The following is a 40,939-nucleotide window of genomic DNA, read 5'->3' on the forward strand; positions in this document are numbered from 1 at the left end:
CCGCGCCGCCGGGGGGCCGCGCGCCCCCCCCCCCCCGCTGCCGCGGTGAGCCGGGAGCAGCCGGTCGCCGCCGCGGTCCTGCGCCGGCGGACCGCCCGGGCAGGGGGTCAGCCGCCCGGGGAGACCCGGGAGGGGCGCGGGCGCAGGTCCCGCACGAGCCGGGCCATCTGCTCGCTGGGCTGGACGCCGAGCTCCTCGGCGAGGAGCACCCGGAACCGGTCGGCGGCCCGCAGGGCCTCGGCGAGGTTGCCCTCCCGCAGGTGCACGCGCACCACCGCACGGTGCGCGCTCTCCCGCAGCGGCTCGGCGCGGACCGCGGCGTGGGCCGCCTCGAGGGCGTCGCCGTAGCGGCCGGCCACCGCGAGCCGGGCGGCGGCCTGCTCGAGGGCGTGCATCCGCACCTGCCGCAGCCGCTCCCGCTCGAGCAGGACCCAGTCGTCGTACCAGCCGGGTAGCAGGTCCCCGAGGAGCCCGCCGGGCACCTCGACGTCGTCCGGGCCCGCGTCCGGGTGCCGGACCCGGCGGGCCCAGTCCTGCAGCTCCCGCACGTCGACCCGGACGCCGTCGGCGAGCGCGAGGGTGCAGGCCGACGCCTGCACGAGCCCGGGCGCGACCTTGTGCAGCCGCCACAGGGCCGACCGCAGGCTGCCGTGGGCGTGGTCCTCCGGGACGTCCGGCCACAGCTGCCCGGCGACGGCGGCGCGCGGCGGTCGCCCGGACAGGCACAGGTGCGCCACCAGCCGCTGCACCCCGTGCGGCAGCTCCCCGTCGCCGGCCGGTGCACCCGGGGAGCCGAGGTGCAGCCCGAAGCCGTCCAGGAGCGTCACGCGGACCGGTGTCGCGACCCCCACCCCGACCACCCCCTGTCGAGCCGACGGTGCGGACGACCCGGACGACGACGACCGGACGCGCACCCGGACGATGCCGGTTCGGAAGATAGGACCGCCCGGTGGCGCACCGTCAGGGTCTAACTACCCGGTGATCCCCCGTCGGGGCGGACGAGGCCCGCGAGCCACTCCTCCACGGCGGTCACCACCGCCGCGGGGGAGGCGACGACCGCCACCGTCGCCTGCCTCCCGGCACCGTCGGGGGCGCCGGAGGAGGTGTCCTCCAGCGCCGTCAGGCGCGCGCGGAAGGCGCCCTCCCCCTCGAACCACACCCGGATGAGGAGTGCGCTGCTCCGGTCGTCGGTCACGGCCGCCTCTCGGGGTCGACGACGCCGCCGCGGAGCCGGTGCGGCGGTCGACCGCCGCGCCGCCGCGGCGGCTGGGCTCCCCACGGTGCCCCCGACGCCCCGCGGGTGCACTCCCCCGTCCGGATGACGCCCGCGCCGCGCGCTCCGGTCAGGCGTGACCGGCGGCCCGCAGCTCCCGCACGCACGCCCGTTCGAGGGACCACTGCCGGCGCACGCGGGCCAGCAGGCCCGGGACGGGCTCGAGCTCCCGGGGCCCGGACCGGCGCGCGTCGGCGAGCACGCCGTCGGCGTAGCGCCCGGTGGTGGTGTGGACGGTCCAGCGCTCCAGGTCGGGGACCGACACCTCCTGCCCGACCAGGACCGCCGGGCCCCGGACACCGGGCGGGGCGTCGCGCAGGGGCACCGGCTCGGCGTCCCAGCCGGTCACCCGGACGGTGCCGACGTGCAGGCCGTCGTCGTCGACGGCGAGGACGGCGTCGGCCGGCCCCTCCCGGCGCCGCGTCGCGCCCACCCGCACCGGGTCCAGCACGAGGACCAGCCGCGGCAGGTACCACCAGTGCTCCCGGCGCAGCATGGGCGAGTCGGCCAGCGCGCGCGACGGCGGGTGCTTGCGCAGCTCCTGGTCGAGCAGCCGCTCGGTGAACAGCGACCCGTCGCCGTCCTCGACCAGCGCGGGGCGCCCGGTCAGCACCAGCGGCCGCCACGCCGACCCGGTGAGCCGCGGGTCGGACAGGACCAGCGCGACCTCCCCCGCCGATGCGGCCGCCCGTGCCGTCCCCGCGTGCGCCCAGGGCAGCGCCACCGCCGGCCGGTCGTCGAGGAGGAGGGGGACGACGCCCGTCGCGCCGGGGGGCCCACCGGGCGTCCGCCACAACAGTTCGGCCACACCGGCCGCGTGCACCGCCCGCGCGGTTGTGGGGTCCATCGGGGAGTTGTCTACTCCCCTGCAGCGGCGGCATCGGGGCCGCCCCGTGCGAGGAGGTGCCGATGCCGGCATTCGTCGTGGGCGCGGTGGTCGGGATCCTGTTCTTCCTCGGGTACCGCTACTACTCGTCCTACCTGGCCCGGCGGGTCTACGCCCTGGACCCGGCCTTCGTCACGCCGGCGCACCGGTTCAACGACGGCGTGGACTTCGTGCCGACCAACAAGCACGTGCTGTTCGGCCACCACTTCACCTCCGTCGCCGGCGCCGCGCCCATCGTCGGGCCGGCGATCGCGGTGTTCTGGGGCTGGGGGCCGGCGCTGGCCTGGATCGTGATCGGCACGATCTTCGCCGCCGGCGTGCACGACTTCGGCTCCCTGGCCGTCTCGGTCCGGCACAAGGCCAGGAGCATCGGGACGCTCGCGGGCGAGGTGATCAACGGCCGCGCCCGGATGCTGTTCCTCGCGATCATCTTCTTCCTGCTGACCCTGGTGAACGCGGTGTTCGCCGTCGTCATCGGCAACCTGTTCGTCGCCAACCCGGGCGCGGTCATCCCGATCGTCCTGGAGATCCCGCTGGCGATCTTCATCGGCATGTACATCTACCGGACCCGGTCGTCGGCGCTGCTGCCCTCGATCGTCGGGGTGCTCGTCCTGTACGCGCTGATCCTGGTCGGCAACGCGTTCCCGATCTCCCTGGACGGGTGGGCCGAGGCGCTGGGCTTCGAGCAGACCCGCAACCTGTGGGTGGTCCTGCTCTTCGCCTACACCTGGGTCGCCTCCCGCATCCCGGTGTGGGTGCTGCTGCAGCCGCGCGACTACATCAACAGCCACCAGCTGTTCATCGCCCTCGGCGTCATCGCCCTGGGCGTGATCGTCGGGATGAACACCCTCCAGGCGCCGGTGGTCAACGACGTCCCCGAGGGGGCACCGAGCTTCTTCCCGTTCCTGTTCATCACCATCGCGTGCGGCGCCATCTCCGGGTTCCACTCGCTGGTCTCGTCGGGGACGTCGTCGAAGCAGCTCGACAAGGAGACCGACGCCCGCTACGTCGGCTACATGGGTGCCGTCGGCGAGGGGTCGCTGGCCACCGGGTCGGTGCTGGCCACGACGGCCGGCGTGGCCGCCACGCAGGCCGACTGGGAGGCCCTGTACCCCGACTTCGCCACCGCGTCGGGCGGGGCGACCGGCAACTTCGTCAACGGCGTCGCCGAGTTCGCCAACAACCTGGCCATCCCGCTCGACCTCGCGACGATCTTCGCCGCCGTCGTCGTCATCAGCTTCGCCGCGACCACGATGGACACCGGCGTGCGGCTGCAGCGCTACGTGGTGCAGGAGATCGGCGAGCTGACCGGCCTCCGGGTCCTGGCGCGCAACCTCACCCTCGCCACGACGGTGGCCGTGGTCATCCCGCTGGCCATGGCCCTGCTGCCCGGCGGCGGGGAGGCCGGGTACACCTTCGGGGTCCTGTGGCAGCTGTTCGGGACGACGAACCAGCTGACCGCCGGCCTGGCGCTCTCGGTCGTCGCGGTGTGGGTGACCCGCCGCGGGCGCAACCCGGTCGCGGTGCTCGTCCCGCTGGTGTTCCTGCTCGTCATGACGTCGTGGGCGCTGATCATCAACCTGCGCAACTTCGTCGAGGCCGGCCAGTGGGTCCTGGCGCCCCTGGACGCGGTGATCTTCGTCCTGGCCATCTGGCTGATGGTCGAGGCCGCGCTCTCGCTGCGGTCGGCGTTCCGGGACCGCGGGCGGGCGGTCCCCGCCGAGGCCCCGACCGGGGACGGGGAGGAGTCGGCCGTGGCCCGCGCCAACCCCGAGCACGGGGACTCCACCGCCGGACCCACCGAGGGCCCGGGCGGGCGAGCCGGGCGGTGACCTCCCGCGTCGTCCTCGTCCGCAGCACCCGCTCGGCGGCACCGGCCGCCGGCGGGTGCTGCGGCGGGGACGTCCGCCTCTTCGACGAGGGCGGCGGCACCCACCGCCACCCGCCCCCCGCGGACGACGTCGGCGCGGTCTACCGGGCCCTGCGGTCGGCACTGCCCGCCGACGTGGACGTCCAGGTGGTGTCGCCGTCCAACTGGCTGTGGCTGCTGCCCGAGCTGGTACGGGGTGGACGCCGGCGCGGCCTGCGTGGCGCCGAGCTGCGCCGGTCGGTCCGGGCGGGCATGGCGGTGTCCTCCGTGCTCGTCGACGGCGTCCCGGTGGCCTCCGGTGGCCTGCCGGCGCCGGCCGAGGCGGTGGCGCTGGTCGGGCGGCGGCTCGCGCCGCGCTGACCCCCGGCGGCCCGGGCGGCCCGCTCAGCCCCCCGTGGACCGGTCGACCAGGCGGAGGACGGCCTCGGCCACCACGTCCGGGCGGTCCGCCGGGACGAAGTGGCTCGCGTCCTCGACCCAGGTCAGCCGGGCGTCCGGGAGGTCGTCGGCCAGCCGCTGCCCGTAGCGCGGCTTCATCTGGTGGTCCCGGCGCCCCCAGACCACCTCGGCCGGCACCGCCAGCCGGGGCAGGAACGGGGCCACCGTCTGGGTGTACACGGAGTCCAGGGACCGCAGGTGCCGGGCCAGCAGCCGCGGCCCCTCCGGCCGCGTCCAGGGCTCGAGGAAGCGGTCCAGGTACGGCGCCGCCCGGTCCTGGTGCGCGAACAGCGTCCGCAGCCCGGGGCGGAGCGCGGTGGCCAGCACCCCGCCCGGGAGGCTCGCCAGCACCGGCCACCCGGCCTTGAGCGCGCGGACCAGCGGGACCGGCCAGCCGTCGTAGCAGACGCCGTCGACCACGCCCAGCCCGGCGACCCGCTCGGTGCCGGTGACCGCGAGGATCTGCGCGACACCCCCGCCGAGGTCGTGGCCCACCACCACGACCCGGTCGAGACCCAACCGGTCGAGCAGCCCCAGGACCATCGCGGCCTGGGCGGCGAGGTCGACCCGCTGCCCCGGCGGCGCCTCGGACGACCCGTACCCGAGCATGTCGACCGCCAGGACCCGGGCCCGGTCGCACACCGCCGGGACGACGTCGTGCCAGAGGCGGTGGTTGGTCGGGATGCCGTGCAGGAGGACGACGGTGGTCGGCCCCTCCCCCGCCGACCACACGTGCACCCGCCGCCCGTCGACGTCGACCAGGTCCGTCGTCCCGATGGGCACGTCCATGCACCGGGGACTGCCCCGGCCGGTGGGCCACCATGCGCCCGCCGGGTCGGCTCCGCGGGCGGGGGCCGGGCGGCCGCCCGGACCACTCAGGTCCAGCCCAGCCAGTCGACCGCCTCCCGCGCCACCTCCGGGGGCACCGCGTGCGGCCCCGGGAACTCCCGGTAGGTCACGTCGTAGCCGTCCGCGCGCAGGTCGGGGACGATCTCCCTGCTGGTCCGGTCCACCGGCAGGACCTCGTCGGCGGTGCCGTGCGAGACGAACACGCGGGGGGTGCCCCGGGTCGGACCGGGCGGCACGAAGCCCGGCGAGAAGGCGACGACCCGCCGGAACAGCCCGCCGTTGGCCAGCCCGAGGCCGAGTGCGTACGACGCGCCGTCGGAGAAGCCGGCGAGGGCCACCCGTCGGGGGTCCACGGGGACGGAGGCGGAGACGGCCGCCAGGGCGTGGTCGACCGTCGCGACGTCCGGTCCGTAGCCGTCCCGGACCGCGTCCCACGTCGCCCCCCGGGACGCCGGCGCCAGGAGCAGCAGACCCCGCTCGTCGGCCGGGCCGCGCAGCAGCCCCAGGCCCGACTCGGCGTCCCCTCCCGCGCCGTGCAGGACGACGACCACGGGCAGCGCCCGCCCCGGGGGGGTGCCCGGGGGCACCCGCACCAGGGCGTCGCGGGTCCCCGTCAGCCCGAGCGGCCGGGTGCCCGGGGCGACCGGCTCCCGGCCGGCGGTCTCCGGCGGCCCGCCGGGGCTCGCGGTGAGCAGCGCCGCGGGGTCCCGCCCACCCGTCTCGCGGGCGGCCGACCCGCAGCCGGCCAGCAGGCCGAGGACGACCGTCCGGCCCGCCACCTGGAGGAGTCGACGACGGGTCAGCACGGTCGCGTGTCCTACCCCGCCGGACCCGGACCCCCGCACGGCCGGGGGAAGCCGACCCGAGGGAGGCGCGCCGCGGGACGGTCCGCGACCGCGCCGTGGTCGGTAGCCTCCTGCTCCCACACCCGACGGGCCGTGAGCCCGGTCCTGCCGGCCGGCCCACCGCCACGGTGGAGGAGGTCCGGTGACCGGTGCCGACACCACGGGGCCGGCGGCGCTCGCCGCGTCCGGCCCGCCGGCGGAGAACGGCGTCCTCGAGGTCGTCGCGCTGGCGGTGCTGCTCGTCCTGGCCGGTTACGCGTTCTGGCGGCGGCGGGTGCTGCGCCGCCGCTACCACCTGGACAAGCGGGAGCGCGCAGTCCGGCTCGGCCAGCAGTGGCTCGAACCCCTGCTCGCGGTGGTGGTCGTCGGCGGTGTGCTGGCGAAGGACGTCGCGGCCGGACCGGCGCACCTGGTCGCCCTGGCCGTCGGCGGGACGGCGGGTGCGGTCCTCGGGGTGCTCCGCGCGCGCTACCTCCTCGGCCGCGTACGCCGGGTGGGCAACCGGCTGGTCCTGGAGCGCACCTGGCAGGAGGTGCTCCTCCTGGTGCTCCTCCTGGTCCTGCAGATGGTGCAGCGCGAGGTGAGCACCGAGTCCACCAGCCCGCTGGCGCTGGTCAGCACCGCCCTCCTCAGCGCCGGGGTGCTCGAGTCGGTGGCGCGGGTGGCCTACCTGACCCTCCGGGCGCGGTCGGCGACCACCGAGGACCCCGGCGCCACCACCGGCGCGCGGGCGGACGGGAGAACCCCGGCGGGCCCGCACGGCCCGCGAGGAGAGGGAGGTCCGGGTGGACGAGCAGAAGCTGCTGGCGGCGGCGCAGTCGATCGTCGGTGAGGAGGACACCCTGCTGGCGGCGGGGGTCTTCCAGCCACGGGGGACGCAGGGCGGGATGGCCGCGGGAGCCGCCGTGGGCGGCGGCCTGGCCGGCGGCGTGGCCGCACTGGCCACCACGGCCACCGGCCTGGCGCTCGGGGAGCGGGCCGGCGCCGCGGCCGGCCACGGCCTCGCGGTGCCGCGGTGGACGGTGCTGGCGGTCTCCGCGACCCGCATCTACGCGTTCGTCGGCGAGGGGCACGGCCTGGCCGTCCGGCCGGTGGAGCTGTTCTCGGTGCTGGACCGCGGGGTCGTCCGGACCCGGGTGCACCAGCGGGTCGGCGTCCGCGTCCTGGAGCTCGTGGACGCGCGGACCGACGACACCCTGGAACTGGAGTCGGCACGGCTGGGCGGCTGGCACGGCAGCGACGTGCTGGCGCGGCTGGCCTGAACCCGCCGTACCGGACCGGGGAGGCCGACCGCGTGGGCGAGACAGGGACCACCGGGGCCGGGACCACCGACCCCGTGCAGCTCCGGGCCGCTCCGGTGCCGGAACCCCGCACGGGCGAGCCGGCCGCCGCGCCGGCCTCGTCCCGCGCCGGGGCGGCGGAGCACACGCAGGAGGAGGTCACCGGCTACGAGCGGTCCCCGAGCGACGTCCTGCGCACCGTCGTCCTGGCCGTCGTCGCCCTCCTCCTGCTCCCCCTCGCGTACTGGACCCGGGAGCAGGTCCGGGCCCTCGACGAGGACCTGGTGCAGCGGCTGTCCGGTGCGGCGCCGGCCCTCGACCGGCTGCTCACCGGCGCATCGGTGGTCCTGGTGCTCCTGGCGCTCGCCGCCGCCTGGCTGGTGCCCCTGGTCACGCGGCGACCCCGGGTGGCCGGGTACCTGCTGGTGGCCGGGGCCGCGGCTGCAGCGCTGGCGTGGGCGGCCGGGGAGCTGCTCGGGGTGGACGCCGCGGCGCGGGCCGGCCTCGACCCCGTGCTCCGGCTGGCCGGTCCCGCCGTCGCCGCGGCCTCGTCCGTGGTCCTCGGTCCGTTCGTGTCCGCCCGGTGGCGGCGCGCCGGAGCCGTGGTCCTGGCGCTGGTCGTGCTGCTCGAGCTGCTGACGCCCCTGCCCTCCCCGGCGGGCCTGGCCGCGGCGCTCGTCCTCGGCGCCGTGGCCGGCTCCGGGACCCTGCTCGCCCTGGGCCGGCCGGTCGCCCGGCCGACGCGCACGGCCGTGGCCGCGGCCCTGGCTGGCAGCGGGCTGGCGCCGGTCGACGTGGCCCCGGCCGCGGTCGACGCCCGGGGGTCGGTCCCCTGGTTCGCCACCCTGCGCGACGGCGACCGGGTGTTCGCCAAGGTGATGGGCGCCGAGAACCGGGCGGCGGACCTGCTGTTCCGGGCCTACCGGTTCCTGCGGCTCAAGGACGTCGGCGACGAGCGCCCGTTCTCCTCGCTGCGCCGCACGGTGGAGCACGAGGCGTTCGTCTCGCTCCTGGTCCGGGACGCCGGCGCGCGGACGCCCCGCCTCCGGGCCGTGTCGCCGGTGGGTCGCGACTCCTTCCTCCTGGCCCACGACCTGGTGGAGGGCACCACGCTGGACCGGCTGCCGGACGCCGCCCTGACCGAGCCGGTGCTGCTGGGGATCTGGGAGCAGGTCGCGGTCCTGCGCCGGCACCGGGTCGCCCACCGCGACCTGCGCCGGGCCAACATCCTGCTCGACCCCTCCGGGCAGCCGTGGCTCATCGACTGGGGCTTCAGCGAGGTCGCCGCCGCGCCGGTGCTCCTCGATGCGGACGTGGCCCAGCTGCTGGTCGCCCTGGCGCTGCAGGCCGGTGTCGACCCCGTCGTCGAGTCCGCCGTCGCCCGGCTGGGGCCGGAGGCGGTCGCCGCCGCGCTGCCCCGGCTGCAGCCGGACGCGCTCAGCGGGGCGACGCGCGAGGCGCTGCGGCACCGCCGGGACCTGGCCGGCCGGCTGCGCGCCGCCGTGGCCGCGCGGTGCGGGGTCCCGGAGCCGCCGCTGGCGGCCCTCGAGCGCCTCCGGCCCCGCACGGTGCTCACCGTCGCCGTGCTCGTGCTCGTGACCTACGTCCTGGTCCCCCAGCTCGGCGACGTGGCGGGGATGGCCGCGCGGGTCCGCACCGCCGACTGGGCGTGGGCGCCGCTGGTCCTGGCGACGTCCGCGCTGACCTACGTGGGTGCCACGCTCAGCATCACCGGGGCCGTCGCCGCGCGGCTGCGCGCGGTGCCCACGTTCCTCGCCCAGCTCGCCTCCTCCTTCGCCGGCAAGCTGGCCCCCGCCGGCCTCGGGGGGATGGCCCTCAACGTGCGCTTCCTGCAGCGCAGCGGCGTGGACCTCGCGGTGGCCACCTCGGGCGTCGGCCTGAGCTACGCCGCCGGGTCGGTCGTGCACGTCGTCCTGCTGCTGGTGTTCGGGATCTGGGCCGGCGGGTCCCTCCTGGGCGACCTGCCGCTGCCCGACGCGCACCTCCTCGTGTGGTGCGCCCTGGGGGTCCTCGCGGCCACGGTCGCCCTGACCGGGGTCCCCGCCGTCCGCCGGGTCCTCGCCGCGCGGGCGGTCCCGCTGCTGCGCCGGTCGGCCCACGGGGTCGGCTCCGCGCTGCGCAGCCCCGGGCGGCTCGTCCTGCTGCTGGGCGGCGCGGCGGCGGTCACGCTCGGCTACCTGCTCTGCCTCTACCTCTCCACGCTCGCGTTCGGCGGCGGCCTGGGCCTGGTCACGGTCGGGGCCGTCTACCTCGCCGGGGCGGCCGTCGCCGCGGCGGCGCCGACGCCGGGCGGCCTGGGCGCGCTCGAGGCGGCGCTCATCGCGGGGCTCGTGGGTGCCGGGATGGACCACACGGTCGCCGTCCCCGCCGTCTTCCTGTACCGCATCGCCACCTTCTGGCTCCCGGTGCTGCCGGGGTGGGCGGCCTTCGCGTGGCTGCGGCGCGAGCGGTACGTGTAGGCCTCAGCCCGGGGAACCGGTCCGGGGTCGCCGCCGCAGGCGCAGCGCCATCACGTGCCACCGGCAGGTCGCCGAGGGCGGGTCGGCGGCCAGCCGGTCCCGCAGGCCCGCGTAGAAGGTCTCGACCACCTGCGCCCGCTCCTCCGGCGGACGGGCCGGGTCCAGCCAGCGGAACAGCGGTCGCTCGGTGACCGCGCGCACGAAGGGCTCGTAGGCCGCGGCGAACGCCGCCGCGTCCCCGTCCACGGCGAACTGGGGGTGGGTCTCCGCGTCGTCGACGGCGGACATCCCGGCGTCCACGACCTCGTAGTCCGGGTCGGACGCCAGGGGGTCCAGCCACTCCGCCGGGGTGCGGTTCCAGGTGGGGTAGTACATGCGCTCCGCCTCGGCCCGGCGCAGCGCCCCGTCGTCGACCATCCGGGCGAGCTGCTCCCCCACCATCGTGAACAGCCCCTCCGCGCCGGACGTCCCCTCCGGGGTGGAGGCGCCGGAGACGAGCACCAGCTCCCCGCGGTCCACCAGCTCCCGGGCCCGCTCGCGGAGGAACGTGCGCCAGTCGGCGGCGGCCCGCGCCCGGATCGCCTCCCGCGCCGGGCCGGGGGGCAGCAGGTTGGGGTAGACGTGCCCGGGGACGTCGACCGGGACCGCGCTCAGCCAGTGCAGCGTGATCGCGCACCAGCCCAGGACGAGCCGGCGGGCGGGGACCAGCGGGCCGTACAGGGTGCGGCCGACGACGGAGGGGAAGACGTGCTCCCGACCGGCCGGGTACCCGTCGGGGCCGGCCAGCAGCTCGAACAGGGGGGCGAAGTCGTTGCCCGGCAGGTCGGTGTGCACGACCTCGACCGGCACCGCGGGGTGCCGCTCCCGGACGCGGTCGACCACCAGGCCCACCGGCTCCATCTCGTTCCGGCCGTCGGCGCAGCCCATGTCGGCGACGAGCAGCGGCTGCGGGTCCCCCGGCACCGGCACCGCCGCGGCCGCCGCGGCCAGCCACCCGTATCCGGCGGCCGCGGCCCGGTGCTGCGGCTGGGCGTGCCGCCCGTAGAAGCCGTGCCCGGCCATGACGCTCTCGCGGTCGTGCCGCGTCCTCTCGGCCATCCGCGGAGGCTAGTGACGGCCGGGCCCTCGCGGGGTGCGGCCGGTCCTGGCTAGGCTCTCCGGCCGACCAGCCGGGCCCGGCCGGACTCCGGGCGGGTCCGGGCACCGCACCGGTGGTGGCGGGAGGCGGGGTCCATGCCGCACGGGGACCCGCAGGGGGCGGGGTCCGGTCCGTGGCGCTCGCTGGACCGGCAGCAGCGGCAGGTCCTCGTCTGCACCCTGTCGGCCAACGCGCTGGTGTTCTTCGACCAGACGGCGGTGACCGTCGCGCTGCCCGCGATCGGACGGGAGTTCGGGGCCCGGACCGACGACCTGCAGTGGGTGGTCACCTCCTACCTGCTCGCGCTCGCCGCCCTGATGGCCGTCGCCGGGCGGTTGGGCGACGCGTGGGGACGGCGGCGGGTGCTCCTCGGCGGCCTGGCCCTGTTCGGCGTGGGCAGCGCCCTGTGCGCGCTGGCGCCCACGCTGCCCCTGCTGGTGGCCGCCCGGGTGCTCCAGGGCCTCGGCGGAGCGGTCCTGGCCCCCCTGGCGCTCAGCACCACGGTGGCGGTGGTCGGCGACCAGCGGCGCGGCTGGGCGGTCGGCGTCCTCGCCACGGCCGGGACCTCCCTGCTGGTCCTGGGCCCGCTGCTGGCCGGCCCCCTGGTGGCCGCGGACTGGCGCTGGGTGTTCGCCGTCGCCCTCCCCGTCGTCGCCGTCGCCCTCGCGGCCGGGGCGCGCGCCGTACCCGGCGGGGCGCCGGCCACCGCAGCGGTCGACTGGCCGGCGGTGGCGCTGCTGCTCGTCGGGCTCGGCGCCCTGGTGGTCGGCCTGGTGGGACTCGGGCGGACCGGCCCGGCGGCACCGGTCTCGGTGGTCGGCGGGGTGCTGCTCCTGGGCGTGTTCCTGCGCCGGGAGCGGGGCCGGACCGACCCGCTGGTCGACGTCCACGCGCTGCGCGAGCCGGTGCTGGCCGGGTCCCTCGTGGCGCTCTTCGCCATCCAGTTCGCGGTCTTCGCCCTCACCGTGCCGCTCGCCCTGTACCTGCACCACGCCCTCGGCCTCGGCGCGGTGGCGACCGGGGCGGTGATCGCCCTGGCCGGCCTGGGGACGCCGCTGCTGTCCCTGCGCACCGGCCGGCTCGCCGACCGCCGCGGGCCGCGGGCGCTGGTCCTGCCCGGCCTGCTGCTCGCGGCGGCCGGCCTGGCGGCGGTGGGCGCCCTCGCGCCCACCGGCTCCCTCCTGCCGCTCCTGCCCGGGCTGCTCGCCTTCGCGGTCGCCCGGCCGATGGTCTTCTCCCCGGCGAGCGCGGGCGCGCTCCTGGCGCTCGGTGCCGCGCGGCGGGGGCAGGCGGCGGGCCTGGCGACGGAGGCGCGCCAGCTCGGTGCGGTCCTCGGCGTCACGCTGACGACCCTCACCGCGCTCACCGCCGCCGGCCCCACCGCGCTGGCCCCCGGGGGCGCCGGCCACGTGGCCGGGTTCTCGACCGCGGTCCTCGTCGCCGCCGCCGTCTGCGCCCTCGCCGCGGTCGTCGTGTGGCGGCGGATGCCGTCGCCCGCCGCCGACCGCGGTCGGCCCGGGGGCGGGGTCAGGCCTGGTGCGGGATCTTGAACGGCTGCATCGCCCCGGCGTCGATCACCGTGGTCGTCCCCGTGACGTAGCGCGCCTCGTCCGAGGCGAGGTAGAGGACGGCATTGCTGATGTCGACCGCCTCCACCCAGGGCACGGGCATGGCGTTGATCGCCGTCATGCCCTCGGCCGCCTGCTCGCGGGTGGCGCCCTGCACGCCCAGGAAGTAGCCCCAGATGGCCTCGTTGGCGATCATCGGGGTGTCCACGGTCGTCGGGTGGACCGAGTTGACCCGGATGCGGTGCGGGGCGAGCTCGACGGCCAGGGTGCGCATCAGGCCGGTGACGCCGTGCTTGGCAGCGGTGTAGTGCGCGAGGTTGGCGAAGGCGATGAGCCCCGCGATGGAGCTGGTCAGGATGATCGACCCGCCCTGACCCCGCTCCACCATCGACGGCGCGGTGGCCTTCACCGTCTTCCACACCCCGGTCAGGTTGATGTCGACGACGTCCTGCCAGCTCTCCTCGGTCAGCTCCAGCGCCGGTGCGAAGCTGGCGATCCCGGCGTTGGCGCAGACGATGTCGATGTGCCCGAACTGAGCCAGCCCCTCGTCGACCGCCGCCTGCAGGGAGGCCAGGTCCCGCACGTCGGCCTTCCGGGCCACGATGCGCCGGTCGAGCGCCTCGACCTCCTTGACCGTCTGCTGCAGATCTGCCTCGGTCGCACCGGCGTAGGGCACCGTGTCGAAGCCGCGGCAGACGTCCACGGCGATGATCTCGGCGCCCTCCTCGGCCAACCGGACGGCGTGCGCGCGCCCCTGCCCCCGCGCGGCTCCGGTGATGAACGCGACCTTGCCCTCGACACGTCCCACGGCGCTCTCCTCCCCACCTGTCCGGGCGCCGGGTCGGCGCCGGGATGGCCGCCGAATGTAGGGCCGGCGTCACACCGGGCGGCAGGTGTGGACCCCGCTGCGGACGGTCCCGGCGTGCCGTGACGGGCGCCGTCCGCGCGGCTGCGCTCGGGCGCGGCGCTCACCCGGCCCCGACGGGGGCGTCCCAGTCGACGCGGTGCGCGCGGAACCAGGCCTGCGGGTCGCTGCCCCGGGCGGCGGCCCACCGCAGCGCGACGGGCATCACCAGGTCGCGGACCACCCGCCCCACCGCGGGCGGCGACTTGGCGCTGCTGGTCCGGAACCCCTGGGCGACGGCCCGCTCCACCCGCCCGCGCCGCAGCTCCTCGAACCGGGCGAAGGCCTGCGGGACGGGCAGGTCGCGCAGGCAGCGGGCCAGGACGACGGCGTCCTCGACGGCCAGCGACGCCCCCTGCCCGGCCGCCGGCGAGGTCGCGTGCGCGGCGTCGCCGATGAGGACGACCCGCCCGCCGTGCCACCGGCGCACCGTCGGCAGGTCGTAGGTCGTCCAGCCGCGCAGCGGGCCGGGTGTGGCCTCGACGAGGTCGACCACCGGTGACCGGTCGGCCCGGTGCAGGTCGAGCAGCCGGGAGCGCCAGGCGGCGTCGGGGATGGCGGCGACCTCGCCGGGACCCGGCTCGACCGGCAGCGGCGGGTTGGCGAACCACCACGTCTGCCCGGTGGGCGCGGCCAGGTAGCCGGCGAACGCGCGCCGGCCGAAGACCATCGTGAGCCGGCCGACCTCGGCCCCCGGCGGGGTGTGATCGGCGTAGCCGGCGGTGTTGAGGACCGGGACGTAGCGGGGTGGCGGGCAGCCGGGGTCCAGCAGCGCGCGCACCGTGGACCGCACCCCGTCGGCGCCGACGAGCAGGTCGGCGGACGCGGTGCTGCCGTCGGCGAAGGTCGCCGTCACCCCGTCGGGGGTGCTGACCACCCCCGTCAGGCGCGAGCCGTAGCGGATGTCGATCCCGCGATCGAGGGCCGCACCGTGCAGGGCGCGGTACAGGTCGGAGCGCTTCGCCGACACCCCCGGGGCCGCACCGGGCCCCGGGCCGGCGGTGGGGACGGCACCGAGGACCCGCCCCGTCCCGCTGCGGAACTCGATGACCGGCGTCGGCACGCCCACGTCGAGCACGGCACCGTCGGCGTCGATCGCCCGCAGCGCGTCCAGCCCGTTGACCTGCACCCCGAGCCACGCGCCGACGTCCCCCGCCGGGGCGGGGTACGCCTCGTGGACGGTCGCCTCGATGCCCACCCGCTGCAGGGCCATGGCGACGACGGGGCCGGCCACCCCGCCGCCGATCACCAACGCACGCACCCCCGGCACCGGCGGTCCCCCTCCCCGCCCCGCGGCCGGGGCCCGGAGGCATCTCCTCACAGACCGCGGCCGGGATCCACCCCTGGCGGCACGGTGGTCCGGGCCGCTCTCAGCGCTGCGCCACCGCGGCGGCCAGCAGGCCCGACGTGTTCGTCGCGAGGTGGAGCAGGACGGGGGCGAGCAGGCTGCCGCTGCGGACCCGCAGCCAGGCGAACACCAGGCCCGCGCCGACCGTGACCAGGCAGCCGAGGACGACGAGCAGGACCCGCGCGGGCGTGCCGTCGGCCAGGTCGTTGGCCGCCACCGCGCCCGCGGTGGGGCGGACGTGCCAGACGCCGAAGACCAGCGCCGAGACCGCGACCGCGGCGCGCGGGGGCAGCAGGCGCGCCAGCACGGCGAGCAGCACCCCGCGGAAGGCGACCTCCTCCCACAGGACGGTCCCGAGCGGGATCCGGACGAGCACGTCGTGGGCCAGCTCGACGGCGCCGGCCCCGGCGACCCGCGCGTCGGCGAACAGCGGCCGGGTCGCCGGGACCGCCAGGCCGACCGCGCAGCCCGCGACGACCACCGCGGCGCACGCCCCGCCCCAGCGCAGCCCCGCGCCGGCCCGCCGCGGGTCCAGGCCCAGCTCCGCCCAGGACAGACCGGCCACGCGCGCCGCGCCGAGCAGCACGGCCGTGGCGGTCACGTTCGCGGTCACGTAGGCCCCGCCGGGCAGCCGGGGGACGACGAGGTTGTTCCAGGCGCCCAGGAACAGCACGAGCGGGACGGCCAGCGCCAGTGCCCGGCGCCGGCCGGCCGGGCGAGCATGCACGGGTGGAGTCTCCCCCGGAGCCGCGCCGGCCCACCCCGGCGGCCGTGGCCGTCGCCTGCGTCGCCGTGGGAGCCGCGGTGGTCGTGGCCGCGGGAGTCGGGCTCTCCGGCGAGCTGTCCCCCGGCGCGCTCGTGGCCGTGGGGACCGCCGGCGGTGCCGTGGCGGTCGCGGCGATGGCCCGGCGGTCGGGTGCGGCCGCGCGCCCGGTGGGCCGCCGCGGCCTGCCCTGGGCGGTGTGGGCGGCCGCGGCCCTGGGCTGGGAGCTCGTCACGCTCCTGCACGACGGCCTGCCGACGGCCAGCGACCTGGCCGACCCGGTCCTGGCCCACCCGGTCGCCCGCGGCGCGGCCACGCTGTGCTGGCTGGCCGCCGGCGCCTGGCTGCTCACCCGCCCGCGCTCCCGGTCGCACCCGTCGTGAGCGGCACCGTGGTGAGCGCCGCCGGTTTCGGGGTGCTGCTCGTCGCCGCGCTCGTCCTCGAGGTGCGGGCCCACCGGGGGCGGTCCCACGAGGTCCGGGGTCCGGTCCGCGCCGCCGAGGCCGTGGCGGCGGCGCTGCGCACCACCCCCGGGCGGGCCCTCGTCCTGCTCACCTGGCTGTGGCTCGGCGTCCACTTCCTGGCCCGCTGAGACGGCGGGCCGGCGCCCGGGCGCTCAGCGGCGGAAGATCAGCCGGATCGTGGTCCCGGCCGGCCCCGAGTCGACCGCCGCGTCGTCGGCGAGGCTCCACGCCAGCCACATCCCGCGGGACGAGCGCGGCTCGTCGGCGGGCGGGACGTAGCCGAGGGTCTCGTCCGGCAGCCCCGGTCCGGCGTCGGCGACCTGCACGACGAGGGTGCCCGCCTCGGTCCAGCAGGACACCTCCGCGAACGCCGCCACGCGCAGCGCGTTCACCACCAGCTCGTGGACGGCCGGGACGACGTCCCCCAGGCGGGCCGGCCACCAGTCGACGACGGCCGCAGCCACCACGCGGCGGGCCTCCCGCGGCGTGGTCACCGGCACGACGGCGGCCGAGGCCGGCCGCTCCCCCATGTCCGGCTGGGCCGACCGGAGGAAGCGCCGCGGGTCGTCGTAGGCCGGCGCCGGCACCGGGGCGGTGCCGCCCCAGGTCAGCGGGTGGGTGCGCTCGACCGCGTCCAGGACGGGGGCGGGGAGCAGCTGCCGGTCGTGCAGGCACAGGCTGTAGTACGGCATCGTCGTGAAGCAGCGGTTGGCCACCGATTCGAAGCGGCTCCACGCCCGGCCGTCGTCGCGGGCCAGCCACACCGGCTCCGCGGCCAGCCGCCAGTGCGGCACGGTGGCGCGCAGGGCGCGGAGGTCCCGGGCGTAGGCGTGCAGCGTGCGGTGCCCGCCCTGCCACCAGCTCTCCGCCGCGGCCACCCGGGCCAGCCGGCAGACGTCCGCGCCGAGCGCCTCGGCCAGCACGGTCCGCACCCGCTCACCGGCCACCAGGAGCACCGGCTCACCGCGGGAGAACCCCTCGAGGACGAACGGGACCACGCGGTCGGCCAGCTCCCGGTCGGTGCGGAAGGCGAAGGCCTCGTGGGCCAGCCCCCCACCGTCCCAGTCCCCCGTCGGTCGGACCTCGGTCATGCCGACTCCACCGGAACCCCCCCGTCGAACAGCTCCAGGCACCGCCGGACCTGCCGCCGGGCCCCGACCAGCCGCAGCCGGATCCCCGCGTCGGCGAGCCGCCGGCCGGCCGTGGCCAGCCCCCGGGCACCGGCGACGTCGAGGAAGTCCAGGTCGGCCAGGTCGAGGACGACCTCGCGCCCGGGCTCCTCGCGCGGGTGCCGCTCGCCGGGAGCGGCCCCGGCCACGTCGACCAGGGCGCGGACCAGGTCGTCGGCCTGGGTGACGTCGACCTCGCCGTGCAGGGAGAGCCGGGGGCCACGACCGGAGAGGTGCACCAGCGGTTCCCGGCCGCCGAGGTGCCCGCCGGGGTGCAGCACCGCCAGCGGGCCGAGCACGTCCTGGCCCAGTGCGGCGTCGTACAGGCAGAGCGCGGTCATCGGGACGACGTCCATGAGCTCGTCGGCGAGCCGCTCGTAGCGGTGCCACCGGCGGCGCGCGGCGGCACCGCCCCCGGCCAGGTCCGTGGCGTCCGCGGCCACCCGCAACCCCGTGCGCCCGCGGGCCAGGGCCCGCTCCGCCTCCCGGCGGTACACCTCGACCTGGGCGGCGGGGTCCGGCCCGCGGGCGGCCTCGTACGCCTCGTCCGTCGTCCGCACCAGCAGCCGGCCGTCGGCCAGCAGGGCCTCCCGCTCCGGCAGGGTCGACACGACGTCGTCCAGCACCGGTCGCGAGGAGCCCACCAGGAGCAGCTGCTCGCCGAGCCGCCGCCCCTCGTCGAGGTACGGGAGCACCGCAGCCGCGAGCCCCGCGGCACCGCTGAACGTCCAGCAGACGTGGTCGCCGGGCCGCAGGTCCGTGGGGGCGTCGAGCCGCCGCCGCGGGGGCGTCACCCCTCCGACGCTACCCCGCACCCCGCCCGCGCGGCAGGGGCGGGGCGTCGGCCGGCGTCCCGGAGCGCCGGCGGGCCGTGCCCGGGGAGGAGCCCGATGCCGATCGGCCGGGCCGGCAGCACGGGGTACGGCCGCAGCACCCGCAGCACCCGCGCGGTGCCGGCGTCCTCGCCGGAGAGCACCCGGGCGAGGACGCCGGCTCTGCACCTGCCGCTGCAGCAGCTGCGTCACCGCGGTGGGCAGCAGCCGCCGGCGGTGCACCCGGGCCGGCCGCCGGGGGCCACCCGGCGCTCGCGCAGCGGTCCGGCCAGCAGCCGGGCCGCCGCGGCGGCGTCCTGCACGGCCGGGTTGGTCCCGACCCCGCCGATCGGCGACATCGCGTGCGCGCCCTCGCGATGTAGGCCGACGGCCTCGGCGCCGCATCCGCGGGGAGAAGTGCGGGAGGCGCCGCGCGGAGTCGGCGAGGACGTCCAGGAGGTCCCACTGCGGCACCGGCGCGAGGAAGTGGTACCGGCCGAAGTCGGCCGGCACGGAGGTGCCGTCGTGGGTGGTGACGCCGGTGCGGCATCCCCGCCGGCCCGCCGCCGACGACGCAGCAGTCCACGTCCGGGAGCGATCCCGCGGTGGGCCGGCCATGCCCGTCATCGTCCCGCCCGTCGTCCCTGCGCGGTGCGGTCGGCGCGCCACGGCGACGGCGGGGCGACGACCGGACGGCGCGACGGGCCCGCGAGACGGATCCGGTCAGGCGGGCTGCAGCCGGCCGCTCGTGATGGCCGTGGGAGCCTCGTCGACCCCCCAGTCGCGCATCGTCAGGCCGTCGATGTGGGGGTGCGTGGCGAGCCCGGCAGCGAGGTCGCCGGCGAGGAACGCCCGGTAGCTCTCCTCGTCCTGCCACAGGTACACGCCCCCGAGCCGCCCGTCGGGCGTCGTCAGCCAGATCTTGCCGACCAGGCCGGGCACCGCGGCGAACGCAGGCGCGAGCTGCTCGACGCACACGCGGTCCCACTCCTCGCGGTCGACGCCGGTGAGCCGGTATTCGAACAGGGAGACGTGCATCGGTCCTCCTCCGGGCCGCGACGGGACACCGTCACGGTGGACCGGCGCCTCGGGGCCGGGAAGAGACCAACGGCACCGCACCGGGCGGGTCGCCGTCGCTCGTCCGGGTGGTCCGCCCCGTCCGGCCCCCGCTCCCGCTCGTCGTCCCCGGCGGCGGTCCGTAGCGTCCCGGCCCCGGATCCGCACTGCTCGGGGAGGCAGCCCGCATGAGGTCCACGACAGCTGGGCCGGCCCGCGCCGGCGGCACGGGTACCGGCGCGCGCGACGAGGGGGCGTCGGCGGACCTCCTCGTCGCGGAGGAGCGCCCGAACCCCTCCGGGGACCTGCGCGAGGTGCTCGACCTCGGCCCGGTGTTCCGCCGGACGGTCGCCGGCTACGACCGGTTCCAGGTCGACAACTACGTCCGGTGGGCCGAGGAGGAGCTGGCCGGGCTGCGGCGCGAGCACGACGACCTCCTGGACCGCTACGCCCGCCTGCGCGCCGACCTCGACGAGGCCCGCGGCCTGCTGCGCCACTCGCCCGGCGGGCAGGAGTCCGTGCGGGTCTCCACCCGGATCGGGTCGATGCTCGCCGCGGCGGCCGACCAGGCCGACGCGCTGCGCGCCGAGGCGGAGGCCGACCGCGCCGCCGCCCGGGCGCACGCGGAGCGGACGGCGGCCGCGGCCGCCGCCGAGGCCGACCGGCGGATCACGGCGGCCACCGCCGGGGCCGGCCGGGTGCTCGCCGCGGCCACCGCCGGGGCCGGTCGCCTCGCCGCGGCGGCCCGGCGGCTGCTCACCGAGGCCGACCGGGCCGCGCGCGAGGCCCGGGACGAGGCCGCCGCCCGGCTGGAGGAGGCCCGGGCGGTGCGGCGGTGCGCGACCGAGGAGGCCGCCCGGCTGCGGCAGGAGGCCGCCGCCGACGCGGCCCTGACCCGGGCGCTGGCGCGCGAGGAGGTCGTCCGCATGCTGACCGCGGCCCGGGACGCGCGGCAGCGGGCCGACGAGGAGGCGGCCGCGGTGCGGGACCGCCTCGACGGGGAGGCACGGGCCCGCCGCACCGGCCGGCACGCGAGGGGGGAGGCGCTCGGGCAGCGGCGCGCCGGGGAGGCCGGCGGCGGCTGAGCCGACCCGGCCGGCCCCGCCGGGTCGGCAGGCCCTGGACACCGGGTGGCGCGGGGTCCACGCTCGTGCCGTCCCCGGCGGTGCGAGGAGGGACGCCCGTGGTCGGCAACGGCCTGGTCGTGGTCATGGGGGCGACGGGACGGCAGGGCGGCGCCGTCACCCGTGCGCTGCTCGCGGGCGGCTGGCCGGTGCGGGCGGTGAGCCGGCGGCCGGACCGGCGCGCGGCCCGGGCGCTGGCGGCGGCCGGCGCAGAGGTCGTGGCCGCCGACATGGAGGACCCCGCCTCCCTGGACCGGGCCCTCTCCGGCGCCTACGGCGTCTACAGCGTGCAGAACCCCATGACCTGCGGCCTGGAGGGCGAGGTCCGGCAGGGGTGCAAGGTCGGGGACGCCGCCGCCCGGGCCGGCGTCCGGCACCTCGTCCAGGGGTCGGCGGGCACCGGGCAGCGAGGCACCGGCGTCGGATCCTTCGAGTCCAAGATCGACATCGAGGCCCACCTCGCCGGGCTCGGGCTGCCGGTGACCGTGCTGCGCCCGACGGCCTTCATGGAGCTCATGACCGACCGGGCGTTCTCCCCGGCCGCCGGCGCGTGGCACGTGTGGCCGACGCTGGCCGGGTGGGACGTCCGCGTCCCGTGGCTGTCATGCCCCGACCTCGGCCGGGTCGCCGCCTGCGTCCTCGCCGACCCGCGGCGGTTCGTCGGCCGGGCGCTCCACCTGGCTTCGGACGTGCGCTCGCTCGCGGAGTGCCGGGAGATCCACACCCGCGTCCTCGGCCGCCCTCCGCGGCGGTTCCCGGTGCCCGTCCCGCTCTTCGAGCGGTTCGCGCCGGACGTCGCCGCCCTCTGGCGCTGGACCCGGACCGCCGCCCTGGACGTCGACCCGCGGGCCACGCTCGCCCTCGTCCCCGACGCCGCCACCGTCGAGGACTGGCTGCGCCGGCAGGCCGGGCGTTCGCGCCGGCGTCGGGCTCGGAAGGGAGGCCGGTAGCGTCCGGCGGGTGACCGAGGCCACCCTGCGGCGCGATGCCACCCGGCGGCGGCTCGACGCCCTCACCTTCGGGCTGTTCACGGTGGCCCTGGGCACCAACATCCCCACCCCGCTGCTGCTGGTCTACCGCCGCACCCTCGGGCTGTCCGACGCCGACCTGACCGCGGTCTTCGGCTGCTACGCCGTCGGGCTCATCGCGGCGCTCACCGTCTCCGGGGCGGCCTCGGACCGCTTCGGCCGGCGGGCCCTGGTGCTGCCGTTCGCCGTCGTCGCCGGCCTGGTCTCGCTGCTGTTCCTCCCCGCCGTCGACCACCTGCCCCTGCTCTACCTGGGCCGGCTGCTGCAGGGCGTCGTCTCCGGCGTGGTGTTCTCCGTGGCGAACGCCTGGCTGCAGGAGCTGGCCGGCCCGGACGGCCAGCGGGCGGCGGCCACCCGCGGCGCGGTGTCGACGTCCCTGGGCTTCGCCGTCGCCCCGGCGATGAGCGGGGTGCTCGCCCAGTACGGCCCCGCGCCGACGACCCTGCCCTACCTCGTGCACGTGGCCGTGCTGCTCGTCGGGCTCGGGGCGCTGCTGACCGTGCCCGAGACGGTGCAGGTGCGGCGGCGCGGCCGGCTGATGGCGCTCGGCCTGCCACCGGAGGCGCGGCGCCCGTTCTGGGCGGTGCTCGCCCCGACGGCCGTCGGGGTCTTCGCCTTCCCGGCGGTCGCGGCGACGCTGCTGCCGCTGCTGGTGGTCCCGGACGGCGTCGGGGTCGCCTACGCCGGCCTCATCGCCGGGCTGGCGCTCGCGGCCAGCGCGGTCGCCGCCCGGGTCGGCCGCCGGGCCGAGCGCGGCGCCGGGCCGCTCGGGATGGCCCTCGGCGCGGCCGGTCTCGCCCTCGGCGTCGCGGCGGTCGTGGCCACCTCCGAGCCGCTGCTGCTGCCGGCGTCGGCGCTCATGGGGGCCGGGGGCGGGCTCTGCCTGACCGCCGGGCTGACCCTCACCGCCCGGCTGGCACCGCCGCACACCCGGGGCGCGGTGAACAGCGCGTTCTACGCGTTCGCCTACACCGGCTTCGGGACCCCGCTGCTGCTGGCCTGGCTGGGCGGGCTCGTGGGCACCGTCCCGGCGCTGGCGGCGTTCGTCGCCGTCCCGGTCGCCCTCGCCGCGTGGCTCTGGCGGGAGGTCCGCCGGGTGGCGCGGGGCTGACCGCGGGGCGGGCCGCCGCACCGGACCGGGACTTCCGCACGATCGCGAACCGTGAGTAGGTTCTGTGACCTGGGTCACCCGATCGAGTGGAGGTTCTCCCATGACGACGACGACGGAACCGGGCACCGCGCCGCAGCAGGACTCCGAGGACGCCGGCGTCGAGCACGTCGACGTCCTCGTCGTCGGTGCCGGTGTCTCCGGCATCGACGCGGCCTACCACCTGCGCGAGCGGTTCCCCGACCGGTCCCTCGTCGTCCTCGAGGCCAAGGAAGCGCGCGGCGGCACCTGGTGGACGCACCGGTACCCCGGCGTGCGCTCCGACAGCGACCTGTTCACCTACGGGTACCGCTTCAAGCCCTGGCGCGGCCCGTCCATCGCGGCCGGCGGCGCGATCCTCGAGTACCTCGACGAGGTGGTCGAGGAGAACGACCTCGAGCGGTTCATCCGCTACCGGCAGAAGGTGACCGCGGCGAGCTGGTCGAGCGAGACCGAGCGCTGGACCGTGGAGGTCACCCGGCTCGACACCGGCGAGCAGCTGCGCATGACCACCGACTTCCTGTGGATGTGCCAGGGCTACTACAACCACGACGAGCCCTACACGCCCGAGTGGCCGGGCATGGCCGACTTCGCGGGGGTCGTCGTGCACCCGCAGGCCTGGCCGGAGGACCTCGACCACACCGGCAAGCGGGTCGTCGTCATCGGCTCCGGGGCGACCGCGGCCACGCTCGTCCCCGCCATGGCGGAGAAGGCCGAGCACGTCACGATGCTGCAGCGCTCGCCGTCGTACTGGCTCGCCCCGCCCACCACGGCCGAGCTGGCGGTGACCCTCCAGCAGCTCGACATCCCGGAGGAGTGGACGCACGAGATCCTGCGCCGCTCCTACATCGCGCAGTTCGGCGAGCTGGCCCGGCTCTCCCACGAGGCCCCCGAGGAGCTGCACACCTACCTCATGGAGTCCCTGCGCCCGCTGCTGCCCGAGGGCTTCGACGTCGAGAAGCACTTCACGCCGCGCTACCGGCCGTGGCAGCAGCGGATCGCGATCGTCCCGGACGGCGACCTGTTCGCCGCCCTCGGCGAGGGCCGGGCCTCGATCGTCACCGACACCATCGAGACCTTCACCGAGAAGGGCGTCCGGGTCGGCTCGGGCGAGGAGATCCTCGCCGACATCGTGGTCACCGCCACCGGCTTCAACCTCTCCGCGTTCGGCGACGTCTCCTTCACCGTGGACGGCGAGCCGGTCTCCTTCCCGGAGCGGGTCACCTGGCGCGGCGTCATGATCAGCGGCGTCCCGAACATGGCCTACACGTTCGGCTACTTCCGGCACAGCTGGACGCTGCGCGCCGACCTGGTCTGCGACCACGTCGTCCGGCTCCTGGAGCACATGCGGGAGAAGGGCGCCACCGTCGTCGTCCCGACGCTGCGGCCGGAGGACGCCGACATGGAGATCCGGCCCTGGTCGGACCCGGAGAACTTCAACGCCGGGTACGTGCTGCGCTCGCAGCACGTGCTGTTCAAGCAGGGCGACCGGGAGCCGTGGACCCACATGCTCGAGTACGAGCAGGAGCGGGAGGCCCTCCCGGAGGCCGACCTCGAGGACGGCTCGCTGGTCTACCGCTGAGCCCGGCCGGCGCGGCGTTGCGGCGGCCCCGGTCGCGGGGTGGGATGACGCATGACCCGCGGGCAGTCAGCGGCGGTCCGGCACCGCCACGGCGGGGCGAGCGACGCGGACTCCCCGCACCGGCTCACGCTCCGCGAGTGGGGGCGCGTGCTGCGGCGCGTCGGGGGGCACGTGGTGAGCGACCGCCTCATGGTGCAGAGCGCGGCGGTCGCGTTCTTCGCCGTCCTGTCGGTCGCCCCGGTGCTCGTGACCGCGCTGTCGGTCTACGGCGCGGTGAACACCCCGGAGCGGGCGCTGCAGCAGCTCTCCCGCGTGGCCGACGTGCTGCCCACCGACCTCGAGTCGATCGTGGCCGACCAGCTGACCACGATCACCGCCGCGTCGACGCAGGTGCTGACCTGGCGCGGGGTGACCGGGCTGGTGGTGGCGCTGTGGACGGCGACGACCGCAATGACCTACCTCGTCGACGGGCTGACGCTGGCCTACCACGAGACCGAGTCGCGGGGGCTGCTGCGCCGCAGCGGCCTGGCCCTGGTGTTCGTGCTCGCCGGGGCCGTCGCCCTCGGCGGCCTGATCGCCGGGGGCAGTGCGCTGTCGCAGGCCCTCCCCGACGCCCCCGGCGCGCTCCGGGGGGTGGTGGCGGCGGGGTCGTGGGCGGTGCTCGCCGTGCTGATGGCCGGTGTGCTCGCCGTCCTGTACCGGTACGCGCCCGACCGCCGCCAGGCCCGCTGGCGGTGGATCACCCCGGGCTCGGCCGCCGCGACGCTGCTCTGGCTCACCACGACGTTCGCCTTCTTCAGCTACGTGCAGAACCTGGGCAGCTACCAGTCGACGTACGGGTCCCTGGCCGGCGTGGCGATCAGCATGTTCTGGCTGTGGGTCACCGTCTTCCTGGTGATCGTCGGCGCGGCCGTCAACGCGGAGGCCGAGCGCCAGACCGCCCGCGACTCGACCGTCGGGCCCGAACGGCCCCTGGGCGAGCGCGGGGCCGTCGTGGCCGACAGCACGCCGCCCTACCCCGGCAAGGGCGACCGCTGACGCCGCTCAGCCGTGGTGGGCCGCGCGGTGCCGGGCGAGCACGTCGAGGCCGAAGTCGGCGTCGGGGTCGCGCCACACCGAGTGGGCGTGGTTGGCCCCGCGCTGGGTGTTGTCCCACTCGACCAGCAGCCGGGGCCCCTGCAGCCGGTAGTAGTGCGGCTGCCCCGGGTCGGTGGACCCGGCCCAGGCGACGTGGACGGCGTCGAGCGCGGCGTCGTCGTCGTAGCGGGCCGCCGGGGACAGCTCGGCGGGCACCCGGTCGAGGTAGGTGCCGAGCAGCGCGCGCAGCAGGCCCCGCTGCTCACCGTCGAGCTCGGCGGCCGGCACGCCCTTCGGGGCGGCGGTGTACTCGACCGCCGCGTGGTCGGGGTCCTGGTAGGCCGCGGCCTCGTCGATGGCGTCGCTGAGGGCCTGCAGCGCGGCCTGCTCCGCGGGGTCGGGGAACCGCTCGTCCCGCCAGATGCCGGCCAGCGGGATCACCCGGTCGCCCGGCGTGACCGTCGTCCGGTTGGCGGTGACCAGGTCCGACGGCGCACGGGGCAGCAGCACCGCCCGGGCGGCGAGCCCGGGGGGCAGCGACCGGACGAGGTCGCGGGCGAGGTCCTCGACGCGGCCCAGCGGCCGGTTGACCGCGCCGCCGAGCAGCGGTGAGGACGCGGGGTCGGCCCCGAGGAAGCACGGGGTGCTGGCCACGACCGCGCCGTCGACGACCAGGTTGTTCAGCGAGACGTGGTGGCCGCCGAACCGCCAGCCCCACGGCGCCCGCCCGCCGGGCTCGCCGAAGACCCGCAGGTAGTACAGGCCCGGGTCGCGCCCCCGCTCGCGGTCGAAGCGGGTGGTGAAGCCCTCCACGTGGTCGAGCACGTTCTCCAGGCCCACGATCGTCGCCACCGTGACGTAGGCGGGGGTGGACAGCCCGGTCGCCACCAGCCGCAGCGCCGCCCGCTGCTGGGCCGGCCGCTGCTCGTGCACGGTGAGCCCGCCGTGGTCGGTGGGGGTGTAGAACCACCGCCGCCGCTCGGCGTCCGAGGCGTCGTCGGCGGGCGCGGCCCCGGTGGCGACCCGCCGCTGCGCGGGATCGAGGCCGTCCAGCCAGGCTCCGGCCGCCTCGGCCATCCGCCGGGCCACCTCGCGCGCGGGTGCGCTGTCGCCGGTCGGAGCGCCGTCCCCGCTCGGTGCGCTGTCCCCGGTCGCCGCCATGCCGCCATGGTGGTGCACGGTCCGGCCCGCCGCCTGCCCACGAGTGGCCGTCGGCGCCCCGGGGTCCGTACCGTCCCCTCACCCGGCCGGCCGGACCGGCCGGCCCCGTCCCCGGAGGTGCCCGCGTGCCCACCCCCACCGACGACCGGCGCGACCTGCTCACCGTCATCGCCTCCATGCGCGCCGCCCCGGGCAGGCGCGAGGAGCTGCGCGCTGCCCTCGAGGCGCTGGTCGAGCCGACCAGCCGGGAGGAGGGCTACGTCAACTACGACCTGCACCAGGGCATCGAGGACCCCGACGCGTTCTTCTTCTACGAGAACTGGGAATCCGGCGAGCACCTCGACGCCCACCTCGCCGCGCCGCACCTCACCGAGTTCGCCGCCCGCATCCCGGAGCTGCTCGACGAGCAGGGCCTGTCGGTCCACCGGGTGCGCCGGCTCGCCTGACGGGCCCGGCCGGCCGGTCCGGCGTCCCGGGCGCCGCGCCCGGGACGCCGGTCACAGGCCCAGGGCGCCGGAGGCGGGGTCGGCCCACCGGCTGGAGGCGTCGTAGGAGCGGACCACGAGCGACCGCCAGCGGCCGGTCCGGCTGATCTCCTTCTCCGGCACCCCCTGGGCGTAGGCCGTCGTGGCGAAGCCCCGGCGCAGCGAGTGCGGGGACAGGCCCTCGGTGGGGACGCCGGCGCGCACGGCGGCCCGCCCGAGCACCAGGGCGACGCTCCGGGTGCTCAGCGCGGTGGTCCCCAGCCGGGGCGCGCGCCCCTTGCCCACCGAGCGGAACAGCGGCCCCGAGGTGACGCCCTGACCGGCCAGGGTGTCGAGCCAGGCGCGCGCGGCGCGGACCGGGCAGGTGACCTCGCGGACGCCCTCGGCGAGGGCGAGGGTCTCCCCCGCGCCGTCCTGGTCGGTCTTGGAGAAGCGGACCAGGACGTCCAGCCCGCCGTGCCCGGCCGGGATGAGGTCCTCGACGTGCAGCCGGCACAGGTCGGAGGCGCGCAGGCCGAGGGCGAACCCGAGCAGGACGAGGCAGCGGTCGCGCCGGCCGGCGAGGGTGTCGGGGAGGTCCTCGACCAGCGCCCGGACGGTCGCGGTGTCCAGCGCGCGCGCCCGCCGGGGCCGGTGGCCGGCGCGCACCGCGCTGCGGCGGATACCGGCGAGGGTCCGGCGGACCCCCTCGCTGTCCCCGGGGGCCGGGTGCCCGGCGGTGCGGTGGGCGTCGTTGAGCGCCGACAGGCGGCGGGCGACGTAGCTCGGGCTGCGCCCGTCGTCGGCCATCGCGGCCAGCCAGGCGGCGACGACCAGCGGGTCGGCGGGCAGCGCGCTCGGGAGCGACCGCGCGCGGCACCAGGCCGCCCAGGCCCGCAGGTCGCGGGCGTAGGCGTCCCGGGTGGCGGCGGCCTGCGCCGCGGCGACGTACGACCCGACCGCGGTCAGGTCACCGGGCAGCAGCAGCCCGCCGGTCCCGGGCACGGCCGCGGCGGCGGCGGCGGCGGCGACCGGTGCTCCTCCCGGGTCGGCTCCGGGAGTGCTCGTTCCCGTCGTCTCCACCGGGTCTCCCTCCCGTCGCCCGATCGCTTCCGAGAATAAGTGCTTCTCGGAGGTGATCGCCCGCGCGCCACGTCCGTCGCCATGGATGCATGGGCGGTCCTCCGCCCATGCATCTACGGTCGACGCGTGACCACCCCCACCGCGCAGGACGCGGAGCGGTGCGCGTTCCCCGGGTGCACCGAGCCGCCCCGGCCCCGCACCCCCGGGCGCAGCGGCCCCTCCCCCCGGTTCTGCGCCCGCCCGGACCACAACCCCGAGACCGCGCGCCGGGCCCGCGCGCGGATCGGCGGGCAGCAGGGCGGTGGACCGGCCGCGGGCGCCGGCGGACCGGCCGCGGACCTGCCCCCGGAGGGCCGGGTGCGGGAGCTGGTGGCCCGCTGGGCGGTGGCGGCCCGGGAGGCCGCCGCGGCGGCCGAGGCCCAGGCCGCCCTGCTCGCCGCCGCGACCGAGGCCCTGGAGGGCTACCGGGACGAGACCACCGTGGAGGCACGGCTGGCCCAGGCCCGGTCCGACGTGGACGCCGCGCACGCCGGGCGGCTGCGCGCCGAGGAGCAGGCCCGGCTGGCCGAGCAGCGCCGCGCGGAGGCCGAGGCGGCCCGGCAGGGCGCCGAGCACGACGCCGCGGCCGCGCGGTCGGCCGCCGAGCAGCGGATCGCCGAGGCCGGGGCGGAGGCCGAGCGCGCCGTGCGGCGCGCGGAGGAGGCCCGGTCGGCGGCCGACGCCGCACGGGACGGGGCACTGGCCGAGCGGGACCGGGCCGGCGAGGAACGCGACGCCGCGCTGCGGGACGCCGCGGACGCCGAGCTGCGCCGCCAGGCGGCCGACCGGGACACCGCGGACGCGCGGCGGGCGGAGCGGCAGGCCCGCGCCGAGGCGGCCCGGGAGCACGACGCCCTCGTCGAGGCCCGCGCCCGGTGGGGCGTCACCGAGCGCGCGCTCGCCGGCACCGCCCAGGCCGTGACGCGGGAGCGCGACGAGGCCCGCGCCGCCGCCGAGGCGGCGGCCGAGCGGGCCCGCACCGCCGAGCGCGAGCGGGACGAGGCCCGCCGCGCCGAGCGGGACGCCGCCGCCCGGGCCACGGCCGCCGACTCCCGGGCGGCGGCGGCCGACGCCCGCGCGGCCGACGCCGAGGCGCGCCGCGAGGAGGCGGTCACGGCGGCGGCGCGCGCCGCGCAGCGCGCCGAGGACGCCGACCGCCGGGCCGCCGAGGCCGAGACCCGGGCGGGCGAGGCCGACGCCCGCGCGGGCCGCGCCGGCGAGCGGGTGGGCGCGCTCGCCGCCGAGGTGGAGGGCCTGCGCGCGCGGCTGCGCGGCTGACCGGCCGCGGCGGGCGGTCAGCTCCCGGCCGCCACCGTACGGCGGGCGAGCCGGTCGACGCGGGCGTGGGTGCGCTCCAGCAGGTCGTGCGCGGCGTCGGGTGTCGGGGCGATCGCGGTCAGGCCGAAGCGGCCGTCGATCGCCAGCCCCGAGAGCATGTGCAGGACGACGCCGGCGCGCGTGCGCCGGTCGAACGCCAGCCCGGCGCCGGTGACCGCGTCGACCACCCCCCGCGGCGGCAGCCCCGTCCAGGCCGGATCGACCAGGTTGTCGGTCGAGCAGTAGCAGCGGACCGCGCCGTCCTCGGCGGTCCAGCAGCCCCGGTCGACGTCGTAGCGGCCCGGCACGAGGTTGCGCAGCACCGCGTAGGGGTGCGTCGTCCCGCCCTTGCGCAGGTTGATCTCCAGGGCGCGCAGCTGCGGGCCGTCCGGGCCGCGGGTGGCGACGAAGTCCACCCCGTACCGGCCGCGGGCGCCGCGGCGGGCCAGCGCCTCCCCGGCCCGCTGCCCGTACCGCCCCAGCTCCGCGGCGTAGGCCGGCTCGGCCGGGAACCGGCACCCCAGGTACACCTGCCCGCTGCTGCCGCCGAGCACCTGCTCGTGGGTGGCCAGCACGGTCACGCTCCCGTCCGGGGAGATGTCGCCCTGCACGCTGGGGCTGGTGAACCGCTCGCCGGTGACGTACTCCTCCACGACGCCGCCGAGGGTCAGCGCGGTGAGGAACCACCCGGGCAGCCGGCGGGCGGCGTCGCGCAGCGCCCCCGCGCTCCCGGTCAGGCCCTCGCGGCGCAGCACCACGTTGCCGTCGCCGGCGCCGCTGTCGTCGAGCTTGACCACCACCCCGGCGGCGTCCGGCCGCTGCCCCAGCACGTGGTCCACGGCCCGGTCGACGTCCTCGACCGTGCGCACGTCCTCGCACCCGGCCGGCACGGGCACACCGCTGCCGGCCAGCAACCGGCGCCCGGCGCTCTTGAACCCCAGCGGCCACAGCTCCGGCGCGGTCCCGTTGACCGGCACGTCGAGCCGCCGGGCGACCGCCACCTCGTCGGCGGTGACGTTCCACGGCTCGATGAACGCCGGCCGCCCGCCGATGTGCGCGCGCAGCTCGTCGAGCAGGTCGGGCCGGTCGAGCAGCTTGGCCGCGACCGAGCGGTCCGACGCGTCGGGGACGACGAGCACCCGCAGCCGCCGGCGCACCGAGGCCCGGTCGGCCGGGGGGACCAGCGCCAGGTAGTGGTCGACCATCGCCTCCGGCGGCGGGGCGGAGCTGACGAACACCAGCTCGCAGCCCGGGATGCGCGGCAGCACGAACAGCGCGACCAGGTACCGGTGCTCCAGGGCGGGGATCCGGTCGACGTAGTGCGACAGCAGTGACTCCCCGAGGCTGAACGAGGGCAGCGCCACCAGAACGTGCGGCACCGCGGAGCCCGGCTCGTCCACCGCGCAGGCGAGGTCGAGCCGCTCCTGGAGCTCGGTGAAGTCCCGCATGACCACCACGTCCGGCGCCGCTGTCGCTGCCCGCGCATCATCCCGCCCCGGCGGCGCGCGGACCAGCCCCGACCGGCCCCCGCGCCCCCGTCAGGCCCGCCCGACCGTGATCGGGAAGTCCACCCAGCGGAACGGGTTGGGCAGGCCGACCTCGGCGGCACGGGCCGGGTCGTCGACGCGGGCGAAGTCCCGGACCAGACCGGCCCGGACGCCGAAGACGGCGTCGGAGTCCAGGTAGGGGCTGTCGGAGACGAAGACGTGCGTGGTCAGCGTCCGGATCCCCGGGCCGGTGACCTCGACGTGCAGGTGCGCGGGGCGGTTGGGGTGCCGGCCGGTGGCCGCCAGGAGCCGGCCCACCGGGCCGTCGTCGGGGATGGGGTACCAGCGCGGGACGATGGTGCGGAAGCGGAACCGGCCCTCGGCGTCGGTGGGAAAGGCCCCGCGCAGGTTGTCCCGCGGCACCTCGCCGGGGCGCTGCACGTCGTAGAAGCCGTCGGCGTCGGCCTGCCAGACGTCGACGGTGGCACCGGCCACCGGCCGCCCCCCGGTGTCGAGCACCCGGCCGGTGACCAGGCACGGTTCGCCGTCCCCGGCCTCGACGATGCTGTCGCCCGGCTCCCGCGCGGGCGAGGCGACCACGTGGAAGGGTCCCTCGACGGTCGACTCGGTCACCCCCTCACCGGCGGGGTGGGCGAGCGCGTCGACGAGCATCGAGACCCCGAGGACGTCGGAGAGCAGGATGAACTCCTGCCGGGTGTCGTCGCACGTCTGCCCGGTCTCGGTGAGGAACCGGATGCCCCGCGCCCACTCCTCGGGGGTCAGCCCGACGTCCTTGACGAAGGCGTGCAGGTGGCCGACGAGCGAGGTGAGCACCTCGCGCAGCCGCGGGTCCGTGGTGCGCGCGAAGCTGGCGGCGACGATCTCGGCCGAGCGCCCCTCCTCGAACTGGGCCTGCGGGCCGGCGGGTCCGGTCACGGTGGTCTCGCTCCCTCGTCGGGCCGGGCGGACCGCCGGCGCCGCCGGAGGGCCGCACCGGGGTGGGCGGTGGAGCCGATTCCACCGCGCCTCGCCCTCGGAGGCCAGGGGCCGGACCCGGAGGAGGCCGCGTTCAGCTCTCGGTCGGGACCCAGCTGCCGTGGAAACCGAGGGGGACCCGCGCCGGGAGGTGGACGCGGGCGACGGGCGCGCCGGCGAGGTCCTGGGCGGCGAGGACGACGAGGTCCGTGGCGCCGCGGTCGGGGTCGTGGACGAAGGCCAGCACGTACCCGTCGTCCTCGTCCGCGTCGGGCGCGGCCGGGACGAACACGGCCTCGCCGACGGCCGCGTCCCGACCGAACCGGTGCGCCTCGACCGTGCCCGTTCGCAGATCGTGCTTGAGCAGCGCGGAGGCGAACGCGTCGTCGCCGAAGCCGCCGTCCGGCCGCACGGTGCCCGGGTCGACCTGCCCGAGGGCCGCGCTGTAGGCGTAGCGGTGCGGCCTCGAGACGACCCGCTCGTCCACGCGGGGGAACTCCTGGGGGCGCCCGTCGAGCGGCTGCCGGCCGGCCGTGCCGGTGCGCGGGTCGAGCGTCCAGCGGTCGAGCGTGAGCGGTCCCCGCCCGGCCAGGCCGGACATGTCGTAGGAGCCGGCGTACCGGCAGGCGTCGAGCACGACCCGGTCACCGTCGTCGTAGGCGTTGACGGTGTGGAAGACCCAGCAGGGGTCCACCTCGAACCACCGGACGTCCCCGCCGTCCCCGTCCCGGGGGAGCAGGCCGATCCGGGCCTCGTGCGCCGGGTTCCAGGTGTAGGGCAGCGACGAGCCCGCCGCCGCGGCGTCCATGCTGAAGGTGACCGGCAGGTCCAGCAGCACCACACAGCGCTCGGTGAGCGCGAAGTCGTGCATCATCGGCCCGTCCGGGACGGGGACGTCGGTGGTCCGGCGGACCCGCCCGTCGGGGCCGACGACGACGTGCTGCACGTGGTCCCAGCCCCAGAAGTAGGCGACCGCGTGCAGGTCCCCCGTCCGCCGGTCGAGCTTGGTGTGCGCGGCGTACCCCCCGGGCAGCGTGCCGTCGAAGTCGCAGGGGCCGACCGTGTCGAGCTCGTCGGTGAGCTCGTAGGGCAGCGCCCCCGCCTCGACGGTGGCCAGGGTCCGCCCGGCGTGCCCGATCACGTGCGTGTTGGCGGCGAAGTCCATGCCGGCGTGCACCGGTCCCCCCGGCCACCGCTCCCCCAGCGCCGCGGCCACCTCGCGCGAGCGGACCCAGCGGTTGCGGTACCACTCGGCGCGGCCGTCGCGCAGCCGCACACCGTGCACCATCCCGGGGCCGAGGAACCAGTGCTCGACCGGCTCGTCGAGGCCGAGCGGGTTGGGGCCGTTGCGCAGGTAGCGTCCGTCCAGGCCGGCCGGCAGGGTGCCGGTGACCGGCAGGTCGAAGGCCGTGACCTCCTCGGTGACCGGGGCGTACGGCCCCTGGAGGAACCAGTCGCGGTCCGCCGCGGGCCGGGTGGCCGCCGGCTCGGCGGGCACGGGCCGGGCGGGCGGCGGGGCGGACGTCGGCTCGGCGGACATCGGGGCCTCCCGGCGGCTGTGCGGCCTGGGCGTCGTCGCTGCGCCCCTGCCATCGTGCTCGCCGCCGTCCCGGACCGGAACCCCGGCGGGACCTCCGACCCTGGCCGTCCGCCGTGCCGGCGACGCGACGATCGGGACGTCTGCGACGAGGCGGGGGGGTGGGCCGGTGGTCCTCGAGCTGGAGATCCTGCCGGCGGTGACCGGCCGCCGGGCCGTCGTGGCGTGGCTGCTGGCCGCCTTCCTGGTCACCTTCCTGGTGACGCGCTTCGTCACGCGGGCGATCCGGACCGGCCGCGGGCCGTTCCGCGACACCAGCGTCGGCGGCGTGCACGTGCACCACGAGGTCTACGGGATCTTCCTGCTCCTGGGCACCGGCATGCTGGAGTTCACCTACCGGCCGGACCCGCCGTGGCTGTACGTCCTGGCCGTGCTCTTCGGCACCGGGGCCGCCCTGACCCTCGACGAGTTCGCCCTGTGGCTGCACCTCGACGACGTCTACTGGGCGCAGGAGGGCCGCAGCTCCGTCGACGCCGTCCTCGTGGCACTCGTCGTGGGCGGGCTGCTGCTGGTCGGCGCCAACCCGTTCGACCTCGACCGCGGGGAGGGCGAGCTGGCCCTGGCGCTGACCCTGGCGGGCAACCTCGCGTTCGCGGTCGTCGCGATCCTCAAGGGCCGGACCGTGCTCGGCGTGGTGGGGGTGTTCGTCCCGCTGGTCGCGGCCGTCGCCGCCGTCCGGCTGGCCCGGCCGGCGTCCCCGTGGGCGCGGCGCTGGTACCCCGAGGGGTCACGGCGCCGGCGGCGGTCGGCCGCGCGCTTCCCCCCGGGGCGCCGCACCCGCTGGGACGCGCTGGTGGACCTGTTCGCCGTCGTCCCGCCCGCCCCCGGGGTCGGCGCGGTACCGGCTCACCGGGACCCCCCGTCGCGCGACGACAGCACGGTGTAGCACCGGCCCCGGCGGCGGGACGGTGCTCTCAGCGGGCGGCCGCCGGCACCCGGGGCGCGGTCCGGGCCGCCGCGCGTGCCAGCGCCAGGGTCGTGACGGCCATCACCGCGGCCAGCCCGCCGACCAGCACCCACTCCGTGCCGCCGGCCCGGAGGTGCTCGCCGAGGACCACGACGCCGAGCGCGACCGCGACCACCGGCTCCCCGACGGTCATCGCCGGCAGCGAGGCCTCGAGGGCGCCGGCCTGGTAGGCCGACTGCTGCACGAACGTCCCGCCGACCAGGGCGAGGACCAGCAGGTAGGTCTCCCAGCTGGCCAGCAGCGCGGGGACGCCGTCGTCGAGGAGGCTCACCACGCCCTTGGTGAGCGCCGCGGCCAGGCCCGCGACCACCCCGCTGGCCACGGCGAGCAGCAGCGCCCGCGCCGGTCCGCGGCGGACGGCGGCCCCGAGCAGGCACGCGCCGGCCAGCAGGCCCAGGACGACGAGCCCCGGCGTCCACTCCCGCACACCCGCGCGGGCGGCGCCGGCGGTGGGCTCGCCGGTCACGACGAAGGCCGCCAGCGCGAGGGCGAGCACCGCGGCCCACGCCCGGTCCGAGCGGTGCAGCCGCCGGCCCGACCAGCGGGCGCTCAGCGGCAGCGCGAACAGCACCGTCGTGACCAGCAGCGGCTGCACGAGCAGCAGCGAGCCCAGGCCCAGCGCCGCCGCCTGGGCCGCGTACCCGGCCGTGTCGCTGAGCGTGCCCGCCCACCACAGCGGGCGCCGGACGAGGCACAGGAGCAGCGCGGGGCCGCGGGCCCGCTCGTCGGGGACGCCGGCCGCCGAGCGCTGCTGGACCGCCGAGGCCACCGCGAACAGCAGGGCCGCGAGCAGCGCCAGCGCGGCCGCGAGCCCGGTCACCCGCCCGGCTACCCGGCGGTGCCGACCGGCACGTCCAGGCGCACCTCGCCGGCGGTCGCGAAGACGAACGTGACCGGGACGGTGTCCGTCGTCCCGATGGCCGAGGTGACCCCCTCCAGCCGCATCCGCTCCGGGCCGGTCGTCGCGTCCACCTGGCCGTCGGCCGGCAGCGGGATCCCGCCGGTGGCCGGGTCGCCGTTCTCGTCCAGCAGCTGCACCGACTGCGCCGCCGGGGTGGTGACGCTGGTGAGCGTGTCCGGGGACTCGCCCTCGTTGGTCAGCGCGGCCCGCAGCGGGACCGCAGCGCCGGCCGCCACGTCCGAGCCGGAGTCGAGGTACACGTCGTCGAGGTCGACCTGCCCCACCGAGCCGTCGACCCCGGGGGTGTCGGGGACCTCCTGGGTGGTCTCGGCGTCCTGGCCGGCGTCGCAGCCGGCGAGCACGACCGCGGCGGCGAGCCCGGCCGCACCGACGCGGGCCGGCCACGGGGTCCCGGTGCCGGGGCCGTCCGGCACCACCTGCCTGCGGGGCACGGGACCTCCCGGCGGCTCGGAGGGGGGAACCGGCCCTGGCCCGCTCCCGGGGAGCTCGGCGGACAGTCTGCCGCCGGTGCGGCCTCCCCGACAGGGGTCCCGCCGCGGGAGGGAGCGTCCTAACCTCCCCGGATGGGGTCGGACCGCGGGCTCGACAGGCTCGTCACCTTCATGGACGCCGTCGTGGCCATCGCGATCACCCTGCTGGTCCTCCCGCTGGTCGACGTCCTGCCGCAGGAGGCGGCGGGCGTCGGGCTCGGTGCCCTGCTGGCCGAGGAGGCCGCCCGCTTCGGGGCCTTCGCCCTCAGCTTCGTCGTGATCGCCCGGCTCTGGCTGGCCCACCACCGGCACGTGGAGCGGGTGGGCGCCTACGACCGGGCCTTCCTCGCGGTGAACCTCGGGTGGACGCTGACCGTCGTCCTGCTGCCCTTCACCACCCAGGTGGTGGCGGTCTACGGCCCCGAGCGGGGGGCCGTGGCCCTGTACATCGGCACCCTGGCCCTGAGCTCGGCCTTCCTGACCGCGTCCAGCGTGCTGGTGTGGCGCCGCCCCGGCCTGCGGCGCGCGGGCACCGCACCCGAGGAGCTGCGGCCCGCCCCCGCGCTGGTCACCACCGGCTGGCTGCTGATCGCCCTGCTCGTGGGGGTGCTCGTCCCCGACGTCAACTACTTCGCGCTGTTCCTCCTGTTCCTGAGCGGACCGGTGATCCGGCTCGCGATGCGCCGCCCGGTCCGGGTGCCGGCCTGACCGGGCGGCCCGGCCCTCCGGTCAGACCAGACCGAGGGCGTGCACCGCCTCGGCGACCTGGAGGAAGCCGGCCACGTTGGCGCCGAGCACCAGGTCGCCGGGCGAGCCGTACTCGTCGGCGGTCTCGAAGCAGCGGGTGTGGATGTCGCGCATGATCTCCTCGAGCCGGTGCTCGGTGTGCTCGAAGGTCCACCGGTCGCGCGAGGCGTTCTGCTGCATCTCCAGCGCCGAGGTGGCGACCCCCCCGGCGTTGGCCGCCTTGCCGGGCGCGAAGCGGGTCCCGGCCTCCCGGAAGATCCCCACGGCCCCCGGGGTGGAGGGCATGTTGGCGCCCTCGACGACGTACCGGCAGCCGTTGCGGACCAGCGTCGCGGCGGCGTCCCGGTCGAGCTCGTTCTGCGTGGCGCTCGGGACGGCGACGTCGCAGGGGACGTCCCAGATGCTGCCGCCCGGCACGAAGGACGCCGACGGGACCCGCTCGGCGTACACGTCGATCCGCGCCCGCTGCACCTCCTTGACCTCCTTGAGGACCTCGAGGTCGATGCCCTTCTCGTCGACGACGTAGCCGCTGGAGTCCGAGCAGGCGACCACCGTGCCGCCGAGCTGGTGGATCTTCTCGATGCCGTAGACGGCGACGTTGCCCGAGCCCGACACGACCGCCCGCCGGCCGTCGAAGGACTCCCCCGCCGCCGCCATCATCGCCGCGGCGAAGAACGCCGCGCCGTAGCCGGTGGCCTCGGTGCGCACCAGCGCGCCACCCCAGCCCAGGCCCTTGCCGGTGATCACCCCGGACTCGTAGCGGTTGGTGATCCGCTTGTACTGGCCGAACAGGTAGCCGATCTCCCGCGCACCGACGCCGATGTCACCGGCCGGGACGTCGGTGTACTCGCCGAGGTGCCGGTACAGCTCGGTCATGAAGGACTGGCAGAAGCGCATGATCTCGGTGTCCGACCGGCCCTTGGGGTCGAAGTCCGACCCGCCCTTGCCGCCGCCGATCGGCATCCCGGTGAGCGCGTTCTTGAAGACCTGCTCGAAGCCGAGGAACTTGACGATGCCCAGGTTCACCGACGGGTGGAAGCGCAGGCCCCCCTTGTAGGGGCCCAGCGCGGAGTTGAACTCCACCCGGAACCCGCGGTTGATGTGCACCTCGCCGCGGTCGTCCTGCCAGGGGACGCGGAAGATGATCTGCCGCTCGGGCTCGCAGATCCGCTCGACCGTCTTCAGCTCGGTGTACTCGCGGTGCCGGTTGAGGACGACGGCGAGCGACTCCAGCACCTCGTGGACGGCCTGGTGGAACTCGCGCTCGCCGGCGTTGCGCCGCAGCACGTCCTCGAAGATCCGCTCGACGACCGGCGGGAGGGCCGGGGTCGCGCTCGCGCTGGTGCTGGTCATGGTGGCGCTCCGTTCCTGTGCTCCCGGGCTTCCCTGCCCGGGCACCGCCGATCCCACCACGCGCGCCCGGGCCGCCCGGCGGCAGCCCCGCCGGCGCCGGGGTCGGGCGCAGGGGATCGGGGCAGGGACCGGCGGACCTCCGCCGCGGTCGCCGGCTGCGACCGCGCCGTCGCGGTCAGGGCGCCTCCTGCCCGTCCTGCTCGGCCAGCCGGTCGAGCAGCGGTCCGACCCGGTACCCCACCAGCCGCCGCATCACCAGGGCCGTCTCGGTCCGGTCCACCCCGGGCGTGGCCAGCACGCGGCCGGCGATGCGGTAGAGGTCGTCGGCGTCGGGCGCGACGACGCGGACCAGCAGGTCCCCCGGGCCGCTGAGGCCGAGGACCTCGACCACCTCGGGGATGCCGGCGAGCGCTGCGGCGACCTCGTCGAGCAGCTGCTGGCGGACGACGGTGGTGATGACCGCCTCCACCGGGTAGCCGAGCGCGGCGACGTCCACCCGGTGCTGGACGGGCAGCAGCCCCGCGCCGCCCTCCAGCCGGGCCAGCCGGGCCTGCACGGTGTTGCGGGAGAGGCCCAGCCGGTCGGCGAGCGCCAGCGCGCTGGCCCGGGGGTCGTCGTCCAGTGCCCGGATCAGCCGGGCGTCCGTGCGGTCGAGCCGTCGACCGTGCAGCCTGCCCACGCCGTCCCTCCTCCGTGCCGCCCGGGCTGCGCACGCTGCCCAGCCGGGTGGACGCCGATTGTGCGCCGCCGGGCTGCCGTGGTCCGCTCGCGGGCGTCCCCTCCGCCACCGCAGCCGGGAGCACCCGCCATGAGCCTCTCCGCCCACCCCGCACCGAGCCGCGCCGGCACCGACGCCGCGCTCCGGGAGGTCGAGGACCGGGTGCTCTGGCTCGCCACGGCGATCGTCGACCACGCCAACCGGGTCCGGCCCAACCCGACCGGCCTGAAGGTCGGCGGGCACCAGGCCTCCAGCGCCTCGATGGTCACGATCATGACCGCGCTGTGGCTCGAGCAGCTGCGCCCCGGGGACCGCGTGTCGGTCAAGCCGCACGCCTCCCCGGTGCTGCACGCGCTGGAGTACCTGCTCGGCCGGCTGGACCCGGCGTACCTGACCACGCTGCGGGAGTTCGGCGGGCTGCAGTCCTACCCCTCGCGGTCGAAGGACCCGGTGCCCGCCGACTACTCCACGGGCAGCGTCGGCATCGGCGCGACCGCGCCGATCTGGGGCGCGATCGCACGCCGGTACGTCAACACCCTGCTCGGCGCCGGCGGCACGGGGCGGCAGTGGTCCCTGGTCGGGGACGCCGAGCTGGACGAGGGCGCCGTGTGGGAGGCGGTGCTCGACCCGATGGTCGCCGAGCTCGGCGAGGTCAACTGGATCGTCGACTTCAACCGGCAGTCGCTGGACCGCGTCGTCCCCACCATGGGCACCACCCGGCTGCAGGGCATGTTCACCGCCGCCGGCTGGCAGGTGCTCACCGTCAAGTACGGCCGGCTGCTGGAGGAGCTGTTCACCCGGCCCGGCGGCGGTGCGCTGCGCGACCGCATCGACGCGATGAGCAACCCGGAGTACCAGCGGATGCTGCGGCGCACCGCCGAGGAGGTCCGCGCCCACCTGCCCGGGGAGGGCCCGGGGGCGGCGGAGATCGCGGGGCTGATCGCCGGCGTCCCCGACGACGAGCTGGTCGCCGCCATCCGCAACCTCGGCGGGCACGACCTGCACGCGCTGCGCGAGGCGTTCACGCGGATCGACGACACCCGGCCGACGGTGGTCATCGCCTACACCCTCAAGGGCTACGGCCTGGCGATCGAGGGCCACCCCCAGAACCACTCCGCGCTGCTCACCGAGGCGCAGCTGCACGAGCTGGCCGCCCGGCTGGGTGTCGACCCCGCCGACCCGTGGGCCGGCTTCCCGGCCGGCAGTGCCCCGGCGCGGCTGCTGGCCGACGCGGCGCGGCGGCTGGCGCGCCCGGCGCCGGACCTGCAGGCCGTCCCGGCGGTCCCCGCCGACCTGGGCCGCACGCCGTCGGGGACCGCGACGACGCAGGCCGCGCTCGGCCGCACCCTGCTGGACCTCAACCGCGCCGCGCCCGAGGTCGGCCACCGCGTCGTGACCGTCAGCCCCGACGTGTCGTCCTCGACCAACCTCGGCGGCTGGGTGAACAAGGTCGGCGTCTGGTCGCACGAGGCGCGCCGGGACTGGTTCGCCGACGACGCCGAGACGATCCTGCACTGGCGGGAGAAGCCGTCGGGCCAGCACATCGAGCTCGGCATCGCCGAGACCAACCTGGTCGGCGCGATCGGCGAGCTCGGCGCGACGTGGTCGCGGTGGGGGCAGCCGCTGCTGCCGATCGGCGTGCTCTACGACCCGTTCGTCGAGCGGGCGCTGGAGCCGTGGTCGTTCGGCATCTACGCCGGCGGGCAGTCGATCCTGGTCGGGACGCCGTCCGGGGTGACGCTGGCGCCCGAGGGCGGGGCGCACCAGTCGATCACCACCCCGTCGATCGGGCTGGAGCAGCCCGGCTGCGTCTCCTACGAGCCGGCGTTCGCCCTCGACACCGAGTGGTGCCTGCTCGCGGCGATGGCCCGGCTGGGCCGGCCGGGCGGGAGCTCGGCCTACCTGCGGCTGTCCACGCGGCCGGTCGACCAGTCGCTGGCCGCCGTCCCGGCCGACCCGGCCGCCCGGGAGCGGCGCCGCCGCCAGGTCGTCGCCGGCGCCTACCCGCTGCGCCGGGCCGGGACGCCGGTGGTCACGCTCCTCGCCATGGGTGCGGTCGTGCCGGAGACCCTGGCCGCGGCCGACCGGCTGTCGGGGCTCGGCGTCGAGGCCGACGTCGTCTGCGTCACCAGCCCCGGGCTGCTGTTCCGGGCGCTGCAGGCCCGCCGCGGCCTCGACGACGCGGCGACGTGGGTGCTCGACAGCGTCCTCCCCGCGTCCCGCGCCGTCCCGATGGTCACGGTGCTCGACGGGCACCCGCACACGCTGGCGTTCCTGGCCGGCGTGCACCGGGTGCCGGCGACCCACCTGGGGGTGACCACGTTCGGCCAGAGCGGCGACCTGACCAGCGTCTACCGGGCCCACGGCCTCGACACCGACACCGTCGTCGGGGTGGCGCTGGACCTGGTCGACTGACAGCGGCGGGGGGGGGGGGGGGGGGGGGGGGGGGGGGGGGGGGGGCGGGGGGGGGGGGGCGGCGCCCCGCCCGGCGCAAAACAACACAACGTGTTACATTTATAAGAGAGGGAGAGGACACGA

The 40,939-nt window shown here is 77.4% G+C and carries 40 protein-coding genes; 18 read left to right on the plus strand and 22 right to left on the minus strand.

Annotated elements, in window-relative coordinates; translation table 11 throughout:
* Positions 1–107: 107 nt before the first annotated feature.
* From ACI8AC_RS20285 to ACI8AC_RS20295, 3 genes are all read right to left on the minus strand, one after another.
* Positions 108–827, minus strand: coding sequence for an AfsR/SARP family transcriptional regulator (locus tag ACI8AC_RS20285; RefSeq protein WP_456899640.1), 720 nt, complete (start codon positions 825–827; stop codon positions 108–110).
* Positions 828–967: 140 nt separating this feature from the next.
* On the minus strand, positions 968–1,195 hold the full coding sequence (locus tag ACI8AC_RS20290; RefSeq protein WP_456899641.1) for a hypothetical protein: 228 nt from the start codon (positions 1,193–1,195) through the stop codon (positions 968–970).
* 148 nt (positions 1,196–1,343) lie between these two features.
* Positions 1,344–2,120, minus strand: a complete 777-nt coding sequence (locus tag ACI8AC_RS20295; protein ID WP_456899642.1) for a hypothetical protein — start codon at positions 2,118–2,120, stop codon at positions 1,344–1,346.
* A 62-nt stretch (positions 2,121–2,182) separates the two neighbouring features.
* Between ACI8AC_RS20295 and ACI8AC_RS20300 the strand changes: the two genes are divergently transcribed.
* Complete coding sequence (locus tag ACI8AC_RS20300; protein ID WP_456899643.1) at positions 2,183–3,991, plus strand: carbon starvation CstA family protein; 1,809 nt, start codon at positions 2,183–2,185, stop codon at positions 3,989–3,991.
* Positions 3,988–4,389, plus strand: coding sequence for a hypothetical protein (locus ACI8AC_RS20305; RefSeq protein WP_456899644.1), 402 nt, complete (start codon positions 3,988–3,990; stop codon positions 4,387–4,389). Before ACI8AC_RS20300 ends, ACI8AC_RS20305 begins: the two co-directional genes overlap by 4 nt.
* Before the next feature lie 24 nt (positions 4,390–4,413).
* On the opposite strand, the gene ACI8AC_RS20310 is transcribed toward ACI8AC_RS20305, so the two are convergent.
* Positions 4,414–5,256, minus strand: coding sequence for an alpha/beta fold hydrolase (locus ACI8AC_RS20310; RefSeq protein ID WP_456899645.1), 843 nt, complete (start codon positions 5,254–5,256; stop codon positions 4,414–4,416).
* 86 nt (positions 5,257–5,342) lie between these two features.
* Entirely contained in the window at positions 5,343–6,095 is a 753-nt protein-coding gene (locus tag ACI8AC_RS20315) for an alpha/beta hydrolase (RefSeq protein ID WP_456899646.1), read from the minus strand.
* A 208-nt stretch (positions 6,096–6,303) separates the two neighbouring features.
* Here ACI8AC_RS20315 and ACI8AC_RS20320 point away from each other — a divergent pair, with 208 nt between their 5' ends.
* The 3 genes from ACI8AC_RS20320 to ACI8AC_RS20330 are packed head-to-tail and all read left to right on the plus strand — an operon-like array spanning position 6,304 to position 9,921.
* Complete coding sequence (locus tag ACI8AC_RS20320) at positions 6,304–6,993, plus strand: hypothetical protein (RefSeq protein ID WP_456899647.1); 690 nt, start codon at positions 6,304–6,306, stop codon at positions 6,991–6,993.
* Complete coding sequence (locus tag ACI8AC_RS20325; RefSeq protein WP_456899648.1) at positions 6,947–7,423, plus strand: hypothetical protein; 477 nt, start codon at positions 6,947–6,949, stop codon at positions 7,421–7,423. The genes ACI8AC_RS20320 and ACI8AC_RS20325 overlap by 47 nt, the downstream gene beginning before the upstream one ends.
* Positions 7,424–7,455: 32 nt before the next feature.
* On the plus strand, positions 7,456–9,921 hold the full coding sequence (locus ACI8AC_RS20330; RefSeq protein WP_456899649.1) for a lysylphosphatidylglycerol synthase domain-containing protein: 2,466 nt from the start codon (positions 7,456–7,458) through the stop codon (positions 9,919–9,921).
* 3 nt (positions 9,922–9,924) lie between these two features.
* Here the strand turns inward: ACI8AC_RS20330 and ACI8AC_RS20335 are convergent, their stop codons facing one another.
* Positions 9,925–11,019: a hypothetical protein gene (locus ACI8AC_RS20335; RefSeq protein WP_456899650.1), complete on the minus strand. Its 1,095-nt coding sequence runs from the start codon at positions 11,017–11,019 to the stop codon at positions 9,925–9,927.
* 135 nt (positions 11,020–11,154) lie between these two features.
* Between ACI8AC_RS20335 and ACI8AC_RS20340 the strand changes: the two genes are divergently transcribed.
* On the plus strand, positions 11,155–12,609 hold the full coding sequence (locus ACI8AC_RS20340; protein ID WP_456899651.1) for an MFS transporter: 1,455 nt from the start codon (positions 11,155–11,157) through the stop codon (positions 12,607–12,609).
* Here the strand turns inward: ACI8AC_RS20340 and ACI8AC_RS20345 are convergent.
* From ACI8AC_RS20345 to ACI8AC_RS20355, 3 genes are all read right to left on the minus strand, one after another.
* The gene (locus tag ACI8AC_RS20345) at positions 12,587–13,435 is read right to left on the minus strand and encodes a mycofactocin-coupled SDR family oxidoreductase (RefSeq protein ID WP_456899652.1); all 849 of its coding nucleotides are present in this window, start codon (positions 13,433–13,435) and stop codon (positions 12,587–12,589) included. The genes ACI8AC_RS20340 and ACI8AC_RS20345 overlap by 23 nt on opposite strands.
* Positions 13,436–13,595: 160 nt before the next feature.
* The gene (locus tag ACI8AC_RS20350) at positions 13,596–14,792 is read right to left on the minus strand and encodes an FAD-dependent oxidoreductase (RefSeq protein WP_456899653.1); all 1,197 of its coding nucleotides are present in this window, start codon (positions 14,790–14,792) and stop codon (positions 13,596–13,598) included.
* A 109-nt stretch (positions 14,793–14,901) separates the two neighbouring features.
* On the minus strand, positions 14,902–15,606 hold the full coding sequence (locus ACI8AC_RS20355; RefSeq protein ID WP_456899654.1) for a CPBP family intramembrane glutamic endopeptidase: 705 nt from the start codon (positions 15,604–15,606) through the stop codon (positions 14,902–14,904).
* A gap of 2 nt (positions 15,607–15,608) precedes the next feature.
* On the opposite strand from ACI8AC_RS20355, the gene ACI8AC_RS20360 reads away from it, so the two are divergent.
* Together ACI8AC_RS20360 and ACI8AC_RS20365 are read left to right on the plus strand one after the other, a co-directional pair.
* Entirely contained in the window at positions 15,609–16,025 is a 417-nt protein-coding gene (locus ACI8AC_RS20360) for a hypothetical protein (protein ID WP_456899655.1), read from the plus strand.
* Positions 16,022–16,234 carry a DUF6186 family protein gene (locus tag ACI8AC_RS20365; protein WP_456899656.1) on the plus strand — a complete coding sequence of 71 codons (213 nt, stop codon included), beginning with the start codon at positions 16,022–16,024 and terminating at the stop codon, positions 16,232–16,234. Before ACI8AC_RS20360 ends, ACI8AC_RS20365 begins: the two co-directional genes overlap by 4 nt.
* Before the next feature lie 24 nt (positions 16,235–16,258).
* On the opposite strand, the gene ACI8AC_RS20370 is transcribed toward ACI8AC_RS20365, so the two are convergent.
* From ACI8AC_RS20370 to ACI8AC_RS20385, 4 genes are all read right to left on the minus strand, one after another.
* Complete coding sequence (locus tag ACI8AC_RS20370; protein WP_456899657.1) at positions 16,259–17,197, minus strand: anti-sigma factor RsbA family regulatory protein; 939 nt, start codon at positions 17,195–17,197, stop codon at positions 16,259–16,261.
* Positions 17,194–18,069 carry an MEDS domain-containing protein gene (locus tag ACI8AC_RS20375; protein WP_456899658.1) on the minus strand — a complete coding sequence of 292 codons (876 nt, stop codon included), beginning with the start codon at positions 18,067–18,069 and terminating at the stop codon, positions 17,194–17,196. The genes ACI8AC_RS20370 and ACI8AC_RS20375 overlap by 4 nt, the downstream gene beginning before the upstream one ends.
* A 227-nt stretch (positions 18,070–18,296) precedes the next feature.
* Positions 18,297–18,446, minus strand: a complete 150-nt coding sequence (locus tag ACI8AC_RS20380) for a hypothetical protein (RefSeq protein WP_456899659.1) — start codon at positions 18,444–18,446, stop codon at positions 18,297–18,299.
* A 364-nt stretch (positions 18,447–18,810) separates the two neighbouring features.
* Positions 18,811–19,125 (minus strand): YdhR family protein, encoded by a 315-nt coding sequence (locus tag ACI8AC_RS20385; RefSeq protein ID WP_456899660.1) that lies wholly within the window; start codon positions 19,123–19,125, stop codon positions 18,811–18,813.
* Between the two features lie 206 nt (positions 19,126–19,331).
* Here ACI8AC_RS20385 and ACI8AC_RS20390 point away from each other — a divergent pair, with 206 nt between their 5' ends.
* From ACI8AC_RS20390 to ACI8AC_RS20410, 5 genes are all read left to right on the plus strand, one after another.
* Complete coding sequence (locus ACI8AC_RS20390; protein WP_456899661.1) at positions 19,332–20,228, plus strand: hypothetical protein; 897 nt, start codon at positions 19,332–19,334, stop codon at positions 20,226–20,228.
* Between the two features lie 98 nt (positions 20,229–20,326).
* Positions 20,327–21,217 carry an NmrA family NAD(P)-binding protein gene (locus tag ACI8AC_RS20395; protein WP_456899662.1) on the plus strand — a complete coding sequence of 297 codons (891 nt, stop codon included), beginning with the start codon at positions 20,327–20,329 and terminating at the stop codon, positions 21,215–21,217.
* Positions 21,218–21,227: 10 nt separating this feature from the next.
* Positions 21,228–22,406 carry an MFS transporter gene (locus ACI8AC_RS20400; protein ID WP_456899663.1) on the plus strand — a complete coding sequence of 393 codons (1,179 nt, stop codon included), beginning with the start codon at positions 21,228–21,230 and terminating at the stop codon, positions 22,404–22,406.
* 100 nt (positions 22,407–22,506) lie between these two features.
* The gene (locus ACI8AC_RS20405; protein WP_456899664.1) at positions 22,507–24,024 is read left to right on the plus strand and encodes a flavin-containing monooxygenase; all 1,518 of its coding nucleotides are present in this window, start codon (positions 22,507–22,509) and stop codon (positions 24,022–24,024) included.
* Positions 24,025–24,075: 51 nt separating this feature from the next.
* Complete coding sequence (locus ACI8AC_RS20410) at positions 24,076–25,062, plus strand: YihY/virulence factor BrkB family protein (protein ID WP_456899665.1); 987 nt, start codon at positions 24,076–24,078, stop codon at positions 25,060–25,062.
* A 6-nt stretch (positions 25,063–25,068) separates the two neighbouring features.
* On the opposite strand, the gene ACI8AC_RS20415 is transcribed toward ACI8AC_RS20410, so the two are convergent.
* Entirely contained in the window at positions 25,069–26,262 is a 1,194-nt protein-coding gene (locus ACI8AC_RS20415) for a DUF3500 domain-containing protein (RefSeq protein WP_456899666.1), read from the minus strand.
* 125 nt (positions 26,263–26,387) lie between these two features.
* Between ACI8AC_RS20415 and ACI8AC_RS20420 the strand changes: the two genes are divergently transcribed.
* The gene (locus ACI8AC_RS20420) at positions 26,388–26,708 is read left to right on the plus strand and encodes a putative quinol monooxygenase (RefSeq protein ID WP_456899667.1); all 321 of its coding nucleotides are present in this window, start codon (positions 26,388–26,390) and stop codon (positions 26,706–26,708) included.
* A 51-nt stretch (positions 26,709–26,759) separates the two neighbouring features.
* On the opposite strand, the gene ACI8AC_RS20425 is transcribed toward ACI8AC_RS20420, so the two are convergent.
* Positions 26,760–27,809, minus strand: a complete 1,050-nt coding sequence (locus ACI8AC_RS20425) for a site-specific integrase (protein WP_456899668.1) — start codon at positions 27,807–27,809, stop codon at positions 26,760–26,762.
* A gap of 126 nt (positions 27,810–27,935) precedes the next feature.
* Here ACI8AC_RS20425 and ACI8AC_RS20430 point away from each other — a divergent pair, with 126 nt between their 5' ends.
* Positions 27,936–29,126, plus strand: a complete 1,191-nt coding sequence (locus ACI8AC_RS20430) for a hypothetical protein (RefSeq protein WP_456899669.1) — start codon at positions 27,936–27,938, stop codon at positions 29,124–29,126.
* Between the two features lie 17 nt (positions 29,127–29,143).
* Here ACI8AC_RS20430 and ACI8AC_RS20435 read toward each other — a convergent pair whose 3' ends face one another.
* The 3 genes from ACI8AC_RS20435 to ACI8AC_RS20445 all read right to left on the minus strand — a co-directional run bounded on the left by ACI8AC_RS20435 (position 29,144) and on the right by ACI8AC_RS20445 (position 33,167).
* On the minus strand, positions 29,144–30,613 hold the full coding sequence (locus ACI8AC_RS20435) for a peptide ligase PGM1-related protein (RefSeq protein ID WP_456899670.1): 1,470 nt from the start codon (positions 30,611–30,613) through the stop codon (positions 29,144–29,146).
* Positions 30,614–30,703: 90 nt separating this feature from the next.
* The gene (locus ACI8AC_RS20440; protein WP_456899671.1) at positions 30,704–31,588 is read right to left on the minus strand and encodes a dioxygenase family protein; all 885 of its coding nucleotides are present in this window, start codon (positions 31,586–31,588) and stop codon (positions 30,704–30,706) included.
* A 133-nt stretch (positions 31,589–31,721) separates the two neighbouring features.
* Entirely contained in the window at positions 31,722–33,167 is a 1,446-nt protein-coding gene (locus tag ACI8AC_RS20445) for a carotenoid oxygenase family protein (RefSeq protein WP_456899672.1), read from the minus strand.
* Between the two features lie 166 nt (positions 33,168–33,333).
* On the opposite strand from ACI8AC_RS20445, the gene ACI8AC_RS20450 reads away from it, so the two are divergent.
* The gene (locus tag ACI8AC_RS20450; protein WP_456899673.1) at positions 33,334–34,110 is read left to right on the plus strand and encodes a hypothetical protein; all 777 of its coding nucleotides are present in this window, start codon (positions 33,334–33,336) and stop codon (positions 34,108–34,110) included.
* Positions 34,111–34,138: 28 nt separating this feature from the next.
* Here the strand turns inward: ACI8AC_RS20450 and ACI8AC_RS20455 are convergent, their stop codons facing one another.
* Both ACI8AC_RS20455 and ACI8AC_RS20460 read right to left on the minus strand, forming a co-directional pair.
* On the minus strand, positions 34,139–35,011 hold the full coding sequence (locus ACI8AC_RS20455) for a DMT family transporter (RefSeq protein ID WP_456899674.1): 873 nt from the start codon (positions 35,009–35,011) through the stop codon (positions 34,139–34,141).
* A gap of 8 nt (positions 35,012–35,019) precedes the next feature.
* The gene (locus ACI8AC_RS20460) at positions 35,020–35,544 is read right to left on the minus strand and encodes a copper chaperone PCu(A)C (RefSeq protein ID WP_456899675.1); all 525 of its coding nucleotides are present in this window, start codon (positions 35,542–35,544) and stop codon (positions 35,020–35,022) included.
* 132 nt (positions 35,545–35,676) lie between these two features.
* On the opposite strand from ACI8AC_RS20460, the gene ACI8AC_RS20465 reads away from it, so the two are divergent.
* Positions 35,677–36,291: a TMEM175 family protein gene (locus tag ACI8AC_RS20465; protein WP_456899676.1), complete on the plus strand. Its 615-nt coding sequence runs from the start codon at positions 35,677–35,679 to the stop codon at positions 36,289–36,291.
* Positions 36,292–36,312: 21 nt separating this feature from the next.
* Here the strand turns inward: ACI8AC_RS20465 and gdhA are convergent, their stop codons facing one another.
* On the minus strand, positions 36,313–37,683 hold the full coding sequence (gene gdhA / locus ACI8AC_RS20470; RefSeq protein ID WP_456899677.1) for an NADP-specific glutamate dehydrogenase: 1,371 nt from the start codon (positions 37,681–37,683) through the stop codon (positions 36,313–36,315).
* A gap of 175 nt (positions 37,684–37,858) precedes the next feature.
* Complete coding sequence (locus ACI8AC_RS20475) at positions 37,859–38,362, minus strand: Lrp/AsnC family transcriptional regulator (RefSeq protein WP_456899678.1); 504 nt, start codon at positions 38,360–38,362, stop codon at positions 37,859–37,861.
* Positions 38,363–38,491: 129 nt separating this feature from the next.
* On the opposite strand from ACI8AC_RS20475, the gene ACI8AC_RS20480 reads away from it, so the two are divergent.
* Positions 38,492–40,816: a transketolase-like TK C-terminal-containing protein gene (locus ACI8AC_RS20480; RefSeq protein ID WP_456899679.1), complete on the plus strand. Its 2,325-nt coding sequence runs from the start codon at positions 38,492–38,494 to the stop codon at positions 40,814–40,816.
* Positions 40,817–40,939 lie beyond the last annotated feature (123 nt).

Source organism: Geodermatophilus sp. SYSU D00758 (assembly GCF_054049955.1).

Bases quoted from the DNA above. Each gene is read 5' to 3' on its own strand.
- ACI8AC_RS20295 (WP_456899642.1), bottom strand. From the start codon at position 2,120: ATGGACCCCACAACCGCGCGGGCGGTGCACGCGGCCGGTGTGGCCGAA.
- ACI8AC_RS20300 (WP_456899643.1), top strand. From the start codon at position 2,183: ATGCCGGCATTCGTCGTGGGCGCGGTGGTCGGGATCCTGTTCTTCCTC.
- ACI8AC_RS20310 (WP_456899645.1), bottom strand. From the start codon at position 5,256: ATGGACGTGCCCATCGGGACGACGGACCTGGTCGACGTCGACGGGCGG.
- ACI8AC_RS20335 (WP_456899650.1), bottom strand. From the start codon at position 11,019: ATGGCCGAGAGGACGCGGCACGACCGCGAGAGCGTCATGGCCGGGCAC.
- ACI8AC_RS20340 (WP_456899651.1), top strand. From the start codon at position 11,155: ATGCCGCACGGGGACCCGCAGGGGGCGGGGTCCGGTCCGTGGCGCTCG.
- ACI8AC_RS20370 (WP_456899657.1), bottom strand. From the start codon at position 17,197: ATGACCGAGGTCCGACCGACGGGGGACTGGGACGGTGGGGGGCTGGCC.
- ACI8AC_RS20380 (WP_456899659.1), bottom strand. From the start codon at position 18,446: ATGTCGCCGATCGGCGGGGTCGGGACCAACCCGGCCGTGCAGGACGCC.
- ACI8AC_RS20385 (WP_456899660.1), bottom strand. From the start codon at position 19,125: ATGCACGTCTCCCTGTTCGAATACCGGCTCACCGGCGTCGACCGCGAG.
- ACI8AC_RS20390 (WP_456899661.1), top strand. From the start codon at position 19,332: ATGAGGTCCACGACAGCTGGGCCGGCCCGCGCCGGCGGCACGGGTACC.
- ACI8AC_RS20405 (WP_456899664.1), top strand. From the start codon at position 22,507: ATGACGACGACGACGGAACCGGGCACCGCGCCGCAGCAGGACTCCGAG.
- ACI8AC_RS20410 (WP_456899665.1), top strand. From the start codon at position 24,076: ATGACCCGCGGGCAGTCAGCGGCGGTCCGGCACCGCCACGGCGGGGCG.
- ACI8AC_RS20415 (WP_456899666.1), bottom strand. From the start codon at position 26,262: ATGGCGGCGACCGGGGACAGCGCACCGAGCGGGGACGGCGCTCCGACC.
- ACI8AC_RS20435 (WP_456899670.1), bottom strand. From the start codon at position 30,613: ATGCGGGACTTCACCGAGCTCCAGGAGCGGCTCGACCTCGCCTGCGCG.
- ACI8AC_RS20445 (WP_456899672.1), bottom strand. From the start codon at position 33,167: ATGTCCGCCGAGCCGACGTCCGCCCCGCCGCCCGCCCGGCCCGTGCCC.
- ACI8AC_RS20465 (WP_456899676.1), top strand. From the start codon at position 35,677: ATGGGGTCGGACCGCGGGCTCGACAGGCTCGTCACCTTCATGGACGCC.
- gdhA (WP_456899677.1), bottom strand. From the start codon at position 37,683: ATGACCAGCACCAGCGCGAGCGCGACCCCGGCCCTCCCGCCGGTCGTC.
- ACI8AC_RS20480 (WP_456899679.1), top strand. From the start codon at position 38,492: ATGAGCCTCTCCGCCCACCCCGCACCGAGCCGCGCCGGCACCGACGCC.